The following is a 56769-nucleotide window of genomic DNA, read 5'->3' as shown; positions in this document are numbered from 1 at the left end:
GTCCTGGCGGTCCTCGGCCTGGGCCTGGCCGGCATCAGCCTCCGCGCCGAACGGCGGCGGCAGGCCCCGGCGCCAGAACCGGTCGCCGTCGCGAACTGACCGCCCTCTGCCGCGCCGTCACCGACGGGAGCGAGGCAGGGATCGCGATATAGTGGGCGTGGCAGTGCGCCTGCCCGCGCCCGATGTGGTGGCCCACGCCCGACCACACGCGAGGGGCCAAGAGTCTCCGACTCCGCGCAATCGTGCCGACCTTCGGCGTGCCGGTCACGCCGCCTGTTCGGTGCAGGGCGTGGGGCTGCACCGGAGGCGCCATGTCTGATCACAATCCTCGTCAAGCCCCCCGCTCGGGGCGTGCCCGCACTCGGGCGATCCGGGAGCAGGCCGCCCGGACCGGCGTCGCCTACTCGGTGGCTGCCCGGCAACTCGAGGCGGTCGGTCTCCAGCCCGGCGAAACGCTCTCCAGCTACGGGCGGACGATCTATCCGATCGGCTTCGACCCGTACCGCGAAGTGCTTGTCGGACGCCGCGAGCGGCGGACGTTCGCGCAGCGGGTGGCGGACACCCGACGGGCCGCGACCCTGCCGGACGGCCGGGCTCACCACCTCGTCGAGCGTTATCCACCCACGCGGGGGTTGCCGGGCAGCGGGGTCGGCCGGCTCTACCACGGCGAGTGCCGGCAGGATCTACTCACGATGCTCTACATCGTGGTCGCAGTCGAGTCACCGGGCCTGCTGCCCGCTGTGGGGGACCTCGCCTGGGTTGCTGAGCTGGGCGAGGACACGGCGCTCGACATGACCTGCGCCGAGGTGGACCGTGAGGCCCGCCGGCTGCTCGACCGTGAGCCGACAGCGCTCTGGTCGGCGATCGAGACGGCGTTGACCACCGCCGAAGGCAGCGCGGACCGGCAGCTCCGCCAGGAAGCGATGCGGCAAGCAGCGCTCCTGCGCACCATGATGACCCCACGCGAGGGACACGCGGGGGAGCTGTACGTGCAGGGGATGCCGATAGCCGGTGCCCGGCAGATCCTCGACGCGCTGCTCATCGTCGCCGACGACGGACATGCGCCGGGCACCCGCGTACGGTTGTGCGGTGAGCCGGATGAGGTGCGGGCGGGCACGATCATCGGAGCCCGGTGGGGGTCGTCGGGCCCGCCGGTGGGCTATCTCGTCTGGCTCGATGACGCGAAGGCGGAGCTGTCGGCCCGCGCCGACCAGCTTATCGTCCTGGCCGGACAGGAGTCCCTTCCGCGTTGAATCAGGACGCTCGCGCCAGTGCGGACCAAGGCTTCTGCGTCCGTCAGGTCGCCGGGCAGCCTGGCCCTGCGTCAGCGGCCCTCGGGGACGGCCATCTCGCCGAGCTGCGACCAGTCCTGCTGCGGGACGGTGACGCTCACGATGCGCGGCGTCTCGGCCAGGTACGGCGGCAGATCCTCCTGCGCCTTGCGGAAGTGGGCGGACTGCACGTGTGCCCCGCCCGCCTCGTCGTCGCGAAACGCCTCGACCAGCACGTACTCGGTCGGGTCGTCCAAGCTGCGGGACCAGTCGAACCACAGGCAGCCCGGCTCGGCCCGGGTCGCGTCGGTGAACTCGGCGGCGATCCGCGGCCACTCGTCGGCGTGCTGGGGCAGGACGCGGAACTTTGCGGTAATGAAGATCATGCCGCTCAGGCTACCCAGACGCTTCGGTGAACACACGCCCTGACCAGCGGTCGAGACCGGAATGCCAGACGCGGAGCCCGCGCCGGCCGAGGGCCGGTCGCGGGCTCGCTGCGGTTGCGGGGTCAGCGCAGCCGGCGGATGTCGCCGTACGCCCGGTAGAACCCACCTCGACCGGACTCGCGGACCTCGGTCACCAGGTAGCGGGCGCCCGGCTCGCGGATGCCCTTCGGGAACTGCACGGACCAGTCGCGCTGGAAGCCGTCGGAGAGCACCTGGACCCGCAGCCGCCCGCGATCGTCGATGCACTGCACGATCACGCCCGTGCCGGCGTCGCTGGTCACCTCGACCACCGTCGGTTCGACGGTGCGTGGCGCCTGGCGGGGTGCCTTGACGTCCAGAACCTCCGGCACGTCCCCGACCTGGGCTGCCCGGATCGCCGGCTCGCTGGCGTCGATGCAGGCCAGCTGGCCGCCGGTGGTGACGACATAGAGCCGGTCGCCGTGGTACTGCATGGAGTACGCCGAGCCGCAGCCCGTGCCGAGCTTCCACAGGCGGGTGCCCGCCTCGTCGAAGCAGTAGATCGAGGACTGGCTGTCACCGGCGAAGACGTACCGACCGCCCTCGGCGGTGGCGCAGGAGAACACCGGGGCGTCGCACCGATAGGTGCTTTCGACACGACCGTCCTTGGCCAGCCGGACGACCTCGCGGGTGCCCGTGCCGGCGAACACGCTGCCGGGCTCCTGCCACCCGAAGAGCACCGACCCCGTCTGGGTGTGCCAGAGCTCGCGGCCGGTGCGCCAGTCGTAGCCGGTCACGCCCTTGGAATGACCGTGGTAGAGCGCGTCGGTGTCGCAGCGCACCATCCAGGCGGCACGACCCCGCCCGGGCCGCTGCCAGAGGAACTCGTCCTCGTGGTCGATGGCGGCGATCCCGCCGTCGGCGTCCGAGACGCCCAGGACGCCGTCGTGGATGTCCAGCCAGTAGATGTCGATCTCGGGGGCGATCGCGTACGCCACTCGGGGCACCTTGCCGGAGAGGTCGTAGACGTTGCCGTCGTCGCAGCCGGCGTAGATCCAGGCGTCGTCGGCGACGATGCACTTCACGCCGTCGGGGAGACGGACCTGGCTGCGCACCTGGGCGTCGTGGCCGAGGGTGGTGATCACCCCGTGCTCGTTGCCCACCATGCAGTGCTGCTCGTCGACGAAGATGCCGAAGGCGGGGGCACCGGAGTTGTAGCGCCAGAGCACCGGGGCGGTGTGGGCGGTGGAGCGGGTGCTGACGATCGTCCGCCGGGAGACGCTGCGCTTCGGTCGGGCGCCAGGGACCGCCGGCGCGTACCCCTTGCGGACCTTTTCCCCGATCTTCTTCGCCGCGGCTGCCCGGGCCCGGGCGTTGTCCGGGTAGGAACTTGCCTTGACCTGCCCCTGGTCGCCGATCCGGCCGTAGCGCACGGTCAGTGTGACGTCCTCGACGGCGACCTCGTAGAACTTGTGCGCACCGTCCGATTCGGACAGCTCGAGGTAGGTCGTCTCCTGGGACATGGGGGGCCTCCGAGGGGGGTCAGCGACCGGCCCGAGGTGGCCGGCGCGGCGACAGCGACCACACGCTAACCACCGCCCCCGACAAGATCGGCCGGCAGCCACCACCCACCCCGCGAGCCAGCCTCCTAGGACGCTTTAGGGGGTGGGTGGTGAGCCACGGCGCCACACAAATCAGGCCGGCCGGCGGCCCCGCGTCGAGACGAAGTGGTACGACATGACGGCGAACGCGGGGTCGCGGACCAGCTTGCGGAAGGCGGTCAGCTGGCTGGCCGACAGGCCCGCCGCAAGCAACTCCGGCTCCAACTGGCGGGAGTTCGTCTCGTAGAGCGACGTTCCGGTCGACCCGCCGGCCCAGCTCTGCGAGTGGGTGATGCTGTCGACCTCGGTCAGACCGGCGAGGGTCATCTCGGTGTGCACGTCCAGCGCCCACCCGAGGTCGGCCCCATGCTCCTCCAGGATGCCCATCATGGCGTCCATCACCTGCGCGAAGAGCTTCGCCGCGTCGTCCGACGGCGCGGTCAGCACCCGCACCGGCGTGGTGCAGTCGAACTCCTCGACGACCAGCCACCCGCCCGGTGCCAGCGCGCCGGCGAGTGTGCTCAGGACGCGACGCCGGTCGGGCAGGTGCAGGAGCAGCAGGCGGGCGTGGATCAGGTCGAACGCGTCCCCGGGTGGCGCTTCGGTGCGCACGTCGTGCTGGCGTACGCGCAGGTTGCCGTTCGCCACGAGATGCGTCGGGTCGATGTCCGTGGCCAGCACCTGACCGTCGTCGCCGACCGCCCGCGCCATCCGCCGGGCCATCGAGCCACCACCGGCCCCGACCTCCCAGCAACTCGCCCCCAGATCCAGGACGGGACGAGCCAGGCGACGCATCGTGATCGGGTCCAGGAAGGACTCCAGCGCGTGCATCTGCGGGACCGCGTCCGGTGAACCGTTGTCAAAGGTGTACGTATCGTCGCTCATAGCGGTTGCCATCGGTGTCTGCCTCTCCGAACAGGGTCAGGTGACCTACGGGGTGTCGGCCCAGAGCTGAGGTGGTGTGCCAGTCGCCGGCGGTGGCGGTACGCCAGCGACGCTCAACATCGCCGCCAGCGGGGCAGGATCGGTGCGGGCCTCGGTCGTCGGCCGGTCGTAGACCACCCGGCCGTACTCCAGCACCGCAACCCGGTCCGCGATCTCGATCGCGTGCTGGAGCTGCTGCTCGACGAGCAGCACGGTCAGCCCATCGGCGGCCAGGCCAGTGATGAGCTCACGAACCCGAGCCGCGAGGTCGGGGGAGAGCCCCTCACAGGGTTCGTCGAGCAGCAGCACCCGTGGTTGACCGAGCAGCGCACGGGCGATCGCGAGCATCTGCTGCTCCCCACCGGAGAGCTCGCAGCCGCGGTGGCGCAGCCGCGCCGCGAGCCTCGGCAGCAGGTCGAGGATCCGGGCAACCGTCCAGCCCTCACCGCCGGGCGTCGCCGCCCGCCACGGTGCGGCCGCCAGAGCGAGGTGCTCGGCGACGGTCAACCGGGAGAAGACCCGCCGGCCCTGCGGGACGAGGCCGACCCCGGACTGGGCGATGCGATGTGGTTGCCGGCCGGCAACGTGCACACCGCCGATCTCGATCCGACCGCTGGAGGCTCGCACCAGCCCGGCGATCGTGAGGACGAGTGTGCTCTTGCCCGCCCCGTTGCGGCCGACGACCGCCTGGATGCTGCCCGGATGCACCCGCAGGCTCACCTCGTGCAGCACCGTGCCACCGGCGTAGCCGGCGCAGAGCCGCTCCACGCACAGCATCAGGCCACCCCGTCGGCGTAGGCCTGCCGCACCAGCGGCGAGGTGCGGATCTCGTCCGGCGTCCCGGCGGCCAACGTCTGACCGTCGCGCAGCACGGTCACCGTGTCGCAGAGGGCGTACACCAGATCCAGCCGATGTTCGACCAGCAACACGGCGACGGCCCTGGGCAGCGCTTGGAGCAGCTCCATCAGTCGGCCGACCTCGGTGGCGGACAACCCGGCTGCCGGTTCGTCGAGGAGCAGCAGGCGGGGGCGACCGGCAAGGGCCATCGCGATCTCCAACTGGCGTCGTTGCCCGTGTGCGAGGTGTCCGGCGGGCACGGCCGCGACGTCGGCCAGGCCCATCCGGTCCAGCAGGGGACCGGCCCGGTGGTGCGCGGTACGCCGACTGTCGCCGGGCCACCACCTGCGCCGTCGGATGATCCGGGGCAGCGCGGCGACCACGACGTTCTCGGTCGCGGTGAGCGTCGGAAAGACCGCGGGTCGTTGGTGGATCCGGTTGATGCCACGACGGGCCCGCGCCGCCGGGCCGAGCCGACTGATGTTCCGTCCGGCGAACCGCACTGTGCCGCGGTGGGGCTTCGTCGCCCCGCCGATCACGTTGAGCAGGGTGGTCTTGCCGGCTCCGTTGGGCCCGATGAGCGCGTGCCGCTCACCATCGTGAACGCGCAGGTCGACGCCGGTGAGCGCGCTGAGCGAGCCGTAGCGCACGCTGACGCCTTCGGCGCTGAGTAGCCACGTCATGCGCGTAGCTCCGGCACCGGGGCGTGGTCACGGGCGGGCGCGGCGGCGTCCGGTCGGCTCGGCGGGGCGATCGGCGGACGCCGCCTGCCGCGCGTGCCGCGGACCCGGTCGACGCCGGTGGGCAGCAGGTAGACCGTCGCCACGAACAGCGCGCCCAGCACCAGCGGCGCGTGGCCGGGCAGCACCCCGAACAGCCAGTCCCGGACGGCGATGACGAGCGCCGCGCCGATCAGGGCGCCGCCGACCGAGGCGGTGCCCCCGATGACGACGCCGAGCAGCAGCAGAGCGGAGGTGTCGAAACCGAAGTCCGCGGGGGAGATGTACTGCTGGGCGACGACCAGCAGCGAGCCGGCGCCACCCGCGATCGCGCCGGCGGCGATGTGCACGCCCGACAGGTGCAGCGGCACCCGGTGGCCGCTGGCCCGCAGCCGCGTCTCGTCGTCCCGGCCCGCGCGGAGCAACAACCCTGCCCGGGTACGCAGCAGGAGCAGCACCGCGCCGACCAGTACGGCGACCACGATCAGGATGTACAGATAGCGCGCCTGATCGCTGGCGAGGGGCGGCAGGCCCCAGAACGGTCGGACCGCGGGAATGCCAGCCAGCCCGTCCGTGCCGCCGGTCACCGAACGCCATCGACCGAGGACGGTCACGACGAGTTCGCCGATCGCCAGGGTGATCATCAGGACGATCACCCCGCGGGCGGGAACGACAAGTGGCACGGTCAGCGCGGCGAGTACCGCTCCGGCGCCCGCCGCGACGGCGAGCTGGACGACGCCGACGTCGGAGATCTGGCTGCCGAGGACGGCGCAGGCGTAGGCCCCGGCCGCGTACGGTGCGGTCTGGCCCAGGGTGGGCATGCCGGCGACGCCGGTGAGCAGCGCCACGCTCACCCCGACCAGCCCCAGTGCCAGCGTCCGGGCGAGGATCGCCGCAGTGTAGTCGTCGACCACCCAGGGCGCCACGACCAGGCCGGTCAGCACGACTGCCGCGACGGCGCCGCGCACCCAACGGATCACCTCGTCCCTCATGTCGCCCTCCACCTGGCGGCCAGGCCCCGCGCTCGTACGGCGAGGACGGCGGCCATGGCCGCGAACAGCAGGAACGGTGCGGCGGACGGCAGCAGCGCCACGCCCAGCGTCTGGATCTCCCCGATCGCGAGTGCCGCGAGCAGGGTGCCCGCCATGGAGCCGAGGCCACCCAGGACGACGACCACCAGGGACAGCAGCAGCACGGTGTCGGCGGTGTCCGTGCCGGGGCCGATGATGGGCGCGCCCAGAACGCCGGCCGCTCCGGCCAACGCGCCGGCGGCGGCGAGCACACCGGCCCGGATCCGGCCGGGGCTGACGCCCATGCACGCGACCATCTCCGGGTCGTCGACGGCGGCCCGGACCAGCATCCCGGCCCTGGTACGTCGGACCGTGAGGTAGAGCCCGGCGGCGATCAGCCCGGCGACCACGATGAAGACCAGCCGGTAGGCGGCGTAGCGGTGGCCGGCGACGACCACCGACCCGTCCAGGGCGGCGGGCACGTGGACCTGGGGGTCGTCGGGCCCGAAGCCGGCGACGAGCAGGCTGCCGCCGGCCAGTGCCACCCCGAAGGTCAGTAGCGCCTGGGTGAGGTGGTTGCCGGTGGCGACCGGGGTGAGCAGGCCGGCGAGCAAAACGCCCGCCGCGGTGGCGGCCAGCACACCGACCGCCAGCGCCAGCGCCAGGCTCGCCCAGCCACCGTCGAGCACGGCGGCGGCGGTGTATCCACCGATCGCGTAGAGCGTGCCGTGCGCCAGGTTGAGGATGTTGGCGACGCCGAAACAGAAGACCAGGCCCGCCGCGGCGACGAAGACGAGCAGCCCGTAGGCGACTCCGTCCAGCGCCGGTATCAGGTACGGGTCGATCCGGTTCGTGCCGGCCGCCACCGCGATCACCGGCCGATGGTCGCGAGGTCACCCACGACGGTGTTGGACAGCGCCCGACCGTCCTGGCGGACCTGCCGCAGGTACCACTTCTGCACGGGGGAGTGCGTGGCGGTGGAGAACTGCCAGGTGCCGCGCGGGCTGGAGATCTGGCCGAGCTGGCCGATGGCCGCGTTGATGGACTCCGGAGTCGGGTCGCTCCCGGCGGCACCGATGGCCCGGTCCAGCACTGCCGCCGCGTCGTAGGAGGCCAGCGCGTAGGTCGTCGGTGAGCCGTCGTGCTTGGACTTCCACGCCGCGACGAAGCCGCGGTTCTCGGCGTTGTCGAGGTCGGGCGAGTAGTTGAGCACCGAGTAGATGTCCCGGGCTGCCTCGCCCTGGGCGTTGAGCACCCCGCCCTCGGTGAGGAACCCGGCCGCGTACAGCGGGACGTCCTTGATTTCGGACTGCGCGTACTGCTTCACGAAGTCGACGGCGGCGCTGCCGGCGTAGAAGGTGTAGACCGCCGCCGCGCCCGAGGCCTTGATCCGCGCGAAGTACGGGGTGAAGTTGGTCGTGGTCGGGAAGGGCGTGAAGGTGGTCTTGCCATCGGTGTTGGCGAGCTTCCCGCCGATCTTCCCGAACGCGTCGGTGAAGCCGCGCAGTTCGTCCCAGCCACCCTGGTAGTCCGGGCCGATCGCGTAGACGCTGCCTGTCACGTTGTCCTTGACGTGTTGGGCGATCGCGGCCCCGGGCTCGTCGGAGAGGTACGACGTGTGCCAGACCCGGCTCACGTCCTTGAGCTCCGGCCGGCCGTTGGAGCCGACGAGCGGCACCTTCGTCTCGTTGAGCAGGGGGACGACGCCGGCGACCGAGCCACCACCGACGATGCCGGTGAGCGCGAGCACGCGGTCCTGCTTGAGCAGCTTGGTCGCCGCCGGCACCGCCGTCTGGGCGCCGTTGCCCTCGTCGGCGACGACGAGGTCGACCTTCCGGCCGCCGAGCTTGCCGTCGTGGGTGTCCAGGTAGAGCTCGAAGCCGCTGCGGATCTCCTTACCGACGGCCTCGTACGTGCCGGACATCGACGCGAGGAGGCCGATCTTTATCGAACCGCTGGCGCTCGTGCCGGGCCCGTCATCGGCGCAGGCCGTGCTGACGGTCAGCACGAGCGCGAGCATCGTGGCGGTGAGGGCACGGCTGCGCCGAGGGTTGGTTGAAGGCATGTCTTCTCCAGGGGAAGGGGTGGTTCTCCGGCGTGGGGTACCGGGATGTCAGCGAGTGCGGGCGAGCGCCGCTCGGGCTGCGGGGGTCAGTGCGTCCCCGATTCGGTTGGCCAGTTCGGTCATTTCGTAGGAGACCTTGCCGACGTCGCACTCGGGTGCGGCGAGCACCAGCAGCGAGGCGCCGTCGTTGAAGGCCATCGAGAACATGAAGCCGCCCTCGAGCTGTGTGACGTTGGAGATCACGGCGCCGGCGTCGAAGAAGGCCGCCGCGCCGCGCAGCAGGCTGACCAGGCCGCTGCCCGTCGCGGCGAGCTGGTCGGCCCGGTCCGGCGGCAGGTCGCGGGTGGCGGCCACCATGAGGCCGTCGGCGGAGATGGCGATCGCATGGCTGACCTCGGTCGCGCGCGCGGCGAAGCTGTCCAGCAGCCAGCCCAGGTCCTGTTGGTCGCTCACGTGGTCTCCCTGTCGGGTTATTTGTTGCCGAGGTTGATCGGGGTACGTCGGCGGGACGCCACTCCACGCGCGTAGGCGGCCATCGCCGTGGCCACCTGGGCCGGGTCGCGGTATTCGGACCGTTGCTGTTGTTGCGGCACGGTGACGCCGCCGGGTACGAGGTGCCGCTGTGGCTGTCGCTTGGGCAGGCCGGTCTTGGTGGTCGTGGCGACCTCGGGCGTCTGCGCCTGGGCGGCCGTCTGCCACGCCTCGTCGGCCGGGCTCGACCACTCCTGACTGTCGTGGCCGTCGACGACGTCGTTCTGGAACCAGTGGTTCACCTGTTCGAAGATGAGCAACTCCTCGGTCGGTGCCTCACCCCGGTTCGTCGGCGTGGGCGTGGGTGCCGGCCGGAACACCGGTGCCGCCGGCAGCGTCCGCTCGGCGGGGGGCCGCCCGGCGGTGGGCTCCGGGCGGGGCCGGTACGGCGGTGGGGGTACGTGCGTGCGGGCCGACCGCCGCGACAGGCGGCCGGGTGCGAGCACGTACTCCTCCGGCGGCAGCGACCGGATCATCGCCGCGGGCAGCGTGGCCTCCGCGAGGGTGCCGCGCCGAGGGCCGCGGCGCAGTTGGACGGTCGCGCCCAGCCGGCCGGCGAGCTGGCCCACGACGACCAGTCCCATCGCCCGCACGGCGGCCACGTCGATGGCCGGTGGATGGGCCAGCAGTTCGTTGAGTTGCTGTAGCCGTGGCGGGGACAGGCCCACGCCCTCGTCGCTGATCTGGACGATGACCCGGTCACCCAGGCTCCGGCCGCTCACCCACGCTTCGCTGCCCGGCGCCGAGTACGTCGTCGCGTTGTCCATGAGTTCGGCGAGGAGGTGGACGACCTCGTCGACGGTCTTCGCGGCGACGGCGACGTCGCCGTCGACCATGCCGATCCGGATCCGGGCGTAGTGCTCGATCTGTGACAGTGCCGCCTGGAGCACCTGCTGCAGCGGGACGTCGTGTTGGCGGACCCGGCCCACGCCGACGCCGCCGAGCACCAGCAGGCTGGCGTTGATCCGGCCCATCCGGGTCGCCAGGTTGTCTAGGGTGTACAGCTGGTGGAGCCGATCGGGGTCGGTCTCGTCGCGCTCGACCCGGTCGACCTGGGCCAGCACGGCGTCGACCAGTCGCTGTTCGCGGCGGCTCAGGTGGATGAAGATGTCCGCGGTGTTGGCGCGCATGACGGCCTGCTCGGCGGCGGTTCGCACGGCGGCCCGGTGCACGGCGCTGAACGCCTGGCCCAGCTCGCCGATCTCGTCGTCGCTGGACGGCTCGAGTGCCGTGGTGGACTGCTGACGGGCGAACTCGTGCGGGTCGACGGTGGAGCTGTCCGGGCGTTGGAGTCGGGCGACCACGGCGGGGAGCTGTTCGAAGGCGACGGCGTTGGCCGCGTCGCGTAGCCGCCGCAGGCGCCGGGTGATCTGCCGGGCGACGGCCCAGGTCACCAGCGCGGTCAGCAGCAGCGCCAGGAGGACGCCGACCGCCTCGGCGATGGCCCGGCGGCGCTGGTCGACGTACGCCCCGCGGACGTCGTCGAGCACCGCGACGTCGACCCGACCGCGCAGCTCGGACAGGCGGGCCGCACGTTCCTGGGTCGTGGACACCCAGGCTGGGGTCTCGAGCTGCAGTCGCGTCCCGGGCTGGGCTCGGGACACCTGGTCCTGCATCCGTTGCAGGGCGAGCGCCTCCTTGCCGGTGCCGGCCTGTTCCCACCAGACGCTCCACTCGGGCGGGGCCAGGGCCAGGAACGAGAGGCTGGCGTCGATGTAGCTGGTGCGTGCGGCGGTGATGTCCTGCTGCATGGCGGGGGTGAGTTCGCCGGCGGCGACCGCGCGCAGCACGGCGACCTGTTGTTGCCCGATCGCCTCTGCCGTCTTCGAGAGTGCCGCCGAGGCTCGGATCCCATCGGCGAGATTGGCGTTGACCACGCCGTGCGAGACGTTCTCCCGGAAGTTGATCAGGTCGGCGATCACGATGCGGTAGCTGAAGGTCATCGCCGAGACCGAAGCCTGCGCTGCCGTGCGCACCTGGGTACGCAGCGGGGCGAGGCCCTTCAGCGCGGTGTCGATGTTGCCCAGGAGGGCCCGGCTCGCGTCGCTGTCGGCGGGCACCCGGTCGCGTTGCCGTTGGTAGCGGGCGACCGCATCGTCGGTGGCGGCCATCTCGGCGCCGAATGCTTCCTGCTGCGGAGGGGCCGCGTAGGTGAGCAGATCGGCGGCGGCGATGCGTTCGCGTTGCAGCCGGTAGGCCAGGTCACCGGCCTCGGTGCCGAGGCGGGCAAGGACTTCCAGATCGCTGGCGCGGGTGGTCTGGCGTGCGCTCTCGGTGAGGGCGAGACCGGCGAATCCGATCACGGCGACCAGCGGTGCCGCGACGATGAGGCGCATCCGCCCGGCTATCTTCCAACCGCGCCGACGGGTCGGGTAGGGTCGGGCCGCGTGGGACTTCGTGCTCGACGCCAAGGTTGACTCCCACGACTCGTCGACGACGGTCTATTTGCACGTTGCCGAATGCAAGTCCCATTCCGCCGGAACCCGAGCCCAGAGACCAGACCTGGCCGTGGTACAAACTGCCCGTACCAGCATCTGTACCCAGAGTCAGCAAGGTGCGGCGAAGCGGCGGCGATCCGGAGCGGCGAGTCAGCGCTGGTCGTCGAGGGGGTCGGCGGTCTGGCGCCGTCCGTGGTCATCCGGGTCGGGCTGACCGCTGAGCACCTGGCCGATCAGCTCCCGCAATTCGTCGATGGCGTCCACCATGGCGCCCGGGTCGCGCGCGTCGCGCCGGCTGCGCTGGCGCGGCACCGACGCACCCTGCGACGGTGTGTCCGGGGATCGGGGGCCTCGGCGGCCGTCGGCCGCCAACTGTTCGGCGGCGACCTGCGGCCACAGCGCTGCCAGCCGGCCGTCGGTGTGGAGTACGTCGTCGCAGCGATCCGCGAACTCCTGACTGCCGAAGCGGCGGCCCGACTCGACGGCCGCGACGGTCTCCCGGCTGAAGCGCACCAGGTCGGCCAGTGCTCGCTGGGTCAGCCCTCGTCTGATGCGGCAATTGCGCAGTTCCCACCGGAACCGCTCACTGGCTGCGGAGTGAGCAGTGGTCGACGGGGGAGTGTGCTCCATGTGCTCACCTTCATGGCACCAGCGAATCAGCAGCAGGTGTCAGATCGAGACCTTGCGATGGGCCGAAAATTCATAGAGGACAATTCTTAACCCTGGATCCGTTGGGTGTGAAGACGTTCACCGACATTGATCCTCATGGAATGCGCTGCCGGACCCCGCACGGGCACCTGCGGCGCGGTCGGCGCGGCAGGCTCCGGTCGGCCCGCTTCAACCCGAGTCCGTCCGCAGGCCAGCGCCGCTGACGTTGCGGACGGACCCGGGTCACCGTCAAGCGGCACGCGCCTCGGCGCTCACGGTCCCGGAAGCCACCGCTTCGTCGGCTGGCGCCAGGACATCGACTATTGCGGGAAGCGTGTGGTGGGCGCGGAACGCAACATTGGGCTTGAATGAACGATGTTGCTCGGGTGTCAGCCGGAGGCCAGGAATGGCTGCCGCGAGTCGAGTGAGGGCGACCTGAGCCTCGAGACGTGCCAATGCCGCGCCGATGCAGAAATGCGGTCCGTGGCCGAACGACAGCTGGTCCCGTACGTCGGGGCGGTTCGGGTCGAACCGGTCCGGATGGGCGAAGACCGCCGGGTCCCGGTTCGCCGCTCCGATCAACAGCAGGCAGCGAGCCCCCGCCGGTATGGTGACCCCTCCCAGGTTGGCTTCCTTGTTGGTCACCCTGAGCCAGCCGTCGATGGAGGGTGCGAACCGCAGCGCCTCGGCCACGAAGTCGGGCACGGATTGCGGGTCCGTGGCAATCTCCCGCCACCGTTGCGGGCTGGACAGCGCCTGGTCGAGAGCGTGCGCGAGCAGGCCGGCGGTGGTCTCGTGCCCGGCGACCAGGAGGTTGAAGGCGATGCTCGCCACCTCGGTCACCGTCAGCACGCTGTCGTCGCCGTTGCGATAGGCGAGAGTGCGGCCGATGTAGTCGTCGCCGTGGTGCCCGCTGTCGACCCGTTGCTGGACCAGGTCCTGGCAGTAGCGCCAGAAATCCACCAGACCCTGCGCCAGACGGACCTGTTCGGCCGGGTCCGGCTGCCCCCAGATGAGAGCGATCTGGCCGTCGGCCCAACTCCTGATGCGAGCGATGTCGGCGTCGGGCACGCCGAGGATGTCCAGGACCACCAGCAGGGGGAGCTCGGTGGCGAACTCCGGGATGAGGTCGACCCGACCGCCCTGGCGGGCGACCAGTCGGGACACCAGCTGGTCGACCCGACGACGGACGATGGCGCCGTATTCGGCCTCGACCCGGTCGGGCGTGTTGGCGAAGGTCGCCCGCAGGGCCTGGCGGGTCCGGGGGTGCACCGGCGGATCCGCGGCGGCGGTCGTCGGTGGCGCGTCGAGTTGCATGATGACGCTCATCGCCTCCGGGCAGACCTCGTAGATCGGAGCGAGGGTGAGCGCGTTGCCGAACGTTGCGACGTCAGCGAGGGCGCGCCGGACGTGCGCGTGCCTGCTGATCAACCACAACCCCAGGTCCTCGGCGTAGTGCACCTCGTCCGGATCGTCGAGAATGCGTCGCCACACACTGGCCGGATCGGTGAGATAAACCCCGTTGAACGGATTCAACCGCATGGAACGCCTCCTGATGCACCGTGCGAAACCGGTAGCGCCCGCATATAGCACATCATCTCAGCCGGGCTGATAATGGTGTGCGTCACCTTCCCCTTACGGTGCGCCGACCTGCTGCACAAGTCAAGATTGGTCATCGTCAATTTAATTGGCGTCGATAATTGCGGGGTGCAACAGACACGGCATCCCCGGCCAACTGCAAGTTGCGAAATGGTCCTTGCCGGTTTCCGCCCAGCTGTGCAGGTCAGAACGGGTGTGCCGAGACCTGGTGCCGAGCGCCACGCCGGTGCTGCCTGGCCGCCACGGTGCGGCCGACCGAACGGGGGTGGGCCCGGTTGGACCGACCACGACGGACGGTGGGAATGCCAGGGTGTCGCATTCCCTCCACACCGGGAAACGACCCCCGCGACGGAGAGTGACGCGTATCCGGCTGCTGATCCGGGCCGGGTCGCTCAGTCGTCGGCGGCCACCATCAGGGCCATGGTGCGGGCCGCGTGGTCGATGACGACAAACTCGTGGAACTCATTGTGCACACCGCCCCAGTCGTGGAAGGCGGCCCGGCCGAGGTCACGCAGTTGGTACACGCGGTCCGCGGCGTGTAGCGGGCGGTACACCTCACGCTGGAGCTCAGGCCGAAGATGCTCGGGTAGTGGGGCGAACTGCTCGGCCCAGGAACGCAGATGCCTTTCGACGCCCTCAGCCTCGACGTGGGTATAGCAGTCGGGCGTGATCCGGTCACGCCAGTACGGGCCGTGTCGCTCCGGGTCGCTACCCAGAACGGAGGCGTAGTTGTCGCCGAACCGTTCATCGCGAATCAACGCGGCGAGCAGAGCCGTGTCCGACGCACCGGTTTCCGGCAGTTCGTAACGGTGGATGTGCACCCATTGGAACGTCTGGTTGGCGAAGTTGATGAAGACATGACCCGTGTGGACAAGGGGGACGGTCATCTCAGCAACGCGCCGTCGCGGAGCACCGCGTGTGCACCGACGGTCTGGTTGACGATCTGCGTGACCCGTACGTCGACCGCGACACTGGCCAGCGCGACCGCGTCCGGGCGGCTGACGGCGTACAACCGCTGCATCAGGGTCAGCATCGAATCCAGGGCCATGAACGTGGCGTCGTCGAGAGACGCCCCGACGCCGAGGGTCAGCCAGGCGTCCGCGGTACGGGCCACCGGGCCGGTGACCGGAAAGTCGTCGCGGACGTCGAAGGTCAGTGTCACCTCGTCCATCGGGCACTCGATGGCGGTGCCGCCGACCTCACCGTCGCCCTGCGCGGCGTGCCCGTCGCCGACCGAGAACAGCGCCCCGTCGACCGGGATCGGCAGCAGCAGGGTGCTGCCGGCGGTCAGGTCCTTGCAGTCCAGGTTGCCGCCCCAGGGTCGAGGCGGGATCGTCGAGTGCCGCCCGGGCTCGGCCGGGGGCATGCCGAGGACCCCCATGAACGGCCGCAGCGCGAGCGTGTGGCCATGCTGGTTACGGCCGGTCATCGCCACCGGGTCCAGCGTCCAGGCGTGCACGACGCCGTCCGCGTCGACGCCGTACCGCTGGTTGAACTCGCTCGGCCAGCCGCCGGCCACGGTGGTGCCCCAGGTGGCCGGGACGACCGCGTCGATGCGTACCTCAAGGGTCTGGCCGGCGTGGGCACCGCGGACCGCGACCGGCCCGATCAGCGCATGGCCGTGGTCGGGCTGATGTTGCGGGGCCCGCGGCCGGTCCCGGTTGGGCCCGCCGGGGTACGGGCCGGCCGACCACCAGCAGTCCAGGGTCCGGTAGGTGACGCTGTCGCCGGGGTCGATGGTGAGCACCGGCGCGAAGTCGGGTGAGAAGTGGCCGTGCAGGGTCTCGTCGCCCGGTGTGAGCGTGTGTCGCATCTGCGCAGGCTAGCCGTACGGTGGGTGCTGTGTCTGGGGACAGCTTGGTGGACGATGTCAGTGGCGACTTCGAGGTGCACATCACCGTGCCCGAGTGGGACGCGGGCAAGGTGGCAAGCTTCGCCGAGAACCACGGGCTGAAGTACACCCACGTCGTGCTGGACCAAGGCGAGACACCGTCGCAGCCGATGCTCACGCTGACCGGGTCCGGTTCGCTGCGCCAGCAACGCGATGGCGCATATCAGTGGGCGGCGCGGCTACGGGCCACCGGCCTCGGCGTCGCCCGGGTGAAGATCGAGGCCGTGCCGTGGGCACACGGGGTGCCGATCAGCGACGAGGACGCCGCAGCCCAGCCGCCGGGCCGGTATTTCGAGCACCACGTCAAGTTGCTGCTGCCCGCCGGGGTCGCCACGGTGGTCGCGATGACCGAGGTGGCTGAGCGGCACGGTGCGCGGCTGTCGCGCAACGCTCGGCGGACGAGAGACGACGGGCGGCAGGAGCGGTTCGTCACCCAACGATGCCACCAGGTCGGCCTGCACACCGCCAAGGCCCGGCTCGACGATCTGGTCGCGGCCCTGCGTGACACTGGCCAGGACATCGTCGCCGTCGAGCAGGAGTACGTGGTGTTCGACGACCGGATGGAGCTCGACGCGGGCTGGCTGACCCAGTCCGGACGGGCCGGTTGGCAGGTGGCGTTCGAGAACAAGGCACGGTCGGCCCCCGCGGGTAAGTCCGGTTACCCGGCCACCTACCAGCCGTTGCCGCCGCAGACCGGGCTGCGGCAGCGAGCCGCTTTCGACCCGGCGGTCAAGCAATACGTCAACGCCTACGGAGCGGGAGAGCCCGCGTTCACCGACGCCGAGGCGGGCCAACGGTGGTACGCCGCCCGACGCGCCGCGATGCGCCACCTGATCAATGTCATCGCCGACACGCCCTGGGCGCAGCACCTGGTCCTGCGGGGCAGCGTCACCATGTCGGCGTGGTTCGGCGCCGCCGCGCGGGAGCCCGGAGATGTCGACTTCGTCGTGACCCCCTTCTCCCTACACATCGGCAGCGGCGAGGCCGAGGCGATGCTGGCAGGCGTCCTGGCCGCCCTTCGGGACCGGCCCGGTGCCGGGCTGAATCCGGACCTGGTGGAGACGAGCGACATCTGGACGTACGAACGGGCCGACGGTCGGCGCCTCGTCATCCCGTTCAATGCCGCCGGCGGCCCTTCCGGAACTGTGCAGGCCGACTTCGTCTTCAACGAACACCTACCCCTCGAACCCGTCACGATCCGACTGGACGGCGTTGAACATCCTCTGTTGGCGGCCAGCCCAGCACTGTCGTTGGCCTGGAAGCTCATGTGGCTCGCCACGGACCGGTACCCGCAGGGCAAGGACCTCTACGACGCGACCCTGCTCGCCGAGCACACCAGCGTGGGCCTGCGACTCGTGCGGGACCTGCTCCGGGCGGACCTGGGTAGCGAAGCCGACAACTTCGCCGCCGAGTCGGTCCTCAGCTGGGACGTCGACTGGGAGAACTTCACCGACGAGTACCCCGGCATCTCCGGCACCGTCACAACGTGGAAGCGTCGCCTGGCTCTCGCCCTCGACCGAGGACTTATTGATCGTTGAGATCGGGCCTACTCGTCCGGTCATCACCCACGCGGCTCGGGATTATCGGGACACAACGTTGACATTCCGACGCGCCTCGCCTTCGATGTTGATATCGCTCTATGTCGACACGGTGAGGACGAATGCGAATGTTCGCGTGGACCAACTCGCTGCGGTCACGTCCGCAGGCACTGGCGGCAGGCGTCGCCGCAGTCACCCTGCTGACGGTGGCCGCCGGGGTGCCAGCGGCGGCGGCAGGCCCCTCGACCGTGGTCAGCGCGGCCTCCGGCCGCTGCCTGGACGTCGTGGGCAACGTCCGCACGGCCGGTGCCGGCATCAACATCTACGACTGCAACGGACAGGCCAACCAGGCGTGGACGCTCACCGCCGCCGGAGAGCTTCGGGTGTACGACGCCTCGATGTGCCTGGACGTCGTCGGTCAGGACACCACGGCCCCGGCCGCTCTGCAGATCTACGGCTGCAACGGCGGGAGCAACCAACGGTGGCGGGTCAACTCGGACGGCTCGATCGTCGGCGTGCAGTCGGGCCTGTGCCTGGACGTGACGGGCGGCAACACCGCGAACGGCACCCTGGTCGGCCTCTGGACCTGCAACGGACAGAGCAACCAGAGGTGGACGACGTCCCTGGGGTCCAGCGACGGTCAGGCACCGACGGTGCCGGGCAACCCGCGGGTGAGCGGTCTGACGTGTGACTCCGTGACCTTCGCGTGGAACGCCTCGACGGACAACGTCGCGGTGGCGTTCTACGACATCTACCACGATGGCCAACTCATGAAGTCGGTGAGCGGCGGCACGCTGTCCACCGGTCTCACCGTGGTCCCCGGGGCGACGTGGGGCCTCTACGTCAACGCGCGCGACGCCGCCGGCAACGTCTCCCAGGCCAGCACCACGGTGACCATCACCCCACCGCAGTGCCAGGCCGACACCGTGCCGCCGTCGGCGCCGACACAGCTCACCGGTTCGGCGTCGGGCACCACGGTGACCCTGGGATGGGGCGCCTCGACCGACAACGTCGGGGTCCGGGCGTACGACATCTTTCGCGACGGCGTCAAGGTCGGCACGGTCACCGGCACCCCGCCGTCCACCAGCTTCATCGACAGTGGGCTGGCCGCGGCCAGGAGCTACCAGTACTACGTGGTGGCGCGCGACGCGCAGGCCAACGTCTCGGCGCGCAGCGGCACCGTGACGGTCACGACCGGCGCGGCGTGCGGCAACCCGGTGTGCACCGTACGGCAGGTCACCACCGACACCGACATCCCGTGGGGCCTGGTGACGCTGCCGGACGGCACCGTCCTCTACAACCGCCGCGACGCGCACGACATCATCCATCTCAACCCCACCACCGGCGCCAAGACCACCGTGGGCACCGTGCCGAACGTGCAGAGCACCGACGGCGAGGGCGGCCTGCTGGGGCTCGCCATCTCCTCCAGCTACAGCAGCGACCGCTGGCTGTACATCATGCACACCTCACCGAACGACAACCGGATCGTCCGGATCAGGCTGGAGAACGACCGACTCAACACCGGCACCGAGCAGGTCCTGGTCAGTGGCATCCGGCGCAACAAGTTCCACGACGGTGGACGCCTGCGTTTCGGCCCGGACGGCAAGCTGTACGCGAGCACCGGTGACGCGCAGAACGGCAACTACGCGCAGGACACGTCGGCGCTCGAGGGCAAGGTCCTCCGGCTCAACCCGGACGGCAGCGTGCCGTCGGACAACCCGTTCGGCAACTACGTGTGGAGCTACGGCCACCGCAACCCGCAGGGGCTGGCGTTCGACGCGCAGGGTCGGCTGTGGGAGCAGGAGTTCGGCAACTCCATCATGGACGAAACGAACCTGATCACCCGAGGCGGCAACTACGGTTGGCCGGCCTGCGAGGGCACCAGCGGCGCCTGTGGCACCGCCGGCTTCATCGCACCGGTACGCACGTACCCCACCGCCGACGGCTCCTGCTCCGGGATCACCATCGTGCGCGGGGTGCTCTACGTGGCCTGCGCGCGGGGTGCGCGGCTGTACCGCGCCGTGATCAGCGGCAGCGGCCTGACCAACGTGCAGACGTACTTCAGTGGCACCTACGGTCGGCTGCGCACCGTGGAGCCCGCTCCGGACGGGGGGCTGTGGCTCACCACCACCAACCTCGGCGACAAGGACAGCACCCCGAACAACAGCGACGAACGGGTCCTCCACGTCACGCTCGGCAGTTGATCGGGGGCGAGGGCTGAAGGAGACCCCGCACTAGGGTGTGGCAATGACGACCGGGCCCCGGGAGGCGGAGACGCAGATCGGTCCAATCGGCGCACTGCTGTGCCGAGTGATGTTCCTGGCGATCTGTCTGCCCGGCCCGGTCCTGCTGTTCGTCGCCGTATCGCAGCGCGCGACTCTGTCTGCCACGGACCATTGGGGCCTGCTCGTCGGGGGCCTGCTGGCGACGATCGTCGGCGGTGGCTTCGGCGTTTGGGGCCTGCGCCTGGTAGCTCGTTCGCGACGCGACGGGCGGCGGCTCGCCGCTGCCGGTGTCGCCGCGACGGCGGAGATCCTCGCGGTGGCCGACCACTCGAACGGGGAGGAGTCCGGGCTGAAACTCCGCCTGCGGATCAGTGGTGCCGGGTTCACCACCTTCGAGGCCGACGCGATCCGCGCTGACGATTCGGCCCTCGTGCCGGGGGCGTTCCTGGCCGCGGTCGTAGAGCCGGAGGAACGTGTCTTTTCGCTCGTGTAGCCGTCTCGCGGCGGAGCACGCCCACGACGACCAGGGAACCGATTGACTTTCGATAGGTAACGAGCGAAACTCGATGCATGGTTGTCAAGCATCGGGCCGTAGCCCTGCTCCGAGTCTTCCTCGTGCTCCTGTTCGGGATCCTGGTCGTGTTCCAGACCCTCTCGCTGCCCGGGCAGTTCGCCTACATGGCGAAGGAGTCGCCGAACGACGCCCACCTCCGGTGGCCGCTGACCGCCGTGACCGTGTTCTGGGTGCTGTGCGTGCAGGTGGTGATCGTGGCCACCTGGAAACTGCTCACCCTGGTCAAGAACGACCGCATCTTCACCGAGGCGTCCCTGAAGTGGGTGGATGCGATCGTATGGGCCATCGCGGCCGCCTGGCTGGTGCTCGTGACCGTCTTCCTGCTGGTCGGGTTCAACGCCGATGATCCAGGGCTGCCGATGGTGCTGTTCCTGCTGACGGTCGGTGTCACCGTGTTCGGGCTCCTGATGGTGGTGCTGCGCGAGCTGCTGCGGCAGGCCACCACGCTGCGTACCGACATGGAAGCGGTGATCTGATGCCCATCGTCGTGCGCATCGACGTCGAGTTGGCCAAGCGCAAGATGAGCGTGGGGGAGTTCGCCGAGCGCGTCGGGCTCACACCGGCGAACGTGGCCGTGCTGAAGAACGGTCGGGCCAAAGCTGTCCGGTTCAGCACCCTGGAGGCCATGTGTCGGGTGCTCGAGTGCCAGCCGGGTGACCTGCTCGAGTGGGTCGACGAATAGGTCGGGCGGCAGACCCGACGCAGGTGTGGCCAGCGGCGCTGCGCCGCTGGCCACACCTCGGTACAGCGCGTCGGTCAGGCGCCGTAGCGCAGGTAGATGGTGTCCCCCACGGCGACGGTCGTGCCGCGGGTCGCGGTGGCGAGCGCGCCGCCGTCCTTGGCGACCTTCCAGGTGGAGGTGCCGCTGTTGGCGAGGCCGTTGATCGAGGTGATGGTGCCGGTGCCGCTGGTGGGGTCGACCGCGGTGACGCAGCCGCTGGGTGCGGCGGTGCCGATGGCGGCGTCCAGGACGGTGCCGAGCGTGGTGGTGGCGGCCGTCGGGGTCAGGGTGACCGCGCAGGGCTTGATGGTGCCGCTGCCGTTGTCGATGATCACGGCGAGCCGGGTGGCGGTGCCTGCGGTGAATCCGCTGGCGGCGACCCAGGTGGGGGCTCCGGCGGTGACCGGCGTCGGCGGTGCGGCCGTGTAGCCGCCGCCGGCCAGGGCGCGGACCGCGTCGATCGAGGCGTACGCCGATGGGGTGGTGTTGGTGGTCAGGTACTTGAACCCGCCGCCGGCGAGCTGCTGCGCGCGCAGGAAGTCGATCGGGGTCTTGCCCGCGACGGTGGTGAAGTCGCTGCCCTGGCTGGGGATGCCGCAGGCGTTGAGCCCGGAGAGGGCCCACGCGTTGGAGTCGGTGTTGCCGCCGAACGACGAGCTGAACGCGCCGGAAGCGTTGACGAGCTTGCCCTTGAGGAAGTTCTTCGCCTGGACGACGTCGGTGTCGGTGTTGGGTACGCCGGCGACGCAGAGGGCGGCCAGAGCCGCGCCGGTCATGTCGATGTCGCTGGCCGCGGCGAGCTTGGTGGGGTTGCCCTCAGCCTGGCTGAAGGTCCAGCCACCGTCGTCGTGCTGGTTGTTGCGGATCCGGGTGACCGACAGGTCGAGCAGCGCCTGCGGTACGCGGGCGGCGCCGGTCTGGGTCTTCGCACCGGCCAGGGCGAGGGTGGCGAAGATGGTGCCGTTGAAGTTGGCCGGCGGCCCGTAGTAGCCGGCCGAGCCGCTCTGCCAGTAGGCGATGGTGTCGGCGACCAGGTTGCGGGCGGGGGAGACCCGGGCGGGGTCGATGCCGGCGGCGTACGCGTTCAGGAGGCCGCGCTCGTAGTCGGTGACCACGGGGGAGGCGCTGGGCCAGGACGCGGCGGAGAGCTGGTTGCGGTAGACGGTCCGGGCGTTCTTCGTCGTGTCGCCCGCGGGGTAGACGTCCACGGCGGCGACGCCGGCCGGGGCGAACGCGCTGAACGCCCACTCGTTGGACAGCCCGCCGGTGGCGTAGCCGCCGTCAGCGGCCTGCAGCGTCCGGAGGTAGGCGACGCCGTTGGTCTTGGCGGTGGTGATCTGCGCCGGGGTCGAGGTCGCGGCGGCCGGAGTGGCACCGGTCGCGACCGCGAGCAGCGTGGCGAGAAGTGCGGCCGGGGGAGTGGCCGCGAGGAGCTTCCGGCGGTTGCCGGAGCGAGGGCGGGAGGACATGGGTCTCCTTGGGGTGCGGGGCACGACTGCCTCGACCCGGAGCCCGGCAGCGACGCCGGCGGAGCGGGGCGGGCCGGCCGCAGGACGCGTGGGACGGATACCGCAGGTGCTGCGTCACCACGTGGGTAGTCGGGCTTGTGGACGGACGGGCCGTCCTCACCGTTGCGCGTCAGCCCCGGAATTCCACCGGGTTCCCCCACGCGATGACGCCGTCACGGTAAGGGACGAAGACCCCACCGCGCGCTGTTAGGTACGTGACACGGCCTCACGTTGACGGCGGTGTCGCCGCTGTGGTCCGATGGCGCCGATCCAGCAGTCAGGGGAAGCCGGTCAAAGTCCGGCACTGGCCCGCAGCCGTAGGTCCCGTACCGGGACGAGTCGGATTACCTGGCTGGATAGTGCACCGCAGCGTCGTCGAGGTACACGGCGCGGAGCCAGGTTTCCGGGACTCGTCCCCGGGGTCCGCGTCCGCGCCTGCGCCGCTACCCCCGAGAGAGTCACCATGTCCCCACTGGTCAGTCGCACAACGCGTGCTCACGTGCTGTGGTCGGCGATCGCCGCCGCCGTGATCATCGGCGCGTTGGCGCTCGTGGCGCCGAGCCGTCCGGCGAACGCCGATCCGCTGGACGCCTGCACCAACACCCAGGGCGCGATCGTCGCGGTCGACTTCCGAGCGTGGGGCGGGTCCGTGCTGCGGGGCTGCGACGCCACCCCGACCACCGGTCTGGACCTGCTGCACGAAGCGGGATTCACCACGACCGGCACGATGCACGACGGCCCCGGGTTCATCTGCCGGATCGGCTCACCCGACTTCGACGCCGGCGCGGAACACCCCACCCCCGCCGACGAGGCGTGCGAGCTGACGCCACCGGCATCGGCCTACTGGTCGTACTGGATCGCGCCGGCCGGGCAGGACCACTGGACGTACAGCGCGTTCGGCGCGATGACGCAGCGGCCGGCTCCGGGTGAGGTCGAGGCGTGGGTGTTCGGCGGCACCGACATCGGTGGCACGACGGGGGCGCCGAGCTTCACGCCCGCCTCGGTCCGCGCGAACGGCTCGACGCCGACTCCGACGCCGACCGCGACGGGTGGGCCCACCGACCCTCCGGCGGCGCCGACCGAGGCTCAGGTCAAGGCCGTCGCGAGTTATCTGGTGGGGCAGCTCACCGACGGCGACCACGTCTACAACGAGGCGTTCGAGGCGGTCGACTATCAGCGGACCATCGCCGTCGCCACCGCCCTGGCCGCGACGGGCGGGCAGGACCCGACCCTCACGAAGATCGTCGACTACCTGCGGGGACACGTCGACGCCACGATCTTCCCGAACGGCGTCTCCGCCGTGCCCCACACGGCCAACGCCGCCAATCTCGCGCTGCTGGTCACGATCACCGCCAGCGACCCGCGCGCGTTCGGCGGCCGGGACCTGATCGCCACGCTCACCGACCGGGTGTGCACCGAGACCGACTTCGACGCCGGCTGCGCTGCCGCCGGGGACTTCGCCGGCTCGTACGGACCGCAGACCCACGCGAGCGCGCTGCTCGCCCTCAAGCGGGCCGGCGTGACGCCGCCGACCGCGACCGTCACCCGCCTGAGCGGGCAGCAGTGTGCCGACGGGTCCTTCGCCGGGGTGTGGCTCGCCCCGAACGAACTCTGTGACCCGGACCTCGCCGCCACCGGCCTCACCGTCCTGGCGCTGCACGCGCTCGGCGGTCAGGACAAGCCGCTGGGCTCGGCGAGGACGTTCCTGACCAGCGCGCAGCAGACCGACGGCGGGTACCAGCCGTACACCGGGGCCGGGTTCACCGACACCTACGCCACCGGCCACGCCGCGCAGGCCCTGGCCGTGCTGGGCACCGCCGACCGGGCAGCCACGGCCGTCGGCTTCCTGGTCGGCCGGATCGTCAGCGGCGGCGGCCTGAACCCCGACCCGACCAACCCGGACGCGGACCTTGCCGCCACCGGCGCGGCCGCACTCGCGCTGGCCGGCACGAACCTCGCCGCCCTCACCCACCCGCTGGGCGGCCCCCCGCAGGCCGGGCCGAAACCCGACCTGGTCAAGGGGGTGACCTACCTCGTCGCGCCGAGCAACCTGATCGACGGCAAATACTACGAGTCGTTCCCCGGCTACCCCGACTTCGGGATGAGCATCGACGGGGCGTACGCCCTCGCCGCCACCGGTGGCGACGACACCCGGCTGCGGGCGATCGTCGAGTTCATCCGCGGCGGCGGTGCGGTCGGCGACAGCGGGTTCACCGTGGACACGTGGCTCGGCATCGGCACCGACTACGCCGCCGGCGGCGCGATCGGCAAGGTCGCGCTGCTCGCGCAGGTCGCCGGGTACGACCCCCGAGCCTTCGGCGGACACGACCTGATCGCCGCGCTGCACGAGGTGACGTGCGCCAAGCTCGACGCACAGGCCGGCTGCGCCGGCGCCGGCAACTACCGGTACGCCACCTCGGTGTTCGGGCAGTCGTTGGGCGTCATCGCGCAGCTTCGGGCCGGTCAGGGCGAGGCAGCGGCCGCGCCGGTGGCGTTCCTCAAGGGACTGCAGCGCGCCGACGGGTCGTTCCCCAGCCTCATCCCGGCCGCGGATGCCGACAAGGACGTCGACAGCACCGCGATGGCCGCGATGGCCCTGGCGATGCTCACCGACGACCAGGCGGCGACCACCGCCGTGGACAAGGCGCTGGCCTGGATCGCCGCGGCGCAAAAGGGGCACGGCGGTTTCCCGGGCGCGGCCGGTGACTCCACCAACTCCACCGCGCTGGCCATCCAGGGCCTCACGCTGCGCGGCAGCAGCTACCCCACCCAGATCGGCAAGGCTCTGGCGTTCCTGGCTGGCCAGCAGAACGACGACGGCGGCTTCACCGTCGCCGCCGGTGGTCAGGCTGGCTCGGACGTCCGCGCGTCCACCCAGGTCGTCGGCGGCGCCACCGGCGTCTCCTTCGCCGCCCTGACCCGCGACGTGCACGAGCTGCCCGGCACGGACCCATCGGGTACGCCGACGCCGACCGCGACGCCAACGCCGACGACGTCCTCGTCCGCGTCGCCCGGGGTGACCCCATCGCCGACCGGCACCCGCAACACCTCGTCGGGCCACCTGCCGCGCACCGGCGCGTCGATCGCGTCGATCGCCCTGCTGGCACTGGCGATCGTCGTCGCGGGCGTGCTGCTGCGGATCGCCGCCCGTCGTCGAGCGGTGGCCGACCAGTGACGGCGCACCGCTGGCTCCGGTCGGTCGCGGCCCTGGCGGTCGTCGCGGCGGTGGTCGCGCCCGCCGCGCCGGCGCTGGCCGACGCGCAGCCGATCGGGCAGTGCACGACATCGTCCGGGGTGATCCTCGCGGTGGACTTCAGCAAGTGGGGTGGGCCGCTGCTGCGGTCCTGCGGCACCACCCCGACCACCGGCTACCAGTTGCTCAACCAGGGTGGCTGGCGCACCACCGGTACGCAGCACGACGGGCCGGCGTTCATCTGCCGGATCGGGTACGCCGGTCACCGCGGCGGCACCCAGTACCCCACGCCGGCGGACGAGAAGTGCGGGCTCACGCCGCCGGCCAGCGCGTACTGGTCGTACTGGCACGCGGACCCGGGACAGAACAGCTGGGTCTACAGCCAGCTCGGCGCGATGAGCTACCAGCCCCGACCCGGCAGCGTCGACCTGTGGATCTTCGGCGCGACGGACATCGGCGGTACCCAGGGGCGGCCCCGGTTCAGCCCGGACAGCGTCCGAGCCCAGAACAGCAGGCCGATCAGCGCCACCACCGCTCCGGCTCCCGCCGCGCCCACCTCCGCCGGCCCCGGCGGCGGCAATCCACCGCCGGTGGACAACCCGGGTGGTGGCAACCCACCGCCCGGCGGTCCGCCGACAGGCGCCGTGGTGACCACGGCCCCGACCATCGCGCCGAGCGCACCGGGGACCGCGCCATCGGGTACGACGACTCCGTCGTCGAGCGGCACGGCGGACACGCCGCGCATCGTCGACGCGGCGCCGACTGCGACGGCAACCCACACGGACACCGGCTCGGCGCTGCCGGCGCTGATCACGGTGGGTGTGCTGGCCCTGCTCGCCCTGGCTGGCGGTGTCGTCGCCGCGCGCCGCCGCCGCACCTAACCCGATGATCGCACCCCGCACCGCCCGCGGTCTCGCCGTCGCCCGGCTGCCTCGGCCCCTGCACCCGGTGGCCTGGTGGTTGTGGGCGCTGGCGCTGGCCACCGCCGCCAGCCGTACCAGCAATCCGCTGTTGCTGCTGCTCATCTTCGCGGTGCTCGGGTTCGTCGTGACCGCCCGGCGCACCGACGCGCCCTGGGCACGGGCGTTCCGCTACTACCTCTACCTGGCCCTGATCGTCATCGCGATCCGGGTGGTGTTCCGGTCGGTCTTCGCCTCCGGCATCACCGCCGAGGACCACATTCTGTTCCGGCTGCCGCACCTGCCCACACCCGACTGGTACGCGGGCATCCAGATCGGCGGCCCGGTATCGCTGGAAGCGACCCTGTCCGCCGCCGTCGACGGGCTCCGACTGGCCTGCCTGCTGTGCTGCATCGGCGCCGCCAACAGTCTCGCCAACCCGAAGCGCGCGCTGCGGGTCCTCCCGGGTGCCCTGTACGAGCTCGGTGTCGCCGTCACCGTCTCGCTGAGCGTCGCGCCGCAGCTCGTGGAGAGCGTCCAACGGGTCGCCCGCGCCCGGCGACTGCGCGCCGGACGGGCCCGGGGCCTGAACGCGCTGCGGGCGATCGTGATGCCGGTCCTGCACGACGCGCTGGACCGGTCACTGCGGCTGGCCGCCGCCATGGACGCCCGCGGCTACGGTCGGGTCGGCGCCGCCACCCCGGCGTCGCGTCGGCTCACCGGCGTCCTCATGCTCACCGGCATGGCCGGTCTGTGCGTCGGCGCGTACGGCCTGCTCGACCCGGGAGTTCCCCGTCCGGTCGGGCTCGGTGGGCTCGGCGCGGGTGTCCTGCTCTGCGTCGCCGGGATCGCCCTTGGCGGCCGGCGCGTGTCCCGCAGCCGGTACCGGCCCGATCCGTGGCAGTGGCCGGAGTGGACGGTCGCCGGCTGCGGGGTCGTGACCGCCGTGGTGCTCGGCGCCGGGACCGGCTACGACCCGGCCGCGCTCAATCCGACCCTCTACCCGCTGCACTGGCCCACCCTGCCCGCGCTGCCGGCCGCCGCGATCCTCGTCGCCGCCGTCGCGGCCATCGCCGCCCCGGCACCACCACCCCGGCACCGGCCCGAGCCCGCCGCCGAGCGGCGCCGCGCCACCACCACCGCAGGAGCACCGTCATGATCCGCTTCGAGCGCGTCAGCGTCACGTACGACGGCGCGTCCCGCCCCACCCTGCGCGACGTCGACCTCCACGTCGACGAGGGGGAGCTGTGCCTCGTCGTCGGGCACACCGGCGCGGGGAAGTCGACCCTGCTCGCCGCGATCAACGGGCTCGTCCCGCACTTCACCGGCGGCACCCTCGAGGGCAGCGTGCGCGTCGCCGGCCGGGACACCGCCCACCATCCACCACGGGAGTTCGCCGACCTCGTGGGCGTCGTCGGGCAGGACCCGGTCGCCGGGTTCGTCACCGACACGGTGGAGGAGGAGTTGGCCTACGGCATGGAACAGCTCGCTCTCGACCCCGCGGTCATGCGGACCCGGGTGGAGGAGACCCTGGACCTGCTCGGCCTGGCCGACCTCCGCCACCGGGGCCTGCACGAACTCTCCGGCGGTCAACAGCAGCGGGTCGCGATCGGTGCCGCGTTGACCGCGCACCCGCGCGTGCTCGTCCTCGACGAGCCCACGTCCGCGCTCGACCCGACCGGCGCCGACGACGTCCTGTCCACCATCACCCGGCTGGTCCACGACCTCGGCGTCACCGTCGTGCTGGCCGAGCACCGCCTCGAACGGGTCGTGCCGTACGCCGACCGGCTCATCCACATCACCGGCGACGGCACCGTGCACCACGGTGCGCCCGGGGCGCTGATGGCCGGCGCCACCGTCGCGCCCCCCGTGGTCGAGCTCGGCCGGCTGGCCGGCTGGTCACCACTGCCGCTGTCGGTCCGCGACGCCCGGCGACACGCCCCGGCCCTGCGGGACCGGCTACCGGCCACGCCGCCGCAGCCGCACCGTCGGTCCCGGGCCGCCGCCCGGGCCGCCCTCACCGCGACCGGCGTGATCGTCCGGCACGGCCCGGTCGTCGCCGTCCGCGGAGTGGACCTGACCCTGGTACGCGGTGAGATCACCGCGCTGATGGGGCGCAACGGCTCCGGAAAGTCCTCGCTGCTGTGGGCGTTGCAGGGCTCCGGTTCGCGCACCGGCGGCACCGTCCGGGTCCCCGACGCGCAGGGAAGGGATCTCGACCCGGGCCGGGTCAGCGCCAGCCAGGCCCGGCGGCTCGTCGGCCTCGTCCCGCAGACCGCCACCGACCTGCTCTACCTGGACACGGTGGACGCTGAACTCGACCAGGCCGACCGCGACGGCGCCGAGCCCGGCACCGCCCGGGGCCTGCTCGACGGCATCGCCGCCGGGATCGACGGCGACAGCCACCCCCGGGACCTCTCCGCCGGGCAGCAGCTCGCGCTGGTCCTGGCCATCCAGCTCGCCGTCACCCCGGGTGTGCTGCTCCTCGACGAACCCACCCGCGGGCTGGACTACCAGGCCAAGGCGGCGTTGACGCGGACGCTCGACAGCCTCGCCGCGCAGGGCCGCGCCATCGTGGTGGCCACCCACGACGTGGAGTTCGCCACCGCCAGCGCCGACCGGGTCGTCGTCCTGGCGGAAGGTGAGATCGTCGCCGATGGTCCCGTGCCGGTCGTCCTCACCGCGTCGCCGACGTTCGCCCCGCAGGTCGCGAAGATCCTCGCGCCGTTGCCGTACCTGACCGTCGGACAGGTCGCCGCCGCCCTCGACCAGCCGGCGGTGCCCGCGTGACGACGTCGACCGTCGCCGTCCGGGTGCCCGCCCGCGCGGTGGGCGCGATCACCATGGCGTCGTTCCTGGGCTTCGTCGCGTTCCTGTGGCCGTTCGTCGTGGCACCGGGCACGTTCGGCTCCACGCAGACCCCGCCCCTGATGTTCGGTGTGCTGCTGCTCCTCGTGCTCGCCGTCATCTTCGCCGAGATCGCCGACGGCAGGATCGACGCCAAGGCGCTCGCCATGCTCGGCGTGCTGTCCGCGATCAACGCGGCCCTGCGACCACTCGGCGCGGGCACGGCGGGCATCGAGACGGTCTTCTTCATCCTGGTGCTCGCCGGCCGCGTCTTCGGGCCGGGCTTCGGCTTCGCGCTCGGCTGCACGTCGCTGTTCGCCTCGGCGCTGCTCACCGGGGGAGTGGGGCCGTGGATGCCGTACCAGATGTTCGGTTGCGCCTGGGTCGGCATGTTCGCCGGCCTGTTGCCCAGGGTGCGAGGCAAGGCCGAGATCGTCCTGCTCGCCGCCTACGCCGCGCTGAGCGGCTACTTCTTCGGGTTCATGCTCAACCTGTCGTTCTGGCCGTTCTCCCTCGACCCGACCAGCTCGATCGCCTACCAGCCCGGCCTGCCGGCCCTGGAGCAGCTCCAGCGGTACCTGACCTTCTTCAGCGTCACCTCGCTGGGATGGGACACCGGCCGGGCGATCACCACCGCCGTCCTCGTCGCCCTCGCCGGGCCGGCCGTGCTCGGCGCGTTCCGGCGGGCGGCCCGGCGTGCGCGTTTCCGGGCCACCCCGACGTTCGCCACCCCCGCGACGACGCCGACGGGCAGCCCGGATCCGGAGCCGCGCTGACTACCGCGGCTCGTACGTCTGGCAGTCGGCGATGTCCTGACCCGGCCCCACCCGGATCGACGGGGCGTGGCACTCCAACTCGGCGTTGTGCCGGCACTCGGACCGCTTGCAGGCCCCGACCTGGGCGATGACCCGGTCCAGGCCGCCCTTGGCGGAGGTGTCGATGAAGGTGGCGCAGTTGGAGCTCTGCTGATCGATGGTGATGGCGAACGCGTGGCAGCCGTCATGGTTGTAGCCGCAGTCGGTGACCGTGCACTCGTGCACCCGCGGCATCTCGAGCATGTCAGTCATGATCAGTCTCGCTTCCGTTGGAGTGTCCGCTCGACACTCCTTACCCGAGCCGGACCGGACGATTCCCTGTTGACTGCCCCGTTTTGGGGTATTTCAGGTAGGGCAGGCTTGCCTACATCACCGATGGGCGCGCGGGGATCGGCACGGTCGGGTGTGCGCGAGCAGGGCCTCGATCTGGATGCCGAGGTGGTCCGGACGACGCAGCGTCACCGGGAACCTCAGCCGGACGTCCCGGTCGCGGCCCGTCGACTCCAACCGCAGGACGATGCCGTGGCGGTCCAGGCGCAGCGGCCGGACCAGGCGGACGCCCTGTAGGTGGTGGGGATCCACGAGCCGGCACAGCCGTTCGACGGTGTGCGGGTGATGGACGTCGAGGTGGCACAACAGCTCGGCCTCGGTGGCGGCGAGCGGGTCGGGTCGGGCGGTGGCGAAATCGTCCGGGTCGACCGTCGTGGTGCCCCGGCAGTGGTCAGTTCGGCGCTGGCGAGATCGAGGACCGTCGCCAGGTCGTCGGTGTCGTCGGTCGCGATCGGGCTCAGCCAGCCGGTCAGCGTGCCGCGCCCCCGGACCCGGTCGCGCACCGGTGTGGGCGCCAGATCGGTCACCTCGATCATCACCACCAGGTCCTGCTGGTGTGCCAGGTGCTGCGCCATCCGGCTGTCCGCCGGCAGGTCGACCCGTACCCGCCCGTCCCGGGTGACCGAGTGCCGGCCGGCGAGGTCCGCTCGATAGCCCGGTGTCTGCAGGCTCAGCGATGCGGCGGCGGCGAGCATCGATCGGAGCCGGCTCGCCGGGCCGTCGGTGGCGTCCGTCATGTCGGTCGGCTGGTTGCTCAACCCGATCACCTCCTATTAAGGTAAGGCTTACCTTACTTGAGAGGTGAAGGATGAATCAGACCCGCCCCAAGGTCAAGCGCTCCCGCGCGCTGGGCATCCCGCTGACGCCCAAGTGCGTGAAGTACTTCGAGCGCCGCCCGTTCCCGCCGGGTCAGCACGGCCGCGCCCGCCGTACCACCAGTGACTACAAGGTGCGTCTGCTCGAGAAGCAGCGCCTCAAGGCGCAGTACGACCTGCGTGAGGTCCAGATGCGGTCCGCGTTCGACCGGGCCGTGCGCCGGCCGGGCAAGACCGGTGAGGAGCTGATCGCCGACCTGGAGACCCGGCTCGACGCGCTGGTGCTGCGGGCGGGTCTCGCCCGCACGATCTACCAGGCGCGTCAGATGGTCACCCATCACCACATCGTCGTGAACGGTCGTCGGCTGGACCGGCCGTCAGCAAGGCTGCGTCCCGGTGACGTCATCGCGGTGGCGGACCGCAGCCGAGGCAAGGCTCCGTTCGTCGTGGCGGCGGCCGGCGCACACGCCCCGGAGCGTCCCGCGCCGTACCTGGAGGTCAACCTGTCCGGCCTCACCGCGCGGCTGGCCCGGGTCCCGCTGCGGGCCGAGGTCCCGGTCGTCTGCGACGAGCAACTCGTCGTCGAGTACTACTCGCGCTGACCGACCGGGCCTGGTCACACCGAGCCGACGAACTGGCTGACGTGGTAGGCGGTGCTGCGGCCGTCCGGCGTACGGGTCCACTTGGACACCATGAGATGCAGGTCGTTGGCGTTGCGGCTCGACCAGGGGTGGATGAACCCGCCGTAGAGGGCCGGTTCCTGCCAGGGCGTGACCTGGATCTTCTCCGCCGTCCACGCCCGGTCCGGCCCGGTCGCGGTCCGGGTGACCAGGCACCCGGTCTGGCAGTTCAGGTACGACATCACCCAGGTGCCGTCGGCCAGGCGGCGTACGGACGGCTCGCCGAAGCGGCCGGTGAGGATGGGAGTGCAGGGTCGCCCCCAGCCCCAGTTGGTGCCGTTCCAGCCCCAGCCCTCGTACGACTCGGGGTAGAACAGCCGATCCCAGCGGACGCGACGCAGCATCATCGGGCCGTCCTGCCGGCCGGAGCGCACCGAGAAGACGTAGACGTGATCGCCGTCGCGCTGCATCGTCCACATCTGGAACGGGTCCTTGTTGTCGCCGCTGTTCCACCACTTCAGCGGCGTACGAATGAAGTCGTTGCCGTTGTCGGAGTAGGCCAGCCCGGCGTAGCGCGACTTCCAGTGCGGCCCGGCCGGGCCGGCGGAGTTCCAGTTCTCGATGCTCATGTAGGAGATGAGCTGCCGGCCGGTCTCCGGGAAGCTGATGCCGTCGTTCGGGATGACGGTCACCTCCCAGAGGCCGTCGATGCCGATGCCGTTGTGGCCGTTGTGCATCAACTCGGGGGCCCGGCCGTTGCCGGCGACCCGCGCCGCGCTGTCGAAGACCACCCCGCCCGGCGCGCCCGGGTGCACGGCCGAGCGCAACATGACCGGTGACCGCCAGTCGTTCGGCAGCGGCGGGCCCTCCGGCCAGGGCGTGTTGAAGGTGTCCCCGAAGAGGTAGCCGATCGAGGAGTTCTCCAGCACGTACGGGATGCCCAGGTCGGTGCCGGCCACCCGCCACCGGCTGTTGGTGTCGAGGTCCGCGCCGGTCAACCGCTTCTTCCACACCGCCGCCTGGGCCGGCGCGACCCCGGTCAGCGCGGCACCGACGGCACCGACGGCACCGGCCGCGCCGAGTGCGGCGACACGGCCGAGGAGCGTACGACGACGCATACCCATGACTGTCCTCTCCTGCTGCGTTCGGTGGTCGGTGCCGTCAGGACACGCTCGGGCGGGGCAGGTCGGTGCCGGGGGCGAACTGGTCGTGCCACCGGCCCGCCTGAGGCGTGAACCGGCCGCCCTCGGAGAGCGCCACGTACACGTCGGCGGTGCTCGCGCGGGTGAAGGCCAGGACGTCGGCACGCCCGTCGCCGTTCACGTCGCCCACCCCGGGCAACTCATCGCCGACCGCGAGGTTGTCGTGCCACCGCCAGCCCTGCTGGACGAAGCGGGACCCGTCGGAGAGCGAGACGAACACGTCGGCCGTGGCGCCCCGGGTGAACGTCACCACGTCGTCGCGCCCGTCGCCGTCGACATCACCCAGCGCCGGCAGCTCCTGGCCCACCGCGAAGCTGTCGTGCCACTTCCAGCCGTCCTCGACGAAGCGGGTGCCGTCGGAGAGCGAGACGAACACGTCGGCCGAGGTGCCCCGGGTGAAGGTGACGATGTCGTCGCGCCCGTCGCCGTTGACGTCGCCGACCGCCGGATACTCGGTGCCACCCGCGAAGCGGTCGTGCCACTTGATGCCGGGACCGAAGCCGTTCCCCGTCGACAGCGCCACGTAGACATCGGCGGCCGAACCCCGGGTGAAGGTGATGATGTCCGCCCGGCCGTCGCCGTTGACATCGCCGACCGCCGGGACCTCGGTGCCGACGGCGAAGAAGTCGTGCCACTTCACACCGCTGGCGTACCCGCTGCCGGTCGACAGTCCGACGTAGACGTCGGCGGCGGTGCCCCGCGTGAAGGTGATGATGTCGGCCCGCCCGTCGCCGTCCACGTCGCCGGTGAGCGGAACCTCCTCGCCGATGGCGAAGAAGTCGTTCCAGAGCCGTCCGTCCGGCACGAAGCGGGTGCCGTCGGAGAGCGACGTGGTCACGTCACCGGCCGTCCCCCGGGTGAAGGCCACGACATCGTCGCGGCGGTCGCCGTTCGCGTCGCTGGTGTTGCGGGTACGGGTGGTCCCGGACACCTCGACCGACCCGGCCGAGGCGTTGCCCGCCCCGTCGACCGCGACGATCCGGTAGTACCGGGTCTGCCCGGCCGGCAGCGGGCCGTGCCGGAACGAGGGCTGACGGACCGTGCCGAGCAGGTTCGCCGACGTGATCGCCACACCCGGGTTGCGCGACGAGTAGACCCGGTAGCCGACCACACCGACGTTGTCCGCCGGGGGAGTCCAGGACAGGGCGAGCGCGTGCGTCCGTCCGCCGGACAGGGCCAGGCCGGTGACCGTCCCCGGCGCGGACGTGTCGACGAAGGGCGGGACCATGCTGTCGGCCTCGTAGCGGGCGGCCGTCCAGGCTGGCGCGCCTGCGACCGGGGTGAGGGTGACGGTGATCGAGGATCGGCCCGCGGTGAGCGCCGCCGGAAGGGCGAACTCGTCGGCCAACCACCGCTGCTGACCGTTGCCCAACGGCTGTAGCCAGGTGCCGGCCGGCGCCCCGTCGACCGCGACCGTCGCCTGCTGGTAACCGGCGGCCTGGTCCGAGTGCCGACGCAGCCGTACGCCCCGGTTGGCCGGGTCGACGGCGAGCCGGAAGCTGATCGGGGACGTGGTGGCGCGCACCTGCCCGGTGACGGTGACGCTGTCGTCGTCACCCTCGTACGAGGTGGTCAGCGCGTACTGGCTGGCCGGGTCACCCGTCACCACCGAGTCGGTGCGCCGGAGAGCCACCGTCGGCTGGGTGTAGAGGAACGCGGTCGACGCGTACTCGGCCGGCATGTCGTTGGCCGGGCCGTGTTCGATGCCGAAGCGCAGCCCGGTCGCGTACGGCACCGCGTCACCGATCATCAGCCGGTAGGCCGCGTCGCACTCGTCGACGCACCCGCCGGAGCGGAACTGGTGCGCCGGGTTGCCGGTGAACACGCCGCTGTACTCGCCCCGGTTGAAGTACCACCCGGACTCGTAGAAGTCCTCGGTGCCGGTGCCGTAGAGCTGGGGTGTGGGCGAGCCGTCGACGTGGACGCGCTCGTCGCCCTCCAGGTAGTTGCGGGTGTTGCCGCCGGTGATGTGCCCGCGCATGGTCTGCGACACCCCGACGAAGCGGCCCCGGCCCGCCTGGTCGGCGAGGGTCCAGTCGGTGCCGCCCACCGCCTCTCCCCGGCGGGACTGGGTCGTGAAGTAGCCGGCCGGCCCGTCCGCGGCCAGGGCGCCGGACCAGGACGCGCCCGGCGCGGAGGTCACCTCGGCCTGGATGCCGCCGACCGCCGCACCGGTGGTGTTCACCAGCGCGAGCGTGGCGCCGGAGCGGAACGGCATCGGCCACCACGCGCTGTACCACCCACCGGGTGCCGCGTCCATGGCGAACAGGAGGGACCGGACGGTGCGCTCGCCGAGGCCGCCGCCGAAGAACTCACCGACCGGGCTGTCGGCCGTGGTCCGGCCGTCGAAGGTGAGGCGTAGCCGGAGGCCGGCCAGGTTGGTGGTGGTGGCGGCCGCGTCGGGTACGCGCAGCCGCAGGGCGGTGACGACGGCGGGCCCGGAGAGCGTGGCGAGCGTCGACGTGCCGCCGGCCGGGACGGTGACGGTGGCGGTGCTGGTGGTCGCCCCGGGCAGAGTGGGCTTCGGATCGCGCTGGCCGGCGGCGGCGAGCCGGTCGACCACGTCGTCGGCCCGGTCGGCGGGGTTGAAGGTGGACACCCCGACGGCGTCGGTGAACTCCCGGTAGGTGACGTGGTGGAAGAGCGGGTTGGACTGGGTGGTGACGCGCATCGACTGCCGGTAGGGCATGGGGACCTTCACAGTGACCCCGCCGGACGTCTGGTCGGCGTTGCTGACCAGCGGCCAGACGAACGGGCGGCCCAGGCCGCCGTTGACCAGGGTCGCCAGGCTGGTGTTGACCACGGTGACGCCGTCGAGCTCGATGCGGATCCAGCCCGTGGCGCTGACGTCACCCCCGTCCCGCGTGAACCAGATCGACTGGATCTCGCCCGCTCCGCGGTGCTCGGCGATGACGCAGCCGCCGGCCTGTCGGAGGCAGGAGTAGGTGCCGCCGAAGCCGTCGTCGTTCGAGCCGTCCCGACCGAAGCTGGAGAACTGTCGGGTACGGCTGCCAGCGGCCAGCTCCGGGAGCCGGTCGAGCCGGCGGTAAACCTCCCAGCCGGTCGGGCCCTTGTCGTCGGCGACGTCGAGCGGGCTCACGGCCGCCCTGACCGGGGCGGGGAGGGGTGCCGGTGCCGCGTACGCCGCCGACGGGATCATGATCGACAGAGTTGCGGCGAGCCCGAGCCAACGGCGGTTCCGAGACCTCATGGGTGTCCCTCCGGGCTGACAACCGTGGGCGGTCGAGAAATCGATTGCGGCGAGTTAACCTGCGACGGCCGTCGATGTCAATACCTGCCTGTCCTGGCCATCGCAGTGAAGGAATTCTTCGCAGGACATTGACAGCAATCACCGCTCTCGTGACACTCTCGGCAATCGATATCAGCGCTCGAGCCAGCCAGCTGTCCACAGTCACCACGCTCACCCCGACCTCGCGAGGAGCATTGTGAGACGTACCCTCCTGGCCCTGCTGGTCGCCCTCGGCACCGCCGCGGCGACGGTCACGGCGGCGCCCGCCCACGCTGATCCGATGGGCACCCTGGCCTGCCCCTCCATCCCCGCCACCCGCGACCCCGCGGTGACCCTGGTGGTCTACCGGGTCGCGCGCGCCTACAACGCCAACGACAAGGTGACGCTGTCCGCGTTCGAGGCGGGCTGGGTCGAGTCCCACATGAACAACCTGCCGTGCGGCGACAAGTCGTCGCTCGGGGTCTTCCAGCAGCGCTGGGACTACGGCTGGGGCACCCCGGAGCAGATCATGGATCCGGTCTACGCCAGCACCCAGTACGTGACCCGGGCGATCGTCTGCGACCGCAACAACCCCGGCTACAGCGCGGGCCAGGTCGCCCAGTGTGTCCAACGGTCCGGTTTTCCCGACCGGTACGACCAGGTGGCCGCCACCGCCCGGGCTCAGCTCAACGAGGCGGCCCGCACCCACGCCATCGCCGGAGGGTCCGCCACCGACGTCACCGGCGACGGCCGCGACGACATCGTCACCTTCACCCAGAACGCCCTCGCCGACGTCTACGTAGGCGCGTCCACCGGTAACTCCTACACCGGCACCTCCGCGAAGTGGAACGACTTCTTCTCCATCGGTGGCGAGACCGCCTCCACCGGCGACGTCAACGGCGACGGCAAGGACGACATCGTCACCTTCGCCCACAGCAACACCGGCGACGTCTTCGTCGCGCTGTCCAACGGCACCTCGTTCGGCGGCGGCGGAAAGTGGCACGACTGGTTCGCACCCGGCGCGGAGATCGGCGCGGTCGGCGACGTCAACGGTGACGGTCGCGACGACATCGTGGCGTTCACCCACAACCCCGCCGGCGACGTGTACGTCGCGCTCTCCACCGGCACCGGCTTCGGCCCCGGCCTGAAGTGGCACGAGTACTTCAGCCCGTTCGGCGAGTTCCCGGCGCTCGGCGACGTCAACGGCGACGGCCGGGACGACCTCATCACCTTCACCCAGGGCCCCGCCACCGCCAGCGACGTCATCGTCGCCCTCTCGAACGGCAGCACGTTCGGCGCCGCGCAGAAGTGGCACGACCTGTTCGCCGTCGGCGCCGAACTGCCCCGCGTCGGCGACGTCAACGGCGACGGCAGGGACGACATCGTGACGTTCACCTGCGATGCCAACGCCGACGTGTACGCCGCCACCTCCACCGGCACCGGCTTCGCCGGGACGACGGTGAAGTGGAACGACTTCTTCTGCCTGGCCGGCGAGTTCCCGTACCTCGGCGACGCGAACGGCGACGGCAAGGACGACATCATCGTCTTCACCAAGGGCGCCACCAACGACGTCCACGTCGCACTCTCCACCGGCACCGGCTTCCTCGGTGCCACCAAGTGGCACGACTTCTTCGGTCTCAACGGCGAGACCACGCTGTGATCCGCGGATTGGAGACCCCCATGCGACTGACCACGCGCGCGTGCGCCCTTCTCCTGGCGGCGGCGCTCGCCGGCCAGGTCGCGGCCGCGCCGGCCACCGCGGCCGGCCCCGTGGCGGCCGGCTCGCTCGCCGCCGACTTCGCCCGGGCCGCGGCCGAGTTCGACGTACCCCGGGATCTGCTGGTCGCCGTCGGCTACGGCGAGACCCGCCTGGACGGGCACGGCGGTCTGCCCAGCCAGGCCAACGGCTTCGGGGTCATGCACCTCGTGAGCAACCCCACCCAGCACAGCCTCGAAAGGGCGGCCACGCTCACCGGCGAGCCGGTCGACCGGCTGCGTTCGGTCACCTCGGCCAACATCCGAGGTGGCGCCGCGGTGCTCCGCGAGCTGGCCGACACCCAGGGGCTGACCGCCGGGGCGCGCAACCGGCTCTCCGCCTGGTACCCGGTCGTCGCGCGCTACAGCGCCGCCGGCACCGACGCGACGGCCCGGCTCTACGCCGACCACGTCTACGACCTGCTGCGGACCGGCGTCGCGGCCCCCACGGTCCGCATCGCGCCGCAGCCGGTGCGCCCCGAGCTCGGCCGCTACGCGTCGGTCGCCCCGGCCGGCACCGCCGCCGGCGCGAACGTCCCGGCGGCTCTGCCGGAGTACGGGCCGGCCCGCTGGATCTCCGCCTACGGCGGTAACTACCAGGCCGGCCGGTCGTCGCGGATCACCACCGTCGCGGTGCACGTGACCCAGGGGTCGTACGCCGGCACGGTGAGCTGGTTCCAGAACCCGTCGGCGGGGGTGAGCGCGCACTACGTCGTGAAGTCGAGCAACGGTGAGATCACCCAGATGGTCCGTGAGGGTGACACGGCCTACCACGCGCGCTCGGCCAATCCGTACGCCGTCGGCATCGAGCACGAAGGCTTCGTGGACAACCCGGCCTGGTTCACCGATGCCATGTACCGGTCGTCGGCCGCGCTGACCCGCTACCTCTGCGACAAGTACGGGCTGCCGAAGAACCGTACGGCGATCAAGGGGCACAACGAACTGCCCGGCAACGACCACACCGACCCCGGCCCGCACTGGAACTGGAACTACTACATCTCCCTGGTCAACGCCGGGGGCGCCTCGGGCGGCAGGTACCTGGCGGGATCACCGACGGACTTCACCGGTGACGGTCGCGACGACGTGGTCGCCTTCACCCAGGGCAGCCTCAACGACGTCTACGTGGCCACCTCCACCGGCAGCGCCTTCGCCGGCACCTCGGCCAAGTGGAACGACTTCTTCGGCCTGACCGGTGAGACGCTGTCGTCCGGGGACTTCAACGGCGACGGCCGCGACGACATCGTCACGTTCACCCACGGGTCGCTCGCCGACGTCCACGTGGCGTTGTCGACCGGGTCGTCGTTCGCGGGTGCCACGAAGTGGCACGACTGGTTCGCGCCGAACGCCGAGGTCGCCGCGGTGGGTGACGTCAACGGCGACGGCCGCGACGACATCGTCACCTTCACGCACGACACCAACGGCGACGTGTATGTGGCCCTCTCCACCGGCACCGGGTTCGGTCCCGGCCTCAAGTGGCACGAGTACTTCTCGATCGCCGGGGAGTATCCGGCCCTCGGTGACGTCAACGGCGACGGCAAGGACGACATCATCACCTTCACCCAGGGGCCGGTCACCGCGTCGGACGTCATCGTCGCCCTGTCCACCGGAGCGGCGTTCGGGGCGTCGCAGACGTGGCACGACCTGTTCGCCGTCGGTGCCGAGCAGCCACGTGTCGGTGACATCAACGGCGACGGCAAGGACGACATCGTGACGTTCACCTGCAACGCCGACGGCGATGTCTACGCGGCCGTCTCCACCGGCACCTCGTTCGTCGGTACCACCGTCAAGTGGAACGACTTCTTCTGCCTGGCCGGGGAGTTCCCCTACCTCGGTGACTACAACGGCGACGGCAGGGACGACATCATCGCGTTCACCAAGGGCAGCCTCAACGACGTCTACGTCGGTCTCTCGACGGGCGCCGCCTTCGGCGGCGGCGCTAAGTGGCACGACTTCTTCGGTCTGCCCAACGAGACCACCCTCTGAACGCCCCCGCACCGGCCCCGTTGATCATGGAGTTGTGGTGAGCATAGACTGGGTGCAAAGGCACCAATCAGGCACCACAACTCCATGATCGACGGGCGCTGGGCCTTTGATTCGCCTTTCCCGCGCGATCTTGCACTTGCTGCCTCCCTGGAAGGGGCATTCCACGCATCTCGGCGACCGAAACTGCAAGATCGCTGGGCCAGGGGCCCTGATTGAGCGGCATGAGGGCTAGTGGGATGCGCGGTCGTTGACGGGATCGCGCGGGCGGACCCAGGCCAGGAACCGTTCGACGTAGACCGCGGGATCAGGATTCAGGCCCAACCTCACCGCGTCAGCGAACGCTTCCCGCAGGAGCGTCGTCAGTATCAGCACCATGCCGACGCGGTCCCCGCGCCACCGCGAGAGCAACGACAACCGTGCGGCGGAGCACGGCCAGTGCACGCCGCAGCGGGTACAGCGCCAGTGTGGGAGGCCGGGGTGATGCGGCCGCGCCCCGCGCGGCATCAGCCGACCCGGGCCGGGCGGTGGGAAACGGGGCGCCGGCCAGTGGTGCGGGCTCGGCCCGGGGTGGGGGCGTCGACCCACCGCGCTCCGGCCGGCATGAGCACATCGCCGGCCTTGACCTTCTGCGCGGGCTCTGCGGACATCGGCGCGCTATCCGGCACGGGGTTCCCCCTTGCGGCCTAGTAGTGGGGAGGGGCCCGGCCTCGGTGCTCGCCGTCGGACAGACCGGGCCCCCGGTTGCGACACGACCGCGGATAGTGGGCCCCTTACCGTCAATCGTGTCTAGAAAGCACCTTGCCCGGGGTTGCTGGACAATCACACAGCGTTGTCTAATCTTCTTCGGACAGTGATTTTGTTCCGGCGAGGGGTTGGCATGAATCACGCATTTGTCGCGGCGCTCGCTGACGCCGGCCACACGGCTGAAAGCCTCGCTGATCGGCTGGGGGTTCACCCGAAGACCGTCGCGCGGTGGGCAAACCCGGGGCACATCCCGCAGGGCCGGCACCGCACGACCGCCGCAGACCTCCTCGCAAGGGACGTTGACGAGCTATGGCCGGATGTCGTCCGGCGCCGCGAGCCGGTGTGGTTCCGGCCGTGGGTCGACATCGAGCGTGAGGCGGTAACGCTGCGAACGTTCGAGCTGGCCTGGGTTCCTGGTCTGCTCCAGACCGAGGCGTACGCGCGAGCGACGCTCGGCATGGAATCGCTGACCGCTGAGGAGGTCGAAGAACGGGCGGTGGCACGGGTGCAGCGACAAGCGATCCTGCACCGGCCACGCCCGCCACTGCTTGTCGCCGTGATGGATGAGTCGGTGCTACGGCGCCGGGTCGGACGCTACACCGGGTTGATGCGCGAGCAGTGCGAGCACATCGCCGCCTGCGCCGAGCTGCCACACGTTCAGGTGCACGTGGTGCCTGTCGACACCCCGATGTATCTCGGCCTCGGCGGGCCGTACACCTTGGCCGAGGTGCCCGACGGCACGCACGTGGCACATGAGGACAGCCAGGTCAGGGCGCGGATCATCGATGACACCACAGAAATTGCTACCCTGGGCCGCAGGTGGGCGCGCATAGTTGGCGAGGCCCTACCTCGGGCGCAGTCACTCGACCTCATCAGGGAAGCGGCAGCATCATGGACATGACCCAGGCGCAGTGGCGCAAGTCCACGAAGAGCGGCAGCAACGGCGGCAACTGCGTCGAGGTCGCCGACAATCTTCCCGGCGTCGTTCTCGTCCGCGACACGAAGGACCGTGACGGCGGCACGCTGAGCTTCAGCCCCGCGTCGTGGCGCGGCTTCGTCGCGATGGCGAAGGACGCCGGCTGACCGACTGACCGTGCGTGCCCCTGGCGCAGGACGCCGAGGCCTCTCCGTCGACGAGCTGCCGCTTCGTCCATTGCGACGGCCGACCTGGCCGATCCGCCAACCGCTGGGTCGCACAACCTGGCTGGCCATCACACCGAGCGAAATGCGTGGTCGGCTAGCTTGGCGTGTTTCGGCCGAGGGAATCGTTGAGGTAGCGGGTGAGTGCCCGGATTGCTGGCGACCGGTCGGTGGACCTGGTCGTGGCGTAGATTTGCCGGGCCAGGCCGGTGGGTCGGGCGATCGGCAGGTAGGCCACTCCGCGGTGTGGGACGGCTGCGAGTTGCGGCACCAGCGCCACCCCGAACCCGGCGCCGACCATCGACAGGACCATCGGATAGCTGTGCACCCGGATGTCGACGCGTGGCTCGAAACCGGCTGCCCGGCAGGCCATCTCGGTGGCGGCCTGGAATCCGGTGCTGGTCAGCGCGGCGACCCAGGGCGTCGCGGCGAAGTCGGCGAGGTCGGCCAGCCGGCTTTCGGCAGGCGTCAGATTTCGGGGTACGGCCAGCAGCATCGGTTCCCGGTAGAGCGGCCGCTGGTCGAGCCCGCGCAGATCGGGCCGGGACAGCGGGGTGTACTCGTGGGTGACCGCCAGGTCGATCGCGCCCACCCGCACGTCGGGCAGCGCCTCTGCCGACTCCAGTTCGGCGAACCGCAGCTCGATGTCCGGGTGCCGGCGCCGAAAGACGGTAAGCGCCGGGATGACGAAACTGGTCCCGGCGGTGGCGAAGGCCGCGATCCGGATCGTGCCGCCGCGCAGTCCTGCCACGTCACGGACGGCTCGTTCGGCCTCGTCGAGCGAGGTCAGCAGCCGCCCGGCGTGATCGGCGAGGACCCGGCCCGCCTCGGTGAGCCGCACGCTGCGCGCCGAACGTTCCAACAGTGCGGCCCCGAGATCGCGTTCCAGGGCGGCGAGCTGCTGAGAGGCGGCCGCGGCGGTGCAGCCGGCGCGTTCGGCGGCGGCGGCGATGGTGCCGGTGGCCGCCAGGTCGCGCAGAAGGCTCAGTCTACGAGGATCGAGCATCGGCAAAGCTTATGCTCAGCCCTCGCCAGGAGCTATGGATCTTATGCTCGGCCGACGGCATGCTGAGGCGATGCCGCTGGATTCGCATCTGCTTTCCGCATTCACCGTCGCCACGATCGTGGCCATGATTGCGCCTGGCCCGGACATGCTGTTCGTGCTCAGCTGCGGAATGCGGGGCGGGCCGCGGGCTGGGCTGGTGGCCACCGCCGGGCTGGCCACCAGCGAGGCGGTCCACGTGCTGGTGGCGGCGGCCGGCTTGACCGCCCTGTTCACCGCGGTGCCGGAGGCGTTCACGGCGCTGCGCATCGCCGGCGCGGTGTACCTGGCGTACCTCGGCATTCAAATGATCCGGCAGCGCGGCGAAATGATCCCCGGCACGGACGCGGCCGGAGTGTCCGGCCGTCGCGCCTACCTCAGCGGTTTCCTGACCAACCTGTCCAACCCGAAGATGATCGCTTTCACGGTGGCCTTCCTGCCGCAGTTCGTCGACCCGGCGCTCGGCTCTGTCTGGGTGCAGTTCGCCGTTCTCGGACTGATCCTCATCGTGCTGGAATTCCTGGTGGACGGCGCGGTCGGAGTGTTCGCCGGCAAAATCGGGACATGGCTGCGGCATCGCCGAACGCTGAGCCGCCGCATCGACACGGTCACCGGCGGCATCCTCATCGCCCTCGGCCTGCGCCTGGCCGCCGAACAGTAGCGGCTTTCGATGCATGCCTAGCGGGCTTGCTGTTGTGCTGCTCAGAAGCTGGGTGAGCTTGATCATGCGCGGCTGGTCAGACGACTCTTGGTTGGTTAGCCTAACCTAACTTTCGGGCCGGTTGGCCTGCTGAGTTCACCAAGAGAACGGAAAATCCACCATGCAAGCATGGCGTCCGGTCCTGGCTGTGGCGGCGCTGAGCGCCGTGCTCGTCGGACTCTCCGGCTGTGGCACCGACGCGGATGCCGGCGACACCGCCGCCGCCTCCGGCCCCTGGTCGTTCACCGACGGGTCCGGCCAGGTCGTCAAGGCGGACAAGACCCCCACGCGGATCATCGCGCACGCCGGTGAGGCGGCCGCGCTCATGTCCTTCGGCATCAAGCCGGTCGGCGTCTACGCCGACGAGCCGGTCAAGACCGACCTCAACCTGAAGAACCTCGACCTCACCGGGATCGAGATCCTCGGCGAGGAGTGGGGCAAGATCGACGTGGAGAAGGCCGCCGCGCTGCGGCCCGACCTGATCGTCGCCGACTGGTGGCCGGCCGAGAAGGCGCACTCCGGCATGGAGGAAGGCGTCGACGAGAAGAGCAAGAAGCTCGCCGAGCTGGCCCCCGTCGTCGGGGCGACGTACGGCAAGTCGATCGTCACGCTGGCCGACGGGTACGAGAACCTCGCCAAGAGCCTCGGCGCCGACGTGAGCAGCCCGCAGATCGCGGCGAACAAGAAGCGCTTCGAGGAGTCGGTCGCCACGTTCAAGGAGGCGACCGCGGCCAAGCCCGGCCTGACCGTCGCGGCCATGTCGCCCGCCACCGAAAAGCTGTACGTGGCCAACCCGGAGCACGCGCCGGAGCTGCTGGACTTCCAGAGCTGGGGCTTGAAGGTGCTCAACCCGGCCAGCCCGGACCCGGCCTTCCCGTACTGGGAGAACCTCAGCTGGGAGAACGCGGACAAGTACCAGCCCGACTTGATCCTGTGGGACAACCGCTCCTTCACCGCCACCGCCAACGCCGAGTGGGGCAAGAAGCAGCCGACCTGGTTCAAGATCAAGGCAGCCAAGGCTGGCGCCACCGTGTCGTGGCCGACGATCTGGCTGCACACGTACGCCGACTACGCCACCGAGCTGGACAAGCTGACCGAGGCGGTCAAGGCCGCGAATCCGAATGTCGGCAACTAGCCAGTACGCGAGGCGCACACCGACGCGAGGCGTACGACGGGCCCCGACCCTCGGGTTGGGGCTCGTCGCCCTCTGCGTGCTCCTCGCACTCGTCGCCTTCTTCAGCGTGACGATGGGCTCGCGGTCGATCGGCCTGTCCGAGGTGCTGCGCGCCCTCGGTCACGTGGGCGGCGGCGAAGACTCGATCACCAGCACGGTCACGCTGGAGATGCGGGTGCCCCGTACCCTCCTCGGCATTCTGGTCGGCGCGGCGCTCGGCGTCGCCGGGGCGATCCTGCAGGGCGTCACCCGCAACCCCCTCGCGGACGCGGGCATCCTGGGCATCAACTCCGGCGCGGCGGCCTTCGTGGTCTTCGCGATCACCGTGCTCGGCGTCCGCGGCGTCAACGCGTACGTCTGGTTCGCCTTCGCGGGAGCGATCGCGGCGCTCGCGCTGGTGTACGCCATCGCGTCGCTCGGCCGGGAAGGCGCCACCCCGGTCAAACTGGCCCTTTCGGGCGCGGCGGTTACCGCTGGTCTGGCCTCGGTGACCAGCGGAATCATCATGACGAACGTGGACGCGCTCAACGAGCTCCGGTTCTGGCAGGTGGGCTCGCTCGCCGGCCGGTACACACCGATCCTGACCGGTGTGGCGCCGTTCCTGCTGATCGGCCTCGCCGTGTCGCTGGGTTCCGGACGCGCCATCAACGGTCTCGCCCTCGGCGAGGACGTGGCCCGTGGCCTCGGTCAGAACGTGACGCGCACCCGCGCGGCCGCCTTCGCCGTGGTCGCGGTGCTCGCCGGCGCGGCCACCGCGGCCTGCGGGCCGATCGTCTTCGTCGGGCTCGTCGTGCCACACCTGGCGCGTGTCATCTGCGGTCCCGACTACCGCTGGATCCTGCCGTACTCGATGGTGCTGGCACCGGTCGTCCTGCTGCTGGCCGACGTCGTCGGCCGGGTGGCGGTCGCCCCGGACGAGCTGCAGGTCGGCGTGGTCCTCGGTGTGATCGGCGCGCCCGCGTTCGTGGCGATCGTGCGCTACGCCCGACTGTCGGAGGTGTGAGCGCATGACGACAACGATGGACCGTGCGGCGACGCGGCTGCGGGTCAACCGGCGGCGGCGGGCCGGTCGCGCCACCGCCGTGACCGCCGCCCTGGCGGTGGCCGTGGTCGCCCTCTTCGTGCTGACCATGATGGTGGGCAGCTTCCGCATCGGCGCTGGCGAGGTGATCGCCTCGGTGCTGCACCTGTCCGACAACCCCAGTGTCGACTTCGTCGTCCGTGGCCTACGGTTGCCGACCGCCGCCTCGGCCCTGGCGGTCGGGCTCGCCCTGGGCGCCTCCGGGACGATCTTCCAGCAGTTGCTGCGCAACCCGCTCGCGTCCCCGGATTTCGTCGGCATTACCTCGGGAGCCGGGCTCGCCGCCGTCACCGGGATCGTGGTCTTCCAGGCGGCCGGGCTCGTCATCAGTGGGTTCGCCCTCGGCGGGGCGATCCTCGCCGCCGTGCTGATGTACGTGTTGGCCTGGCGCGACGGCGTCAGTGGCTACCGCTTCATCCTCATCGGCATCGGCGTGTCGGTCTTCTTCGAGGGCCTCGTCGGCTACGTGCTCAGCCGGGCCCAGATCTTCGAAGCCCGCCAGGCCATGCACTGGCTGACCGGCTCGGTCGGGCAGGCCAGCACGACGGAGCTGCGTCTGCTCGTCGGTGGCCTGATCGTCTTGCTGCCGACCGCCGTGCTGCTGCAACGGCCGCTGCGGGCCCTCGAACTCGGCGACGATGCCGCTCGCAGTCTGGGCGCCCGGACCGAACTCAGCCGTGCCGCCCTCCTCGGTACCGCGGTCGTGCTGGTCGCCCTGGCGGTGGCCGTGGCCGGCCCGATCGCCTTCGTCGCCCTCGTCGCGGGACCGATCGCCAATCGGCTCCTCGGCCCCGCCACCGGAGGCGTCCTCGCCGCCGGGCTGGTCGGTGCGGCGCTGCTGCTCACCGCCGACCTCGTCGCCGTGCACCTGCTGCCCACACCGCTGCCCACCGGCGTGGTGACCGGCGCGGTCGGTGCTCCCTATCTGTTGTGGCTGCTGGCCACCTCCAACCGGCAAGGAGCGGGCGGATGACCCGACTGCGCGCCGAGGGCCTGACCCTCGGGTACGACGACCGAACCGTGGTCGACAACCTGGACGTCACCGTGCTCGACGGCAAGGTCACCGCGATCGTCGGTGCCAACGCCTGCGGCAAGTCCACCCTGCTGCGGGGCCTGGCCCGGCTGCTCGCCCCCCGGGGTGGCAGCGTCGTGCTCGACGGCAAGGACATCGTCGACCTACGCACCATCGACGTGGCCAAGGTGTTGGGGCTCCTTCCGCAGACTCCCGTCGCGCCCGACGGCATCACGGTCGCCGACCTCGTGGCCCGGGGTCGTTACCCCCACCAAGGCTGGTTCCGACGCTGGACCGACCACGACCATGACACCGTCGCCCGGGCGCTCGAGGCCACCGGCACCGCGGAGCTGATCGACCGCCCGATCCGGGAGCTGTCCGGCGGCCAGCGCCAACGGGTCTGGGTCGCCATGGCCCTGGCCCAGGACACCGACCTGCTGCTCCTCGACGAACCCACCACCTACCTGGACATCAACCACCAGGTCGAGCTGCTGAGGTTGCTGCGGACGCTGAACGCCGAGTCCGGCAAGACCATCGTCATCGTGATGCACGACCTCAACCTCGCCTGCCGCTTCAGCGACCACATCATCGCGATGGCGAGCGGCGCGATCGTCGCCGAGGGCGCGCCCGTCGACGTGGTCACCGCCGAACTGGTCGAGAAGGTCTTCGGGCTCAGTTGTCTCGTCGTGCCCGATCCGATCGCCAACACCCCGATGGTGGTGCCCGCCTGAACCCATAACGCCGGGGATAGGACCCAGAAGGTATAGCCAGCAAATCCATGCTCCTCAATATGATGATCGCTATCTCGAAGCAGGTGCGCTCACGAGGCGTGCCGTCCTGATGCGGAGGAATGCATGGTTCGCTGGCGCACCCTCACCGGCCTGATGGCCACCGCGCTCGCCGCGGTGACCGCGGCCAGCCTCACTCTCTCGGCGCCGGCCTCCGCGGCCGACAACCCCGTGACGCCGAACGTCGTTGGTGGCACCCGCGCCGCCCAGGGCGAATTCCCGTTCATGGTGCGGCTCTCGATGGGCTGCGGCGGGGCCCTGTACAGCTCCCGCCTGGTGCTCACCGCGGCGCACTGCGTGGGCGCCACCGGCACCAACACCAGCATCACCGCCACGCTCGGGGTGGTCGACCTGCAGTCGTCCAGCCGGATCACCGTCCGGTCCAACTACGTCTACCGTGCCCCCGGCTACAACGGCAGCGGCAAGGACTGGGCCCTGATCCGGCTGGCCACGCCCGTCACCGGGCTGAGCACGCTGAAAATCGCCAACACGACCGCCTACGACAGCGGCACCTTCACCATCGCCGGCTGGGGTGCGGCGCGCGAGGGTGGCGCACAGCAGCGGTACCTGTTGAAGGCGACCGTCCCGTTCGTCAGCGACGCCACCTGCAACTCCAACTACGGCGGCGACCTCATCCCGGCGCAGGAGATCTGCGCCGGTTACGCCAGCGGCGGCACGGACACCTGCCAAGGCGACTCGGGTGGTCCGATGTTCCGCCGGGACGCCACCAACGCCTGGATCCAGGTCGGCATCGTGAGCTGGGGCAACGGCTGCGCGCGGCCCAACTACCCGGGTGTCTACACCCAGGTCAGCTACTTCGCCTCGACGATCGCCTCGGCTGCCGCGAGCCTCGGCGGCTGACCGTAGGTCTGACCGAACGGCCCGGCTGGCATCATCGGCCGGGCCGTTTCGCGCGTGTCTGCCCGGATGGCGCTCGCCGCGAAGCGCCGCCCCGTTCACGGGCCGGCGCGCGTGAACCTCTGCCTGGGATGGTGCATCCAACATCCTGACAGACCTTGCAGAGGACGGAGCATCCATGCGCGGCAGACTGCTCATCGGGATAGTGCTCAGCCTGACGTTCGCGACCGGCTGCGCGGCACCGATCGACCGTTTCGGCGGCGACGCCGCGCCCGCCGGTTCACCCATCGGCAGCGCGAGCCCAACGGGCCGGAGCGGCCCGGCGACCGCCAGCCCCGGCCCGAGCGGCACGGCGAGCGCGAACTCCGGCCCGAGCACTCCGGCGGCCGGCAGCGCGGGGCCGAAAGCCCCGACGACCCGCGCCTCCACACCGGGCGGTCAGACGAGCCAGATCCGACGGACCGACTGGACCAACGCGGTCATCGACAAACTGGAATTCTGCGGGGAGTCCGATGACTCCGTGACGTTCCGCAACGGATCGAACGGCGCAGACGTGCCGTGCAGGATCCTGCCAGGTGGCGCGCGGCCGGTGTACGCCGAGTTCGTGGTCGAGGAACCGGCGAACGCCCCGTCGAGAGAGGACGCGCTCATCCTGGTCGAGCTGGGCAACGCGGACACGAACCGGCAGCAGGCCCTCGTTCCGGTCCAGCTCGGGGACCGGGGCAAGGGCCTCTTCGCGTGGCCGGTCATCGTGGGGGAACGGTCCAGCTCGGATGGCCGGGGCATGACGTTCATCTCGTACCGGGTGCTGGGCAACTACATGGTCGAGGCAACGGTTCGTCGGCTCGACGGCGGCACCGAGACCCGTCGGTGGAACCGCGTGGACGGTAGCGGCAACTGGGAGCGGTACTAGTCTTGCGTGGCCGTCGAACCGTCCACCCGCAGGGTGCCGAGGATCTCGTCGGTGCGGTCGGGCTCGCTGATCTGCTTGATCTGGACGTACACCCCGATGGTGCCCCCGGGCGCGACCAGGATGGCCTCGCTGAAGGACGTCGAGGTGCCGCCGCATCGCGTCCACCGCACGAGGCGGCCGCCGAGAGCGCCGACCGTGACCGTGCGGTCGGCCTCGCGTGTGCAGCCGTCGTGGGCGAGCAGCGCCGGTCGATCGGCCGCGCCACCGAGGGACCTGCTCACCCCGGCGAAGACGCCCGGGGTCGGGCTGTCGACGTCGGACCAGGTCGTGAGATCCGGCCCGACGAGCAGCCCGGGGCCGCGGCCGTTGAGCAGACCGATCGCGGCCGTGTTCCAGCCGCCGTCGCGCAGGTGCCTGGCCCAGCCGTCGGGCACGGCGACCGATACGGTCCCCGTCGCGTCGGTCACCCGCGTCCAGCCGGGCCGGGTGGGGGAGGCGGGGATCGCTCCGGCCAGGAGCAGCACCGCCGCGATCGTGGCGAGCGCCGCGACGGACCGGCGCACACGCCGCCACGGCGAGCGGGCGGAGTGCGCGACGAGCAGAGCGTCGAGGGCGGCGGCGTACGCGGCCGCAGAGGGCCAGCGGCGGGTGGGATCGGGGTGCAGAGCCCGGCGTACGACGCGCTCGATGGCGGCTGGCATACGGCGCGTCGCCACCACCTCCTGCCCCGGCGCCTGCCCGGTCAGCATGTGGAGGGTGAGGGCGCCGATCGCGTACACGTCGGCGCGCGCGTCCAGCCCGCGGCCGGGCGTACGCTGCTCGGGCGCCATGTACCCGGGGGTGCCGGCCACCATCGTGAAGCCCGAGCCGTGGGCGAGGGCCTTCGCCAGCCCCAGGTCGGCGACCAGCACCCGCTCCCCGGCAGGGGCGACGTCGAACAGGACGTTGGAGGGCTTCAGGTCGCGGTGCAGCACCCCCTTCTCGTGCAGGACGGCCACCGCCCGGGCGATGTCGGCGGCGGTGCGCAGCGCCTCACGCACCGGCATCGGGCCCGTGGTCAGCCGGTCGGCGAGCGTGCCGCCAGCCGCGTACGTCATCACCAGGTACGGTCGGCCGTCGGGCAGCTCGCCGATGTCCAGCACGCGGATCAGGTGGTCGGAGTCGACCTGCCGCATGAACCGGGCCTCCTGGCGAAAGCGCGCCCGGATGTCGGCGCGCTGCGACCAGTTGTCGGCGAGCACCTTGACCGCCACCGGTGACTGCAACTCGTCGTCGTAGGCCAGCCAGACCGTGGCGAACGCGCCGGTCCCGATGGGGCGTCCGACGCGGTACCGGCCGATCTGGGGCGGGATGGACACGGCCGTATTATCCGACGGCCGGGCAACGGGTGACGTACCTGAGCGGGGGACACCGGTGGTGGACGGGGCAGACACCGAAGAGCTGGCGCGCCAGGCCGCAGCCGGCGACAGCACGGCACTCGACCGGCTGCTGCTGGCGATCCGTCCACGCGTGCTCGAGCAGTGTGGACGGTTCCTGCCCTGCCAACAGGACGCGGAGGAGGCCGCGCAGGACGCGCTGGTGCAGGTGGCCAGGCACATCACCCGGTTCGAGGGCCGATCGCTCTTCTCCACCTGGCTGCACACCGTGGTCGCCAACTGCGCCCGCCAGACCTACCGGTCGCTGCGGCGGCGGTGGGCCGAGCAGCCGAGCGCGATGCTGCCGGTCGATGTCGCGGATCCCCGTACCACCAGTGTCATCGCCGGCTCGCGCCTCGACCTGTTGGACGCCTTGGACCGACTGGAGGCCCATCGCCCGGAGTTGGTGACCGCACTCGTGCTGCGTGACCTGTGCCAGCTCGACTACCAGGAGATCGCCGGGCAGTTGGGCATCCCGGTCGGCACGCTGAAGTCACGGATCCACCATGCCCGCCGGCACGTCCGCGAGTCGTTGCAGGCTGATTGACGGTTTGCCGACGGTCGCCTCCAGGACCGATTGGCCGCCACCCGCGTCCTCTGGTCAACGGCGCAACGCGGTCCGTTCCCTGTTGGTCCAGGCCCGCAGGCCCCACTCCACGGGGCCGTACCGGAACCGGCGCAGCCACCAGGCACTCACGGCGACCTGCCCCACGAAGATCGCCAGCGCGAGAAGCAGGACCTGTGCGGGCGGTGTGTGTCCCGCGAGGCCGAAGCCGGCACCGGTGAAGATGATGACGCAGACGAGCGACTGGCCGAGGTAGTTGGACAGCGCCATCCGTCCCGCCGGTGCGAGCGCGTCGGCGATCCACCGTCGCCGCTGGAAGAGGCGCAGCATGGTCGCCGCGTAGGCGGCGGCGAGGAACGGGGCGGTGAGCACGCTGACCATCAGGCTGGTCAGGTTGCTGGTGCCGCCGCCGACAGCGAAGACCGTCGCGCCGGCCAGGCCGACCGGGTAGCCCACCACCTCGATCCGGTGCAGCAGTGCCCGGTGGGCGGCGACGTCGGCGAGCATCCGCCGCTTGCCGGCCGCGAGCCCGACCAGGAACGCCGAGAACGCGAGCGGTCCCTGGACGGCGAGTCCGCCGAGCATGGCCGGGAGCGACCGCAGGTGCTCCAGGACGACGGAACCGAAGCCACCCTGCATCGCCGCCGTGGACCGGGCGCCGGCCTCGATGGCGGCTGCGGTGTCCGGCACGAGGGTGGTGCCGAGCACTGCGGCGATTCCGCTGAGGAACGCGATGAGGCCCACGATCCAGGCCGCCGCCAGCAGGGCGGTGCGGGGTGCGATCCGTCGTACGGCGAGCAGGACGAGCCCGAGCAGCGCGTACGTGGTGAGGATGTCGCCGTGGAAGAGCAGGACCGCGTGGAGCGCCCCGATCAGGAACAGCCCCGACAACCGGCGGAGGAATCGTGGCGTGAACGAGACACCGCGCCGGGCGGCCGACTCGAGCTGCAATGTGAAGCTGTAACCGAACAGGAACGAGAACAGCAGATAGGCCTTCATCGCGAACAGCAACTCGACCGCCATGAATACCATTCGGTCAAAATCGCTGTGGTCGGGGTCGCGGACCAGATGGAACGCGTATCCCGAGGCGAAGTAGGCGATGTTCACGAGCAGGATGAGCAGTAGTGCGCCCCCGCGCAGCGCGTCGATGTCGTTGATCCGAGCGGCCAATGCTGACTGTCGACGGCTGTTGTTCTGCCGTCCCTCCGTTGACGACTGCATTCTTCGAAGCTATTCGGACCGCGTGTGCGCCGAAATCCCGTAGTCCGGACGATCTCGGGTAGGGGTGTCCCTACCGCGCCGCGCGCCGTGGAGCCACCCTTGAGCCAACCGGTTGCAATCTGAGCCAACGTGGTGCCATGATGGTGCCATGGAGCTGAGGTCGTACGTCGAGAACCTGCGCAACGAGTTCGCGGTGGCCGCCGAGGGGGTGGACCCGGACGGTCGAGCAGTGGCCGAGCGGCTCGTCACCCAGTTGGAGGCGGCGACCCGTCTGACGGTGCTCGAAGCGCTGTCCGACGCGGCCGACGAGATCACCCGTGACCTCGCCCCCGGGTCGGTGCACGTCCGGCTGCGCGGGCGCGACGCGGACTTCGTGGTGACGCCGGCCAACCCGCCCGTTGAGGCCGCGGGCGGGGACAGCGGCCCGGCCCCGATGCCGGCCCCGGTGCTCGCACCCGAGGGCGACGACGGCGGCACGTCACGGATCAATCTCCGCCTCCCCGACCACCTCAAGGCCAGCGTCGAGGAGGCCGCCGGCCGGGCCGGGCTGTCGGTCAACGCCTGGCTGGTCCGAGCGGTCGCCGCTGCCGTCGCCGCGGGCGATCCGGATCGTCACCCGCCACGGCGGCCCGAGCCGCAGTCGCGATCCGGCCAGCACTTCACCGGCTGGGCGTGCTGACCCGCGCCCGTCCCAACCTCCAGCCACCGTCGCCGAGCACATCCCGGGAGACCACCATGCCTGTCTTCAACACACCAGAACCGATCACCGTCCAGGTCGAGCTGCCCGTCGGCGACGCCTGGATCACCGCGACCGACCGCACCGACACGGTCGTGGAGGTACGGCCCCGCGACGCGTCGAGCAAAGCCGACGTGAGCGCTGCCGAGCAGACCACCATCGAGTACGCCGCCGGGCGACTGCTGATCCGGGTGCCGAAGAGTTGGCGTCGCATCGGCTTCGGTAACGGGCCGTCGGTCGATGTCCTGATCGAGGTGCCGAGCGGATCACGGGTGCAGGCCGACGCGTCGTGGGCGGCGTTCCGCTGCGAGGGGCGACTCGGCGAGTGCCGTTTCAAGACCGGGGGTGTGATCCGGCTCGACCAGACCGGGCCGCTGGACGTCGACAACAGCTACGGCGACGTCCAGGTGGAGCGTGTCGTTGGTACGGCCCGGGTCAAGGCCGCCTACGGCAAGGTGCGCATCGGCGAGGTCGACGGCGCCACCGAGATCAAGAACTCCTCCGGCGACTGCTGGATCGGCCAGAGCAGCGGGGACGTGCGGGTCAACACCGCGTACGGCGACGTGACCGTCGACCGAACGACGGCCTCGGTGTCGGCGCGCACCGCCTACGGCAACGTCCGGATCGGCGAGGTCGTACGAGGCTCGATCGAGCTGCGGACGTCCTACGGCGCCATCGAGGTCGGCATCCGCCGCGGCACCGCAGCCTGGTTCGACGTGTCCTCAAGCCACGGCCGGGTGCACAACGCCCTCGAGACGACCGACAGCCCTGGGCAGACCGACGACAAGGCCGAGGTCCGGGCCAGCACGTCCTACGGCGACATCGTGATCCGCCGCGCCTGATCCCCCCGACACCGTCCGCACATGAGGGAGACCATGACCAGCCCCGTTAAACCCGCGATCATCACCACCGGCCTGCGAAAGTCCTACGGCGACAAGATCGTGCTCGACGGCATCGATCTGACGATCACCGAGGGCACCATCTTCGCGTTGCTCGGCCCCAACGGCGCCGGCAAGACCACCACCGTGCAGATCCTGTCCACCCTGATCCAGGCCGATGGGGGCCTCGCCCGCATCTTCGGCAATGACCTGACGCGAGACCCGGACGCGGTACGCGACCTCATCGGCGTCACCGGCCAGTTCTCGGCCGTGGACAACCTGCTCACCGGCCAGGAGAACCTGAACCTCATGGCCGACCTGCGCCACCTGGGCCGGGCCGCCGGACGCCGCCGCACCAGCGAGCTGCTCGAGCAGTTCGACCTGACGGAGGCGGCGGGAAAGCCGGTGGCCACGTACTCCGGCGGGATGCGCCGACGGCTCGACCTCGCCATGACCCTGGTCGGCGACCCGCGCGTCATCTTCCTCGACGAGCCGACCACCGGCCTCGACCCGCGCAGTCGACGCGGCATGTGGCAGATCATCCGTGCCCTCGCCGCCGAAGGGGTCACGATCCTGCTCACCACGCAGTACCTGGAGGAGGCCGACCAACTCGCCGACCGGGTCGCGTTCCTCGACCACGGCCGCCTGATCGCCGAGGGCACCCCGCACGAGCTCAAGCGGCTCATCCCCGGTGGTCACGTCCTGCTGCAGTTCACCGACCAGGAGGGGCTCGACTCGGCAGCCCGCGTGCTCGGGTCGACCGTCCGCGACGACGCGGCGCTCACCCTCCAGGTCCCGAACGACGGCGGGGTCGGTGCACTGCGATCCCTGCTCGACCAGCTCGACCGCGCCTCGATCGACGTGGCCGGCCTCACCGTGCACACCCCCGACCTCGACGACGTTTTCCTCACCCTCACCGGCCAACCCGACACCCAGGCCGGCCGACCCGACTACGAAAGGGCCACGGCGCGATGACCACTCTCTCCCTCGCCGTCCGCGACTCGAGCACGATGTTGCGGCGCAACCTCCTGCACATGCGGCGCTATCCGTCGATGACGCTCATGCTCGTCGGCATCCCGGTCATCCTCCTGCTGCTCTTCGTCTACGTCTTCGGCGGCACGCTCGGCGCCGGCCTCGGGCCCTCCGGCGACCGCGGCGACTACGCCAACTACGTCACCCCCGGCATCCTGCTGATCACAGTGGTCAGCGGGGCGCAGGGCACCGCCATCTCGGTCGCCATGGACATGAACGAGGGCATCATCGCCCGCTTCCGTACGATGGCGATCTTCCGACCGTCGGTCCTCACCGGGCACGTGCTGGGCAGCGTGATCCAGACGCTGCTCAGTCTCGCGGCCGTCATCGGTGTGGCACTGCTCATCGGATTCCGGCCCACCGCCAACCCCGTCGAATGGCTCGCCGCGACCGGCGTCCTCGCCATGGTCACCGTCGCGCTCACCTGGCTGTCCGTCGCCCTCGGCCTCGTCGCCGACAGTGTCGAGAGCGCGAGCAACCTGCCCATGCCGCTGATCCTTCTGCCGTTTCTCGGCAGCGGGTTCGTCCCCACCGACTCCATGCCGACGGCGGTGCGGCTGTTCGCCGAGTACCAGCCCTTCACCCCGGTCATGGAGACCCTCCGCGGCCTGCTGCTCGGCACCGGGATCGGCAGCAACGGGCTCATTGCGGTCGCCTGGTGCGCCGTCATCACCGTGGTCTGCTTCCTGTGGGCGAAGGCGCTGTACAACCGAAACCCCGCGCGCTGATCCATACCGCTCCGTACGGGGATCCCGGACGGCTGCCCGGACGCCGGCTGCGCTGGCAACCGGCGGGAACGCCTGGACTTCGAGGACCGGACCTGGACCGACAGGCGCCCCCGCAGCGTCGGCGACACCGGACCGCCGAGGCACGCGATAGGTGTGTAACCCGGGGAGGGCCGGTCATCCGCCCTCTGCGGCGGCAGCCAGCACGGCTTGACCGAGTGCCGTGACGGCGTGGTACACCGCTTGACCGTCCCGTCTGCTGGTGACCAGGCCGGTCGTGCGCAGGGTGGCTGCGTGCATCGAGGCCGACGCCGGGCTGATCCCGAGCGCTCCCGCCAGCCCGCTGGTGGTGTGCTCGACGGTCAATGTGCGCAGGACGCGCGTCCGGGTGGATCCGAGCAGGCCACGAAGCGCCTCGTCGTGCCCAGCGGTCGCCCGCTCCGAGTGGGTCCAGCAATCGGCGGGCATGGGGTAGACGAGAGTGGTCTCGCTCCAGGACCGGGCCACGCCGGGTCGGGTCCAGATGGACGGCATCAGGCGGAGCCCTCGCCCG

The 56769-nt window shown here is 71.0% G+C and carries 51 protein-coding genes, 1 pseudogene and 2 riboswitches (2 of these 54 only partly in view); of the genes and pseudogenes, 29 read left to right on the top strand and 23 right to left on the bottom strand.

Annotated features, from left to right (window positions below):
• Positions 1–99, top strand: the 3' portion of a protein-coding gene (locus tag V6V47_RS00530) for an MFS transporter (protein ID WP_334625897.1). Its footprint begins 1134 nt before the window's first position; 99 of the gene's 1233 nt are visible here — the last part of the coding sequence; its start codon lies beyond the left edge, outside the window; the stop codon is at positions 97–99.
• Positions 100–311: 212 nt separating this feature from the next.
• Positions 312–1253, top strand: coding sequence for a hypothetical protein (locus tag V6V47_RS00525; RefSeq protein WP_334625896.1), 942 nt, complete (start codon positions 312–314; stop codon positions 1251–1253).
• Positions 1254–1324: 71 nt separating this feature from the next.
• On the opposite strand, the gene V6V47_RS00520 is transcribed toward V6V47_RS00525, so the two are convergent.
• From V6V47_RS00520 to V6V47_RS00455, 14 genes are all read right to left on the bottom strand, one after another.
• On the bottom strand, positions 1325–1657 hold the full coding sequence (locus V6V47_RS00520; RefSeq protein ID WP_334625895.1) for a putative quinol monooxygenase: 333 nt from the start codon (positions 1655–1657) through the stop codon (positions 1325–1327).
• 122 nt (positions 1658–1779) lie between these two features.
• Positions 1780–3198 (bottom strand): WGR domain-containing protein, encoded by a 1419-nt coding sequence (locus V6V47_RS00515; protein ID WP_334625894.1) that lies wholly within the window; start codon positions 3196–3198, stop codon positions 1780–1782.
• A gap of 171 nt (positions 3199–3369) precedes the next feature.
• Positions 3370–4173, bottom strand: coding sequence for a methyltransferase domain-containing protein (locus tag V6V47_RS00510; RefSeq protein ID WP_334625893.1), 804 nt, complete (start codon positions 4171–4173; stop codon positions 3370–3372).
• A gap of 33 nt (positions 4174–4206) precedes the next feature.
• Complete coding sequence (locus tag V6V47_RS00505) at positions 4207–4977, bottom strand: ABC transporter ATP-binding protein (protein WP_334625892.1); 771 nt, start codon at positions 4975–4977, stop codon at positions 4207–4209.
• Positions 4977–5720, bottom strand: coding sequence for an ABC transporter ATP-binding protein (locus V6V47_RS00500; protein ID WP_334625891.1), 744 nt, complete (start codon positions 5718–5720; stop codon positions 4977–4979). The genes V6V47_RS00505 and V6V47_RS00500 overlap by 1 nt, the downstream gene beginning before the upstream one ends.
• Complete coding sequence (locus V6V47_RS00495) at positions 5717–6748, bottom strand: branched-chain amino acid ABC transporter permease (RefSeq protein ID WP_334625890.1); 1032 nt, start codon at positions 6746–6748, stop codon at positions 5717–5719. Before V6V47_RS00495 ends, V6V47_RS00500 begins: the two co-directional genes overlap by 4 nt.
• Positions 6745–7641 carry a branched-chain amino acid ABC transporter permease gene (locus tag V6V47_RS00490; protein WP_334625889.1) on the bottom strand — a complete coding sequence of 299 codons (897 nt, stop codon included), beginning with the start codon at positions 7639–7641 and terminating at the stop codon, positions 6745–6747. The genes V6V47_RS00495 and V6V47_RS00490 overlap by 4 nt, the downstream gene beginning before the upstream one ends.
• Positions 7638–8831, bottom strand: coding sequence for an ABC transporter substrate-binding protein (locus V6V47_RS00485; protein WP_334625888.1), 1194 nt, complete (start codon positions 8829–8831; stop codon positions 7638–7640). The genes V6V47_RS00490 and V6V47_RS00485 overlap by 4 nt, the downstream gene beginning before the upstream one ends.
• A gap of 48 nt (positions 8832–8879) precedes the next feature.
• Positions 8880–9284, bottom strand: a complete 405-nt coding sequence (locus V6V47_RS00480; protein ID WP_334625887.1) for a roadblock/LC7 domain-containing protein — start codon at positions 9282–9284, stop codon at positions 8880–8882.
• 17 nt (positions 9285–9301) lie between these two features.
• Entirely contained in the window at positions 9302–11698 is a 2397-nt protein-coding gene (locus tag V6V47_RS00475; protein WP_334625886.1) for a sensor histidine kinase, read from the bottom strand.
• 252 nt (positions 11699–11950) lie between these two features.
• The gene (locus V6V47_RS00470) at positions 11951–12430 is read right to left on the bottom strand and encodes a helix-turn-helix transcriptional regulator (RefSeq protein ID WP_334625885.1); all 480 of its coding nucleotides are present in this window, start codon (positions 12428–12430) and stop codon (positions 11951–11953) included.
• Between the two features lie 267 nt (positions 12431–12697).
• Positions 12698–13990: a cytochrome P450 gene (locus V6V47_RS00465; protein ID WP_334625884.1), complete on the bottom strand. Its 1293-nt coding sequence runs from the start codon at positions 13988–13990 to the stop codon at positions 12698–12700.
• Positions 13991–14439: 449 nt separating this feature from the next.
• Positions 14440–14934 (bottom strand): hypothetical protein, encoded by a 495-nt coding sequence (locus tag V6V47_RS00460; protein ID WP_334625883.1) that lies wholly within the window; start codon positions 14932–14934, stop codon positions 14440–14442.
• Entirely contained in the window at positions 14931–15860 is a 930-nt protein-coding gene (locus tag V6V47_RS00455; protein ID WP_334625882.1) for an acetamidase/formamidase family protein, read from the bottom strand. The genes V6V47_RS00460 and V6V47_RS00455 overlap by 4 nt, the downstream gene beginning before the upstream one ends.
• 29 nt (positions 15861–15889) lie before the next feature.
• Between V6V47_RS00455 and V6V47_RS00450 the strand changes: the two genes are divergently transcribed.
• The 5 genes from V6V47_RS00450 to V6V47_RS00430 all read left to right on the top strand — a co-directional run bounded on the left by V6V47_RS00450 (position 15890) and on the right by V6V47_RS00430 (position 20957).
• Positions 15890–17476: a nucleotidyl transferase AbiEii/AbiGii toxin family protein gene (locus V6V47_RS00450; protein ID WP_334625881.1), complete on the top strand. Its 1587-nt coding sequence runs from the start codon at positions 15890–15892 to the stop codon at positions 17474–17476.
• Positions 17477–17598: 122 nt separating this feature from the next.
• Positions 17599–19680, top strand: a complete 2082-nt coding sequence (locus V6V47_RS00445) for a lectin (RefSeq protein ID WP_334625880.1) — start codon at positions 17599–17601, stop codon at positions 19678–19680.
• Between the two features lie 43 nt (positions 19681–19723).
• Positions 19724–20194, top strand: coding sequence for a hypothetical protein (locus V6V47_RS00440; protein ID WP_334625879.1), 471 nt, complete (start codon positions 19724–19726; stop codon positions 20192–20194).
• A gap of 77 nt (positions 20195–20271) precedes the next feature.
• Entirely contained in the window at positions 20272–20751 is a 480-nt protein-coding gene (locus V6V47_RS00435; protein ID WP_334625878.1) for a DUF2975 domain-containing protein, read from the top strand.
• Positions 20751–20957, top strand: coding sequence for a helix-turn-helix domain-containing protein (locus tag V6V47_RS00430; protein ID WP_120783492.1), 207 nt, complete (start codon positions 20751–20753; stop codon positions 20955–20957). The genes V6V47_RS00435 and V6V47_RS00430 overlap by 1 nt, the downstream gene beginning before the upstream one ends.
• Before the next feature lie 74 nt (positions 20958–21031).
• Here the strand turns inward: V6V47_RS00430 and V6V47_RS00425 are convergent, their stop codons facing one another.
• A complete protein-coding gene (locus V6V47_RS00425; RefSeq protein ID WP_334625877.1) occupies positions 21032–22465 on the bottom strand; it encodes a prenyltransferase/squalene oxidase repeat-containing protein in 1434 nt (477 codons plus the stop codon).
• Positions 22466–22568: 103 nt separating this feature from the next.
• Positions 22569–22698, bottom strand: a riboswitch (cobalamin riboswitch).
• Between the two features lie 61 nt (positions 22699–22759).
• Positions 22760–22874: riboswitch (cobalamin riboswitch) on the top strand.
• A 93-nt stretch (positions 22875–22967) separates the two neighbouring features.
• On the opposite strand from V6V47_RS00425, the gene V6V47_RS00420 reads away from it, so the two are divergent.
• The 5 genes from V6V47_RS00420 to V6V47_RS00400 are packed head-to-tail and all read left to right on the top strand — an operon-like array spanning position 22968 to position 30219.
• Positions 22968–25679 (top strand): prenyltransferase/squalene oxidase repeat-containing protein, encoded by a 2712-nt coding sequence (locus V6V47_RS00420; protein ID WP_334625876.1) that lies wholly within the window; start codon positions 22968–22970, stop codon positions 25677–25679.
• Positions 25676–26578 carry a hypothetical protein gene (locus tag V6V47_RS00415; protein ID WP_334625875.1) on the top strand — a complete coding sequence of 301 codons (903 nt, stop codon included), beginning with the start codon at positions 25676–25678 and terminating at the stop codon, positions 26576–26578. The genes V6V47_RS00420 and V6V47_RS00415 overlap by 4 nt, the downstream gene beginning before the upstream one ends.
• A gap of 4 nt (positions 26579–26582) precedes the next feature.
• A complete protein-coding gene (locus tag V6V47_RS00410) occupies positions 26583–27755 on the top strand; it encodes a CbiQ family ECF transporter T component (protein ID WP_334625874.1) in 1173 nt (390 codons plus the stop codon).
• The gene (locus V6V47_RS00405; RefSeq protein ID WP_334625873.1) at positions 27752–29386 is read left to right on the top strand and encodes an ABC transporter ATP-binding protein; all 1635 of its coding nucleotides are present in this window, start codon (positions 27752–27754) and stop codon (positions 29384–29386) included. Before V6V47_RS00410 ends, V6V47_RS00405 begins: the two co-directional genes overlap by 4 nt.
• A complete protein-coding gene (locus V6V47_RS00400; RefSeq protein ID WP_334625872.1) occupies positions 29383–30219 on the top strand; it encodes an ECF transporter S component in 837 nt (278 codons plus the stop codon). Before V6V47_RS00405 ends, V6V47_RS00400 begins: the two co-directional genes overlap by 4 nt.
• Here the strand turns inward: V6V47_RS00400 and V6V47_RS00395 are convergent, their stop codons facing one another.
• Together V6V47_RS00395 and V6V47_RS00390 are read right to left on the bottom strand one after the other, a co-directional pair.
• Entirely contained in the window at positions 30220–30510 is a 291-nt protein-coding gene (locus tag V6V47_RS00395; protein ID WP_334625871.1) for a DUF1540 domain-containing protein, read from the bottom strand.
• Between the two features lie 117 nt (positions 30511–30627).
• Positions 30628–31325 (bottom strand): annotated as a pseudogene (locus V6V47_RS00390) (DUF2470 domain-containing protein).
• Between the two features lie 71 nt (positions 31326–31396).
• Between V6V47_RS00390 and rpsD the strand changes: the two are divergent.
• The gene (gene rpsD, locus V6V47_RS00385; protein ID WP_334625870.1) at positions 31397–32005 is read left to right on the top strand and encodes a 30S ribosomal protein S4; all 609 of its coding nucleotides are present in this window, start codon (positions 31397–31399) and stop codon (positions 32003–32005) included.
• A 14-nt stretch (positions 32006–32019) separates the two neighbouring features.
• Here the strand turns inward: rpsD and V6V47_RS00380 are convergent, their stop codons facing one another.
• Both V6V47_RS00380 and V6V47_RS00375 read right to left on the bottom strand, forming a co-directional pair.
• Positions 32020–33147: a DUF4185 domain-containing protein gene (locus V6V47_RS00380; protein WP_334625869.1), complete on the bottom strand. Its 1128-nt coding sequence runs from the start codon at positions 33145–33147 to the stop codon at positions 32020–32022.
• A gap of 37 nt (positions 33148–33184) precedes the next feature.
• On the bottom strand, positions 33185–36436 hold the full coding sequence (locus V6V47_RS00375; RefSeq protein ID WP_334625868.1) for a DUF2961 domain-containing protein: 3252 nt from the start codon (positions 36434–36436) through the stop codon (positions 33185–33187).
• A 235-nt stretch (positions 36437–36671) separates the two neighbouring features.
• Between V6V47_RS00375 and V6V47_RS00370 the strand changes: the two genes are divergently transcribed.
• The 4 genes from V6V47_RS00370 to V6V47_RS00355 all read left to right on the top strand — a co-directional run bounded on the left by V6V47_RS00370 (position 36672) and on the right by V6V47_RS00355 (position 42019).
• Entirely contained in the window at positions 36672–38114 is a 1443-nt protein-coding gene (locus V6V47_RS00370; protein WP_334625867.1) for an FG-GAP repeat domain-containing protein, read from the top strand.
• Between the two features lie 20 nt (positions 38115–38134).
• Positions 38135–40192: an N-acetylmuramoyl-L-alanine amidase gene (locus V6V47_RS00365; RefSeq protein ID WP_334625866.1), complete on the top strand. Its 2058-nt coding sequence runs from the start codon at positions 38135–38137 to the stop codon at positions 40190–40192.
• 877 nt (positions 40193–41069) lie between these two features.
• Positions 41070–41837 (top strand): DUF5753 domain-containing protein, encoded by a 768-nt coding sequence (locus V6V47_RS00360; protein WP_334626225.1) that lies wholly within the window; start codon positions 41070–41072, stop codon positions 41835–41837.
• Positions 41834–42019, top strand: a complete 186-nt coding sequence (locus V6V47_RS00355; RefSeq protein ID WP_334625865.1) for a DUF397 domain-containing protein — start codon at positions 41834–41836, stop codon at positions 42017–42019. The genes V6V47_RS00360 and V6V47_RS00355 overlap by 4 nt, the downstream gene beginning before the upstream one ends.
• A 154-nt stretch (positions 42020–42173) precedes the next feature.
• Here V6V47_RS00355 and V6V47_RS00350 read toward each other — a convergent pair whose 3' ends face one another.
• On the bottom strand, positions 42174–43082 hold the full coding sequence (locus V6V47_RS00350) for a LysR family transcriptional regulator (protein ID WP_334625864.1): 909 nt from the start codon (positions 43080–43082) through the stop codon (positions 42174–42176).
• 124 nt (positions 43083–43206) lie between these two features.
• Here V6V47_RS00350 and V6V47_RS00345 point away from each other — a divergent pair, with 124 nt between their 5' ends.
• The 7 genes from V6V47_RS00345 to V6V47_RS00315 all read left to right on the top strand — a co-directional run bounded on the left by V6V47_RS00345 (position 43207) and on the right by V6V47_RS00315 (position 49644).
• On the top strand, positions 43207–43779 hold the full coding sequence (locus V6V47_RS00345) for a LysE family translocator (RefSeq protein ID WP_334625863.1): 573 nt from the start codon (positions 43207–43209) through the stop codon (positions 43777–43779).
• Between the two features lie 160 nt (positions 43780–43939).
• Positions 43940–44953, top strand: coding sequence for an ABC transporter substrate-binding protein (locus tag V6V47_RS00340; RefSeq protein ID WP_334625862.1), 1014 nt, complete (start codon positions 43940–43942; stop codon positions 44951–44953).
• A gap of 55 nt (positions 44954–45008) precedes the next feature.
• Positions 45009–45995: a FecCD family ABC transporter permease gene (locus V6V47_RS00335; protein WP_334625861.1), complete on the top strand. Its 987-nt coding sequence runs from the start codon at positions 45009–45011 to the stop codon at positions 45993–45995.
• Between the two features lie 4 nt (positions 45996–45999).
• The gene (locus V6V47_RS00330; RefSeq protein ID WP_334625860.1) at positions 46000–47046 is read left to right on the top strand and encodes a FecCD family ABC transporter permease; all 1047 of its coding nucleotides are present in this window, start codon (positions 46000–46002) and stop codon (positions 47044–47046) included.
• Entirely contained in the window at positions 47043–47816 is a 774-nt protein-coding gene (locus V6V47_RS00325) for an ABC transporter ATP-binding protein (RefSeq protein ID WP_334625859.1), read from the top strand. The genes V6V47_RS00330 and V6V47_RS00325 overlap by 4 nt, the downstream gene beginning before the upstream one ends.
• Positions 47817–47939: 123 nt before the next feature.
• The gene (locus V6V47_RS00320; RefSeq protein WP_334625858.1) at positions 47940–48734 is read left to right on the top strand and encodes a S1 family peptidase; all 795 of its coding nucleotides are present in this window, start codon (positions 47940–47942) and stop codon (positions 48732–48734) included.
• Between the two features lie 175 nt (positions 48735–48909).
• Positions 48910–49644 (top strand): hypothetical protein, encoded by a 735-nt coding sequence (locus V6V47_RS00315; RefSeq protein ID WP_334625857.1) that lies wholly within the window; start codon positions 48910–48912, stop codon positions 49642–49644.
• Here the strand turns inward: V6V47_RS00315 and V6V47_RS00310 are convergent.
• The gene (locus V6V47_RS00310; RefSeq protein ID WP_334625856.1) at positions 49641–51002 is read right to left on the bottom strand and encodes a serine/threonine-protein kinase; all 1362 of its coding nucleotides are present in this window, start codon (positions 51000–51002) and stop codon (positions 49641–49643) included. The two genes, V6V47_RS00315 and V6V47_RS00310, sit on opposite strands and share 4 nt — an antisense overlap.
• 58 nt (positions 51003–51060) lie before the next feature.
• Between V6V47_RS00310 and V6V47_RS00305 the strand changes: the two genes are divergently transcribed.
• Entirely contained in the window at positions 51061–51606 is a 546-nt protein-coding gene (locus V6V47_RS00305; RefSeq protein WP_334625855.1) for an RNA polymerase sigma factor, read from the top strand.
• Between the two features lie 54 nt (positions 51607–51660).
• On the opposite strand, the gene V6V47_RS00300 is transcribed toward V6V47_RS00305, so the two are convergent.
• Entirely contained in the window at positions 51661–52845 is a 1185-nt protein-coding gene (locus V6V47_RS00300) for a DUF418 domain-containing protein (protein ID WP_334625854.1), read from the bottom strand.
• A 148-nt stretch (positions 52846–52993) separates the two neighbouring features.
• Here V6V47_RS00300 and V6V47_RS00295 point away from each other — a divergent pair, with 148 nt between their 5' ends.
• The 4 genes from V6V47_RS00295 to V6V47_RS00280 are packed head-to-tail and all read left to right on the top strand — an operon-like array spanning position 52994 to position 56219.
• Positions 52994–53524, top strand: a complete 531-nt coding sequence (locus tag V6V47_RS00295; protein ID WP_334625853.1) for a hypothetical protein — start codon at positions 52994–52996, stop codon at positions 53522–53524.
• Positions 53525–53580: 56 nt separating this feature from the next.
• Positions 53581–54423: a DUF4097 family beta strand repeat-containing protein gene (locus V6V47_RS00290; protein ID WP_334625852.1), complete on the top strand. Its 843-nt coding sequence runs from the start codon at positions 53581–53583 to the stop codon at positions 54421–54423.
• Between the two features lie 21 nt (positions 54424–54444).
• Positions 54445–55434 carry an ATP-binding cassette domain-containing protein gene (locus tag V6V47_RS00285; protein ID WP_442934169.1) on the top strand — a complete coding sequence of 330 codons (990 nt, stop codon included), beginning with the start codon at positions 54445–54447 and terminating at the stop codon, positions 55432–55434.
• Positions 55431–56219 carry an ABC transporter permease gene (locus V6V47_RS00280; protein WP_334625851.1) on the top strand — a complete coding sequence of 263 codons (789 nt, stop codon included), beginning with the start codon at positions 55431–55433 and terminating at the stop codon, positions 56217–56219. The genes V6V47_RS00285 and V6V47_RS00280 overlap by 4 nt, the downstream gene beginning before the upstream one ends.
• Positions 56220–56393: 174 nt before the next feature.
• On the opposite strand, the gene V6V47_RS00275 is transcribed toward V6V47_RS00280, so the two are convergent.
• Positions 56394–56769, bottom strand: the 3' portion of a protein-coding gene (locus tag V6V47_RS00275; protein ID WP_334625850.1) for an ArsR/SmtB family transcription factor. 350 nt of this gene lie beyond the right edge of the window; only the last 376 of its 726 coding nucleotides appear in the window; its start codon lies off the right edge, out of view; it ends in the stop codon at positions 56394–56396.

Origin of the sequence: Micromonospora sp. CPCC 205539 (genome assembly GCF_036906815.1) — a bacterium.
Taxonomy (GTDB): Bacteria; Actinomycetota; Actinomycetes; order Mycobacteriales; family Micromonosporaceae; genus Micromonospora.
The sequence above is the reverse complement of the archived record's forward strand: the minus strand, read 5'-3'. Positions and strand labels throughout refer to the sequence as shown.

Bases quoted from the DNA above. Each gene is read 5' to 3' on its own strand.
- V6V47_RS00525 (WP_334625896.1), top strand. From the start codon at position 312: ATGTCTGATCACAATCCTCGTCAAGCCCCCCGCTCGGGGCGTGCCCGC.
- V6V47_RS00330 (WP_334625860.1), top strand. From the start codon at position 46,000: ATGACGACAACGATGGACCGTGCGGCGACGCGGCTGCGGGTCAACCGG.
- V6V47_RS00445 (WP_334625880.1), top strand. From the start codon at position 17,599: ATGCGAATGTTCGCGTGGACCAACTCGCTGCGGTCACGTCCGCAGGCA.
- rpsD (WP_334625870.1), top strand. From the start codon at position 31,397: ATGAATCAGACCCGCCCCAAGGTCAAGCGCTCCCGCGCGCTGGGCATC.
- V6V47_RS00510 (WP_334625893.1), bottom strand. From the start codon at position 4,173: ATGGCAACCGCTATGAGCGACGATACGTACACCTTTGACAACGGTTCA.
- V6V47_RS00420 (WP_334625876.1), top strand. From the start codon at position 22,968: ATGTCCCCACTGGTCAGTCGCACAACGCGTGCTCACGTGCTGTGGTCG.
- V6V47_RS00455 (WP_334625882.1), bottom strand. From the start codon at position 15,860: ATGCGACACACGCTCACACCGGGCGACGAGACCCTGCACGGCCACTTC.
- V6V47_RS00520 (WP_334625895.1), bottom strand. From the start codon at position 1,657: ATGATCTTCATTACCGCAAAGTTCCGCGTCCTGCCCCAGCACGCCGAC.
- V6V47_RS00285 (WP_442934169.1), top strand. From the start codon at position 54,445: ATGAGGGAGACCATGACCAGCCCCGTTAAACCCGCGATCATCACCACC.
- V6V47_RS00375 (WP_334625868.1), bottom strand. From the start codon at position 36,436: ATGAGGTCTCGGAACCGCCGTTGGCTCGGGCTCGCCGCAACTCTGTCG.
- V6V47_RS00380 (WP_334625869.1), bottom strand. From the start codon at position 33,147: ATGGGTATGCGTCGTCGTACGCTCCTCGGCCGTGTCGCCGCACTCGGC.
- V6V47_RS00430 (WP_120783492.1), top strand. From the start codon at position 20,751: ATGCCCATCGTCGTGCGCATCGACGTCGAGTTGGCCAAGCGCAAGATG.
- V6V47_RS00515 (WP_334625894.1), bottom strand. From the start codon at position 3,198: ATGTCCCAGGAGACGACCTACCTCGAGCTGTCCGAATCGGACGGTGCG.
- V6V47_RS00425 (WP_334625877.1), bottom strand. From the start codon at position 22,465: ATGTCCTCCCGCCCTCGCTCCGGCAACCGCCGGAAGCTCCTCGCGGCC.
- V6V47_RS00495 (WP_334625890.1), bottom strand. From the start codon at position 6,748: ATGAGGGACGAGGTGATCCGTTGGGTGCGCGGCGCCGTCGCGGCAGTC.
- V6V47_RS00395 (WP_334625871.1), bottom strand. From the start codon at position 30,510: ATGACTGACATGCTCGAGATGCCGCGGGTGCACGAGTGCACGGTCACC.
- V6V47_RS00475 (WP_334625886.1), bottom strand. From the start codon at position 11,698: ATGCGCCTCATCGTCGCGGCACCGCTGGTCGCCGTGATCGGATTCGCC.
- V6V47_RS00360 (WP_334626225.1), top strand. From the start codon at position 41,070: ATGAATCACGCATTTGTCGCGGCGCTCGCTGACGCCGGCCACACGGCT.
- V6V47_RS00405 (WP_334625873.1), top strand. From the start codon at position 27,752: ATGATCCGCTTCGAGCGCGTCAGCGTCACGTACGACGGCGCGTCCCGC.
- V6V47_RS00315 (WP_334625857.1), top strand. From the start codon at position 48,910: ATGCGCGGCAGACTGCTCATCGGGATAGTGCTCAGCCTGACGTTCGCG.
- V6V47_RS00295 (WP_334625853.1), top strand. From the start codon at position 52,994: ATGGAGCTGAGGTCGTACGTCGAGAACCTGCGCAACGAGTTCGCGGTG.
- V6V47_RS00345 (WP_334625863.1), top strand. From the start codon at position 43,207: ATGATTGCGCCTGGCCCGGACATGCTGTTCGTGCTCAGCTGCGGAATG.
- V6V47_RS00300 (WP_334625854.1), bottom strand. From the start codon at position 52,845: ATGCAGTCGTCAACGGAGGGACGGCAGAACAACAGCCGTCGACAGTCA.
- V6V47_RS00470 (WP_334625885.1), bottom strand. From the start codon at position 12,430: ATGGAGCACACTCCCCCGTCGACCACTGCTCACTCCGCAGCCAGTGAG.
- V6V47_RS00280 (WP_334625851.1), top strand. From the start codon at position 55,431: ATGACCACTCTCTCCCTCGCCGTCCGCGACTCGAGCACGATGTTGCGG.
- V6V47_RS00440 (WP_334625879.1), top strand. From the start codon at position 19,724: ATGACGACCGGGCCCCGGGAGGCGGAGACGCAGATCGGTCCAATCGGC.
- V6V47_RS00435 (WP_334625878.1), top strand. From the start codon at position 20,272: ATGGTTGTCAAGCATCGGGCCGTAGCCCTGCTCCGAGTCTTCCTCGTG.
- V6V47_RS00485 (WP_334625888.1), bottom strand. From the start codon at position 8,831: ATGCCTTCAACCAACCCTCGGCGCAGCCGTGCCCTCACCGCCACGATG.
- V6V47_RS00460 (WP_334625883.1), bottom strand. From the start codon at position 14,934: ATGACCGTCCCCCTTGTCCACACGGGTCATGTCTTCATCAACTTCGCC.
- V6V47_RS00320 (WP_334625858.1), top strand. From the start codon at position 47,940: ATGGTTCGCTGGCGCACCCTCACCGGCCTGATGGCCACCGCGCTCGCC.
- V6V47_RS00410 (WP_334625874.1), top strand. From the start codon at position 26,583: ATGATCGCACCCCGCACCGCCCGCGGTCTCGCCGTCGCCCGGCTGCCT.
- V6V47_RS00465 (WP_334625884.1), bottom strand. From the start codon at position 13,990: ATGCGGTTGAATCCGTTCAACGGGGTTTATCTCACCGATCCGGCCAGT.
- V6V47_RS00325 (WP_334625859.1), top strand. From the start codon at position 47,043: ATGACCCGACTGCGCGCCGAGGGCCTGACCCTCGGGTACGACGACCGA.
- V6V47_RS00500 (WP_334625891.1), bottom strand. From the start codon at position 5,720: ATGACGTGGCTACTCAGCGCCGAAGGCGTCAGCGTGCGCTACGGCTCG.
- V6V47_RS00340 (WP_334625862.1), top strand. From the start codon at position 43,940: ATGCAAGCATGGCGTCCGGTCCTGGCTGTGGCGGCGCTGAGCGCCGTG.
- V6V47_RS00355 (WP_334625865.1), top strand. From the start codon at position 41,834: ATGACCCAGGCGCAGTGGCGCAAGTCCACGAAGAGCGGCAGCAACGGC.
- V6V47_RS00350 (WP_334625864.1), bottom strand. From the start codon at position 43,082: ATGCTCGATCCTCGTAGACTGAGCCTTCTGCGCGACCTGGCGGCCACC.
- V6V47_RS00290 (WP_334625852.1), top strand. From the start codon at position 53,581: ATGCCTGTCTTCAACACACCAGAACCGATCACCGTCCAGGTCGAGCTG.
- V6V47_RS00365 (WP_334625866.1), top strand. From the start codon at position 38,135: ATGCGACTGACCACGCGCGCGTGCGCCCTTCTCCTGGCGGCGGCGCTC.
- V6V47_RS00505 (WP_334625892.1), bottom strand. From the start codon at position 4,977: ATGCTGTGCGTGGAGCGGCTCTGCGCCGGCTACGCCGGTGGCACGGTG.